Consider the following 42,149-nt stretch of genomic DNA (forward strand, 5'->3'; position numbering starts at 1 on the left):
GTGACATATTTCTCTGTTTTCCTTAATATTCTTTACCATATCAAGGCCATCCATAGCAGGCATCATAATGTCACTGATAATCAGATCGGGAATATATTCCCGGGCTTGGTCCAATCCTTCTTGTCCATTGGTGGCGGTGAGTACCCGATAACTTTCTGACAAGATATCTGATAAGAAGTTTCTTAGCTCTACGTTATCTTCGACAATTAAGATGGATACAGGGTCTTCTTCATTCGATATCTGATTTGGTTCTTTGGCTGTCTCTGAAGGAGTAATGTCGGCCATTGAAGCTATTTCAACCATGGGTCTTATTTCATTTTTCTTTTCAGCGGGGACTGAATTTCCGTCATTCAATATAAACTCTGTATTTTCTCTTCCCTCATAAACTTTTTGATTCATTGGTAATATAACGGTAAACTCGCTGCCTACACCGGGTTGACTTTTTACTTCAATGTTGCCACAATGTAGTTCTATCAGTTCTTTGACAAGTGATAGTCCTATACCTGACGAGGGCTGCAATATGTTGAATTTTACCAATGTTTCAAAGCGTTGGAAAAGTGTTTGCTGTTTTTGAAGATCGATACCAATGCCTTCGTCTTTTATGGAAACAATTAATCTGTTACTTTCCACATTGGCAATGACGGTAATAGACTTATTGGCCGGAGTGTACTTGAATGCATTGGATAGCAAATTAAAAATGATTTTTTCAAACTTATCCTGATCGATCCAGGTTTCTATAGCTTCTTGGTTTGTTTCCAATTGGTAATTGATATTCTTTTCTTCAGCAATAAGGCGGAAGTTGTCCATTACTTTTTGTAATAGGCTGAGGACGTCTGTCTTTTCCAGCAGCACTTTCATTTTTTTATTCTCTATTTTCCGGAAATCCAATATCTGGTTTACTAAATGCAACATACGCTCCGTATTCTTGTGCACCAGGGTTAAATGTTTACGGGCATTGGTTGTGAGAGTTTCGTGTTCCAGAATTTCGCTAACCGGACTGGCTATGAGTGTTAACGGAGTACGTAATTCATGCGAAATATCGGTGAAAAAGCGCAATTTGATATTTGCCAGTTGTTGTTCAATATTTATCTGATGACGTAACCGGTATATGTAGAGAATGATATAGACGATAGTTGCTGTGGATAACACGAATAATACGACATACAGAATCCATGCCCAGTATGTCTCCCAAAAGGTTGGAAGTACAGTTATAGGCAGGATACGTGCTTTTTCCATCCATACTCCGTCGCTGTTGGTAGAACGTATTTGCAATTCATATTCTCCCGGAGGAAGGTTGATATAGCTGGCTGAACGGCTGTTATCCACTTCATTCCATTTTTCTTCCAATCCTTTCAGACGGTAAGCATAGCTGATTGATTCAGGCGCTACATAATCCAAAGCTGCAAATTGAAAAGTAACATTGCGTTCGGATGGTTTCAGCCTTAGTTCTTCCAGATCATTGATATCTAAATCCTGGGAGGTTCCTTGTATTTTAAATCCGGTGAATACAATGGGAGGGGCATAATTACTTTTCTGAAGATGTTCAGGACTAATTTTGAGTATTCCGATATCTGTTCCTAATAGCAATTGATTATTTTCCAGCACAGGAGCCGCTTCTGTAAAGTAAAGCTCTTGTTGCATGTACTTTTTATCATAATATTCAAATGTTTCCTTTTCCGGATTGAAACGGGTAAGTGCATTTTCCGAAATTACCCATAAACTTCCTTCTTTATCTTCTATCATAGACTGGACGAGGTCGGATGGTAAGCCATCTTTTGTCGTATAAGGTTTAAATTCGATGTGTTCACTTAAAAGATTTTCAGAAAGGACTTTATTGATTCCTCCGGTAAATGTAAGGATGTAAGTTGTATTTCTGCTATCTGTGTAAACATAGGTCACATTATTACTGCTAAGACTGGAAACTGTATTGGGACTGCGGAGATTACGGTAGAAATTGATTTCTTCCGGTTGTTTAAATTCATTGGAGAAGGTTAGTAACCCTTCTGTGGTACAGACAAGAATCGCCTGATTGACCTCAGTGATATAGCGGACTTTGGAGAAATGTTCTTTGGGATATCCTTTCAGTTGATTATCGCTATGTATGAAGCGGATTTCCCCTTCAGGTGTCTTTTCCAGTAAATTCAGTCCTCCACCATGACAACCTATCCAGATACGTTTTTGATGATCCTGATAGATGCTATAGATACTATTATGGCTCAGGCTATACGGGTTGTCTTCCTGATGAGTAAATTGACGTATTTGAAAATGATCATTACCGGTTCTTTCTAATTGGAAAAGCCCATCCAACTTACTTCCCATCCAAATAACTCCATTTTCGTCTTCCATAAAGCAGTAGATGTTTTTTTGGAAAGAAATAGGTTGTGAACTGATGGTTCCTGCGGGAGTCAGATATCCTTTTAAACTTCCATCCGGCTGATAAATTCGTACATATCCTTTTTTGCTGGCTGTCCAAAGCTCATCTTTTTCATCTATCAAGAAAGCGCGTGTTTCAAAGCTGGCATCTATGGCTTGTAGTGAACATGCGTAGGTAGAAAATGAGATTTTTGTAACGTCCCAGTGATTACATATCCAGAGATTTCCCTGCTGATCTAAAAAAGAATTCAGAATGACGGGATTGAATTTTGTATCAGGATTATTATAATCAGTATAATAGGGCTTCAGTTGTTTGTTCTTTCGATCATAATAGGAGAAGCCACCTCTATGTGGAACCATCCACAATGTTCCTTGCTTATCTTCGAATATCAGGTCGCGACTTAATCGTTCGGCTTTTGGCAGATCCTCTTTGGGAGTAATATAATGTTGTTTCTCTTCTGTCTCTAAGTTATAACGCACTACTCCGGGCATTTCGGAGTATAACCATAATTCGCCGAAACTGTCTCTGAATACGGATAAAACTTCGGTAGAGGGATTGGTAGGAGTGCGGGGATCTATTAATCTGTATCTTTGATTTTCCGCAAAGTAAATATAGAGTCCATTATTTGTGCACAGTCCTATGCTATCTTTTCCCAGTCTACTGATAGAATTGATAGCATTGGAGGTTGAAAAGGGCATTTCATGAAACTGAAGTTGCTGTGTCTGGGGTAGATATATCACTAACTGGTTGTTGGCAGATACTAGATATATATTGCCATTATCTTCTTTGATATTCTTGAATGGAATATCAGATTCTATTTTCTTTTTGCCAATGATTGAAATTCCTTTGTTGGTTAATATCCATTCGTCCCCATCGCTATCTTGAAAAATAGTGATTATTTGATCCCCTTTCAGGTTCTTCTCTTCGATATTATATAAGGTTATTCCTTCTCCTTCCTGAGCCTTGTACGCTTGTTCGTCAATACGGAATGCTCCACGATCACATACGATCCAACTGACGCCTTTGGGTAATGTATAGACGTTCTGTACAGCGTAGGTCTGCTGTTTTTCGTTTTCATAAGGGCGTAAGATATCTATGAATTTTTCCCGGCGGCTGTCGAATAGATAGATTCGTAAGTCATAAGTCTGACACCAGATGTCACAGGTTTGTGTCTGTGTGATTTTGGCTAAACGATTACTGGTTAAAGTACATCCGTCTCCCGGAAATGCTTTATAGTTTTTGAAAGTGTATCCATCGAATTTATTTAAGCCATTCCAAGTGGAAAACCAGATAAACCCTTTTGAATCTTGCAGGATATTGGTGACAGACCTTTGTGCCAATCCGTTGTAAGCGGAGAAACGTTGAATTTGGCAAATCGGTTGTGCAATGGCTACACAGGGGATAAAAAGACAAATCAATATTAAATAATTGATTTGTAGTATAATGCACTTTTTCATAGTATTGACTAATTTGTAACTGCTTTGCAAAGATATAAATTATCTGTTTTACTACTATGTATTCTGATAGTAAATGTAGGTGGATTTTTCAGCACTTCGGTAAAGGAAGCATGGATGTGTAATTATTATATAGCCATGTGGAATATTTGTTTCCTTAGGTGTATTATCGGGCTTGTGACTACCCAGAAAGCTGTTTTTAAACATTGTGAACATTCGTTTCCACCTATTGCGATAATTTTTCCCCCCTTAACTAAATACCTTTTCGGACTTTTGTATCAGAAAATCTAAGTGATATTTTTATTTGAAAATAAAAGCTATACTATGGATATGAAAAATACATCGGTTAATGCTGGGGAAGATTTTTACTATTATATAAAAAGAGAATATGCCTATTATTAACTATTATAAATTAATATTCTTATGAAAAACAAAATTTTAAACTTTTTGGGGGTAAAACAAGTATGTTGTTATGTTCTATCTTTGGCTTGTTTTATATTTTGGGGATGTTCTAATGAACTTCTTCAGAATGAGGTAGATACTACTATAGAGAGAGCTAATACTCGTACAGAAGTATTGGATATTGTTACTATTGGAGGTGTACAATATGAAGTTTACGATTATTTGAGCTTTGAAACTACTGTTGGATGTGTCTATGCTACTACTACATCGCATTTGGAAATTAAAATAAGCTATCCTACTGTAAACTTAAGAGGATTACTGGTTAATAAGGAATGGAAAGACTATTATGATTACAATTTTACCGGTACTAATATATATGACTGGTGTGTTCCTATTGAGTCTATAGTGGAGGATCAGTTATATATAGATGATAAAATATATGTGCCAATTGATGGCTCTGATACTTATTTATATCTGAATATAGCGGCAAACTGCCCTTATTCTTGGAGCGGAAATAAAGAGCGCATTTGGATTAGGTATTATTTTACACATAAGGATTATAATTATAGATATCTAATGTTAGAAAACAGTGAGGACGATCCACAACATTACAAGGCCTGTCTTGCTGTACCATTTAACTCTAGTGATATCTATGGGCATATAAGTATAGGGGATGTTCGAATTTCAGACAGCTATGGAAATTGGGGACCTATGTATTTAGATTATTGAAAAAAAGAAAAATAATTTTATTGTTTAACCAAATATTCTATTATGAAACTAAATTTTAGGAGTATGAAAAGCAAATTAATCCTTTTGCTGGCACTACTTTCGTTCGTGCCGATTGGAGCGTTTGCTCAATCTGTTACTGTGAAAGGTACTGTACTCGATGGAACGGGTGAAACGGTTATCGGTGCCACGGTAGTGGAAAAAGGTAATAGTTCCAATGGCGTTACTACTAATTTGGATGGTCAGTTTACATTGACCCTTCCTAAAGGAAAGAAATTAGTGGTTTCTTATGTTGGTATGGAAACCCAGGAAGTGGATGCCGTTGTCGGAAAAGATCTGAAAATTGTATTGAAAGATGATTCACAGGCACTTGAGGAAGTGGTTGTTATCGGTTACGGTGGCAGTAAGGCAAGAAAGGATTTAACAGGTTCTGTTGGTTCTATTTCGGGTGCTAAACTGGCTGCTGTTCCTGTTACCTCGGCCGCTGTTGCTTTACAGGGTAAGATTGCTGGTGTACAGGTTACTACGGTAGATGGTGCCCCGGGGGCAGATATTAACATCCGCGTCAGAGGAGGTACATCAGTAACTCAAAGTAACGATCCGCTTTACATCGTCGATGGTTTCCAAACGGATAATATTAATGATATTCCGCCTTCGGATATTGCTTCAATCGATGTTTTGAAGGATGCCTCTCTAACTGCCATTTATGGGGCGAAGGGTGGTAATGGTGTGGTTATCGTAACTACAAAGTCGGCTAAAGAAGGTAAGGTACAGGTAAGTCTGAATGCGCAAATGTCTGTGAGTAAGTTGGCTAAGAAATTGGATTTGATGAACTCTTATGACTTTGTGGATTATCAGTATGACTTTGCATCTGCAGGTGGTAATCGCAGTACGGAAGCTAAATTCTTCCGTGCCAATTTTGGTAATCCGCAAGATCTTGATATTTATCGCCGTGCTACTACACATGACTGGCAGGATGAAGTGATGGGGGAAACTCCGTTGAATTATTCTACCAATGTAAACATTGGAGGAGGTTCGGATAAATATCGTTTCAATATTTCGTTGACACAGTCGGAGGATAAAGGTATTATCATGGGGTCGGGTGTGCGTCGTACTAATTTAAATGTTAAGTTGTATACTCAGTTGACTAAAAAATTGTCATTGCAATTGAATCCAAAAGTTTCTTATCGCCGTGATACTGGTGCCGGTGGTGATAAAATTGGTAGTGGCGGTATTATAGATGTGTTGCGTTATCGTCCAACAAATGGGTTACGTGAATTTGCTTTTTGGGATCCTGCTACTGTGGACCCGGATGATGAAGCAATCTTTGAATATACTAACCCGAAGAATGATATCAAGGAGAATACATTGAAGAAGCATTCTTATTCCTATACTAATCAGTTGGCCTTGGAATGGAAACCTATTGATGGGTTGGTATTACGTACAGAAGCTGTACATGCTATGTCCTTCACTGATGAAAATCGTTTTTATGGTGCTATGACAGATGATGGACAGAAGCAGAACAAACTTCCGATTGCTTCTATTAAGGACAAACGTACTGAAAAATATACATGGACGAACACAGCTTCTTATGGATTTGATATTAGTAAATTGCATAACTTTTCGTTCTTGTTGGGGCAGGAAATTCAAACTAAACAAACGAAAGAAACTTTTATGAAGAATCGTTATTTCCCACGTTACATTACAGCGGATAAAGCTTTGAATAACATGAATCTTGGAAGGCCTTGGGAAAATACTACTTCACTTTCCACTCCAGAGCGTACTGCTTCTTTCTTTGGTCAGGCCAATTATAACTACGATCATAAATATTTGGTGTCTGTTACAATGCGTGCTGATGGCTCTACGAAGTTTGCTCCTGGTGAGCAATGGGGCTATTTCCCTGCTGTTTCTGGGGCGTGGGTATTGTCTCGTGAAGGCTTTTTGGAAAATAATGAGATTATCAGCAATCTGAAACTTCGTGCAGCTATCGGTTTGGCAGGCAATAATCGTATTGATGATGACATGTGGCGTTACCTTTATACTGTGAATTCAACTTCTGGTCCTGCTTTCGGTGAAGCTACAGAGAATGGTGAACAGTGGTATGGTATAGGCGATGGAAAAACTTATCCTAATACAAAAATTAAATGGGAAACTACATTGACGCGTAATGTTGCTTTCGATCTTGGTTTGTTCAATGACCGATTGACTATTACACCCGAATTTTATTGGAATACGACGAAGGATCTGTTGTATACTTCGGACGTTCCTACTGTATCAGGTTATACCAAGCAGATGCGTAACATTGGTCAGGTGACAAATAAAGGTTTGGAATTGAGTATTAGCGGTGATATCCTTCGTGGAAAAGATTATGTGTTGAGCGGAAACTTCACATTTGGTTTGAATAAGATGGTGGTTGATAAATTGAATGACACGGATGATGTGATTTGGGATCAGAACGATCGTTGGAAATCCAGCTATAATGATTATTGTCTACGGGTAGGCGATCAGTTGGGGCTGATTTATGGTTTCGTTTATGACGGGATTTACAGCATAGATGAATTTAACTTTGATCCGAATCAGAATTTCTTGGCAATACCTAAAGAGGGTACTGTAATCAATACGGTATTCAGCAATAGTACTTCCGGTGAACCCACGTTGCCTGGTAAAATTAAGTTTAAAGATTTGAATAACGATGGTGTGATTGATGAAAACGACCGTACTGTGATAGGTAACACCAATCCAAAATTTCAAGGTGGTTTCGGATTTAACGGGCAGTGGAAGAATCTGGACTTCACTATTAACTTCAACTATATGTATGACTTTGATGTGAACAATGCAACTGCTTATCAGCTGTCATCAGCGGAAGGTAATAATAAAAAGTTCTATAATGTACTGTCCAAGTTCAAAGACAGTTGGCATTACTTCAATCCGGTTGATGGTGACAACTACTATAAAAACTATTGGGTGGATAACACTGTAGATGTTTATAGGGCTGCTAATGCCAATGTGACTTTATGGAACCCGACTGATGTAACAAATAAGGTGACACATTCCTATTTTATAGAAGATGGTTCATTCTTGCGTTGTCAGGATATTACTATCGGCTACACATTGCCTTCTCAACTTACTAAAAAGTGGGGTATGTCCAAAGTCCGTTTTTATGCGAGTGCTTCTAACTTGTTCATCATTACCGGTTATTCCGGCTATGACCCTGAAGTGGATGTGCAGACCGGCTTGACTTGTGGCATGGACTACAATCGGTATCCTCGTAGCCGTAGTTTTGTATTGGGGACTAATATAACTTTCTAATTAATAAAAAGGATAGAAATATGAAATATAAATATATTCTGATGACTGGCCTACTTGTCATGGGACTTTCTTCATGTAATGATTTCCTTGAAGTGGAAGCTCCTTCGAAATACGATAATGAGTATGTCTTCAATGACAAGACCGAGATAAACCGTGCATTGAATGGTGTATATGCTCAATTGTTGAGCGGTGACATGTATGGTAGTGCTTACCTGAGTACTTTCTGTCTGAATAGTGATGTGGATATGGCTGTGTATACCAGTGATGTTGCTACCACTAATAGTTATCGTCGTTTTGACTGTACACCTATGGGAGGTGATATTGAAAAAATTTGGAATGCTGCTTATAAAGGAGTGGAGTATGCCAATAATTTTATCTATCAATTGGAAAACAGTGAATTGTATGGCAGCGGTGATGAGGAACTGTATCAGATGATGGGTGAGGCTAAAGTAATTCGCGCCATGTTCTATCATGACCTAGTTGTGATGTTCGGTGATATACCTTTCTCTTTGGCACCAGTTTCTGGGACTGATGACAGTAGTACTTTGTTGCTTCCTGTCACCGATCGTGATGAAGTACATGAGGCCTTGATTGAAGATTTGAAATCAATCGCTCCTAAAATGAAGTTTGCTAATGAATTGAGCGAAGGTATAGAACGTGTTTCAAAGGAGTTCTGTTGGTCAATGATTTCCCGTATGGCATTGACGCGTGGTGGTTACTCATTGCGTCCAGACATGGCTAATGCAAAGAGTTATGGTAAAATGGAACGTCCGACTGATTATAAGGATTATTATGAAATCGTTCGTCAGTATTGTGACTCTGTGATATCTTCGGGTAAACATATTTTAAATCTTTCTTATCGTCAGGTCTTTATTGATGAGTGTAATTACAAGGTGAACAACAGTGATGATCCCATCTTTGAAATACCATTTGGTAAAAATTCCACAGGTAGTATTGGTTATATTCAAGGACCATCGAGCGATTTGTATGAAGGTAATACAAGTGGTACCAATCTTTGGGGAGAATGTAAGGGGAATGCTCGTCTCAATGCCCTTTATCGTTTCCTTTTTGATGAAGATGACCTGCGCAGAGACTATGTGAATGGTATGTGGTATTATCAATATGATGGTAAACCTGTGTTACGTAACGACCGTACGGTGCATAATAATAAGTGGTCTAAATTATGGTCCACTACCAGTTTGGGTACCAATAGTCAGGGAAATACTGGTATTAATTATCCCTATATGCGTTATGCAGACGTGCTGTTAATGTATGCTGAGGCTGTGAATGAAATAGAGAATGGTGTGACTGGTATAAATGGGGCGAAGGCAATAGAGGCTTTACGTCAAGTGCGTAGCCGTGCGTTCACGGACGCTGGTAAGGTTGAAAGCTATCTGAATAAGGTGTCTGCTGACAAGAATACTTTCTTGAAAGCAGTGTTGGATGAGCGTAAGTTCGAATTTGCTGGTGAAAACATGCGTTGGAAAGATTTGGTACGTAATAATATGTATGCTGAAGAAGTCTATTATTCTTTCATGCGTTATTATGGTGTAGCTACGAATGCTGAATCAACGATGGATATGGCGGATATTGCTTTACATGACGGTAAGGATGCTGAATTTTGGGAAAATATACCTTATAGCATTTTTTACAAGGATGATAAGGGTGGTGTGACCAATCCTAATGATATTAATTTGTACCCTAATACAGGTATGAATGTACTTGAATTTTATAAGAACACCCTTTATGATAAAAAAGATAATCCGAACAATACTGGTGAAGAGGGTTGGACGAAAGGTGACTTGTTCGGTTGGTGGAATGGAGAAGAAGGTATGCCTGAGGATAGAATGCTCTATTCATTCTATGGTTATGTTCGTGGAGACGCTCGTGGCAATATTTATGTGATTCGTGATGGAGTTACTGAAACTCCGTCAGTGAAGAATCTGCCTCCCGTACGTTACATTATTCCGTTTCCGAATTCTGCTATCCAGCGTAGTGCGGGTATTTACAAAAATTATTATGGCTATTAATAATTAATCTTAGATTGAATTATGAAGAATAAATTTTTATATACTTTATTAGCTCTTCTGCCCATTTTTTTATATTCTTGTAAGGACGATGAGGTGATAACCAATGAAGATGGTACTATTCCTGACAGAGAGTTTATGACTATGTTCCGCAAAGACCATAATACGGGTAAGGGGGATGACGAACCTTATGCATGTAAGGTGGTAGATTTAAATGATATTCAACTTTATTGGTATGGCGTGAAAGACTGCGCTGGCTATCAGATCAGAATGGCATTGCAGGCCAACGTGTCTTCTGGTTTGGCTGAAGACTGGGATAATCCGGCTCATTTGCTGATGGATACCATTGTAGGACCAGATGTACTGGATTTGCTGGTTAAAGATTTGGAATACAGTACAAGTTATCGGTTTGCTATTCGTACACTTTCTCCGAAAGGTGAAGGCTATCATTCCAAATGGTATGGGTATGGAGATGGTCGCCATTGGGCTGATTGGTTTGGGTTGGATACAGATTTGCGTTATAATACTCCTGATTTAGTGGTGATTGGTAATATTACAAAGACTTCTTTTCGTTTGAATTTGGATCTTTCGTATGCTACTTCTGGTGATCCAGGTGATTATAAACAACATTTTGAAGTAGATGAGGATGGAAATTTTGTGGTACATATTATTTCTGTACTACCTTCGCCCACCAATCCAAGTGCTCAGGTTCCTGATAAATGGAAAAAATACGAAGTTACTGCAGAAGATAAGGCCAAAGGCTATATTGACATTGATGGATTGGATATGAACAGTGTATATGTTGTAAATGCTGAGAATAAGAACATCCCTATTCACGTAGATGCTGTGTATAATACATGTACGGTGCGTACAGATGGTGAGCCCGGTGAACCTATTTTCCTTGAACATTCGGTAAATCCAGATGATACAATCCCGGGTGCTGTAAAGTATCAGGCTATGTGTCTGGATAAGATTTTGGAAGATTATACTGCGGATAATACTTTAACAGAAGGTACAATTTTTGAGTTAGAGGGTGGAAAAATTTATTATTTTGCTAACAATCCGAGTCTTTGTAAGGGTATGACAATGCGTACGCGTCAGAGTGATTTGGATGCTGGTAAAGGTAACGCTAAGATATATTTGAATGGTATGTCTAAGAATCCGGATGGTTCTGGTGTCTCTTGCAATTTTATGTTTGGTCGTCAACCGCAATCGGGTGAGAGTGATGCGCCTATTAATGTAAAATCTGTAATTTTTGAAGATATTGATTTTGATAGTCCGGAAGCTACTAATTATGGTGACGGAAAAGCTACTGGCAATTATTTTGCTAATATGTATTCCAATGGTATGGCAGTAACATTCAATTCTTTTGAGGTCAGAAGGTGTACATTCCAACACATGGTTCGTGGTTTTATTCGTGTACAAGGTACTAAGCGCAAGGTCTTTGAAAAAATATTAGTGGAAGATTGCTTATTCTACAATAACGGTTATTATGATAATAATGGTGCTGGTTATGCTTGGATTGCTGGTGATGGTAAAGACCCCAAGAGTAACATTTTTAAAGATATGATTTTCCGTGGTAATACGTTTTATGATTCGCCACGTACGGCTTTGTTCTCAGACAATAATAAAACTTTGGCATGGCCTCCAAGTGTTCAGTATAAGATAACTTTGGAGAACAATACCTTTGTGAACTTTAGTACACGTTCTTCTGGACGTTATATCTTTAGTTTACGTTATTTGCCAGGTGGTAGCCAAATTGTTGTGAAGAAGAATCTCTTTATCCAGACTAAAGCTGTAGATGATGATCGTAATCTTAACTTTAATGGTATGGATATCCGTTCGCTTGAAGGTACAGGCCCGAAAGAAATCACATTTGATATTGCAGACAATTATGCTGTAACTTGTGAAGAAAGCAAGCGGAAGGATGACGGTATTTTTACAGGTGGTGCATTCAGTGCCAAAAAGAATAGTGCTGGTGCATTCCTAGACTATTTACCAGGTGTCATCAATGGTGCCGAACAGTTGACAGTGAAAGTTGGGTCTACTCCGCTTGCTCCAACTGATTTGATGGTTGATCCGAATCCACCTTATAAGAATGGTGACAAGGATATGCATGAAACAACTACGGAGAAATTAATGAATGGTTTGAGATTCAAGAATACTGATCAGGTTCGTAATCATGAAATCTATAAGTTGGGTATTGGCGATCCACGTTGGAGACAATGAAATTATAACGTGTCGTTAATGAGACCGTGAGGTTTTGTTAGACATTCTTTGCAGGAAGGGCGTTCCATTCGGAGGAACGCCCTTTATGCATATAGCAACTAATGAAGTTGGTATTCTCTTATTTCTCTTTAGGCGTAAACTCAGAGGGGCTTACTCCGTATTTTTTCTTGAAACACTTGCTAAAGTATTTGGGATCATTAAAGCCTGTCATATAGGCTATTGTAGAGACGTTGTATTCTCCTGTTTCCATTAATTGTTTGGCACGTTTTATACGCATCTCACGGACGAAATCAATAGGTGAAAGCCCGACAATACTTTTCAGTTTCTGGTAGAACACTGTACGACCCATACCCAGTTCTTGGGCAAATTCATCAATCGTTAGTTTCGAATTATCCATTTGATTATGCATTATTTCCATTACTCGTTTCATGAATAATTCATCAAACGGAACAATTTGTGGTTTTTCCGGTTCTACCTCAACAAGGAGAGTAGGGGTAGGAGCTTCTTTTTTCTGATCCAACCATTGTTCAAGATAAAGTTCCTGTAACTGTTTGCGTTGATGTAACAGTGATTTAATGCGTGTTTTCAGATAGGTAGAACTGAATGGTTTGGTGATGTAATCGTCAATTCCTTGTTCCAATCCAGAAATACGGTCGTCTAAAGAGGATTTAGCAGAAAGAAGTATAATGGGAATATGACAAACATCTCGATGAGCTTTGATAGCTTTCACCATATCTAGACCATCCATAACAGGCATCATTACGTCACTGATGATAAAATCCGGTACATATTGTAGAGCCTGCTCCAGTCCTTCTTGCCCATTCGTTGCCTCAAAGACTTTATAGGTTCCGGAAAGGATATCGTTCAGGAAGTTTCTCAATTCAGTATTATCTTCTACGACTAACACAGAGATAGGATACTGATCCGTATTATTGTCGGTGTCTTTTGTCTTCTCCTGCAGAATATTATTTTTCTCTGATGTTTTGGAAATGATTTTATGCTTATCGTGTTTTGGGTTATGAGCAGACGGAATATCATTCAGGATAAACTCTGTATTTTCTTTTCCTTCATAAACCTTCTGGTCAAGCGGCAATGTAACAATGAACTCACTACCTATTCCGACTTCAGTATTCACTTGAATATTACCTTGATGTAATTCGATCAGTTCTTTTACTAAGGATAGCCCGATTCCGGAAGATGGTTGCAGAATATTGTTATTTACCAATGTCTCAAAACGTTGGAATAGAGACTGTTGCTTCTTTGAGTCAATGCCGATACCTTCGTCGGTAACGGAAATCATGACTTTATCTTTTGTCGTATGGGCATATACTGTAATTGATTTATTGACAGGTGTGTATTTGAATGCATTAGACAATAAATTAAAGATAATCTTTTCAACTTTATCCTGATCTATCCAGCAATGTATTGACTCTTTATCTGTTTGCAGGCGGAAATTAATACTTTTTTCTTCGGCTATGAGACGGAAATTATCCATCACTTTCTGCAATAGTTCTACAATATCTGTTTTCTCCAGCAATAGCTTCATCTTTTTGTTTTCTATTTTGCGGAAATCGAGTATCTGGTTGACCAGTCTCAACATGCGCTCTGTATTATTGTGAACTACTGTCAGAAGTTTACGGGCACTGGGAGTGAGAGGTTCATGTTCAAGAACTTCACCTACAGGGCTGGTAATCAGAGTTAAAGGTGTGCGTAATTCATGAGAGATATCCGTGAAGAACCTCAACTTTATATTTGCCAGTTGTTGCTCCATATAAATCTGATGACGTAGTTTATAGATATACAATATGATATAGACTATAGTAGCTGTAAATAAGATGAATAAGATAATATAAACTAATACAGCCCAGTATGTTTCCCAGAATGTGGGGATTACGATGACAGAAAGCTTTCGCACATTATCTGTCCATACACCGTCACTATTAGTGGAGCGTATCTGTAGTTCATAATTTCCCGGAGGAAGATTGATATAACTGGCCGTGCGGCTATTTTCTACTTCATTCCATTTTTCTTCTAGTCCTTTCAACCGATAGGCGTAGCTGATGGAAGACGGATTAATATAGTCTAATGCTGCAAACTGGAAAGATACGTTTCGCTCGTCAGGTTTTAATTTTAATTCTTCCAGGTCGTCAAGATCCAGTTGCTGCTGAACTCCTTGTATTTTTAAACTAGTGAATACAATAGGAGGAGTATAGGAACTTTTGCTGAAAGCTGCTGGATTAATCTTTAAAATTCCTGCATCTGTACCTAAAATCAACTGATTCCGTATTATAGCGGGTGAGGCTTCACTGAAATATATTTCTTTCTGCAAATGCTTTTCATTATAATGTTCGAAAGTTCCGTTCTCTGGATCAAATTTGGCTAATGTATTTTCTGATATGACCCATAGATTTTTCTGTTGATCTTCAATCATGGATAAAACCAGATCCGACACTAAACCATTTCGTTTGGTGTAGGTCTTGAATTGAATCTGATCGGTTAACAAATTATTTGAAATAATCTGATTGATGCCTCCGGTGAATGTAAGTACATACGAATTTTGACGGCTGTCTGTATAAATATAAATCACGTCGTTACTACTAAGGCTGGATGCCAAATCTGCTATGCGTACATTGGTATAGAACTTAATGTCTTCCGCGCGTTCAAAATTGCAGGAGAAAGTAATCAACCCTTCGGTTGTGCCGACTAAAAGGGCATTATTCACTTCTTTGATGACACGTACTTTATTGAATCTATCTTTTGAGTAACCTTTCAGTATATTACCGTTGTGTAGGAAGCGGACTTTCCCATCTGCCGTTTCTTGAAGTAGGTTAATTCCTCCGCCATGAGTGGCTATCCACATGCGTTTTTTGGAATCTTGATATATGCAATAAATACTATTATTATTTAGACTATAGGGGTCTTCTTCCTTGTGTACATAGTTTCTTATCTGGAAGCTCCCATCTCTTTTAGGACTCAACTGGATGATACCATCCCATTTACTACCCATCCATATATTTCCCTGTTCGTCTTCTGTGAAACAATAAATGTTTTTGGAGAATGAAATGGCTTTTGTACTGATAGTTCCTTCCGGTGTCAGGTAGCCTTTAAGAGTTTTGTCCGGATTAAAAATCCGGATGACTCCTTTTTTATTTGCAACCCAGAGATTTTGTTGCTTATCGACCATGATTGCGCGGGTTTCATGTCCGGAGTCAAAAGTAGTCAATTGACTGGCATTGGGAAAGAATGAAATTTTATCCATCCAGAAATTGTTGGCATACCAAAAGTTTTTTTGATTATCCACATAGAAGTTTAGGATAACAGGAGTGAATTTAGATTCCGGTTTACTGTAATCGGTGTAATAGGGCTTTAGTTCTTTATCTTCCCGGTCATAATAGCTTAGACACCCCAGGTGAGGCACAACCCATAAAGTTCCTTGATTATCTTCGAATATAACGTCACGGCTTCTAAGTTCAGCCTTGGGCATATTTTGTGTAGGGGTTTCATAGTGCTGTTGCTCGTTAGTCAAGGGATCGTACCGTACAATTCCACGTTGTTCTTTTGAAAATAGCCATAATTCATTATGGCTGTCCTCAAATATTCTCATGACGTTAAAATGCATTTCTACATTCCTGAATTGGTTATTTTGTGCGAAGAAGAGTATGATGCCATTGCTGGTACCTATTCCAATAGTATCTTTTCCCAAGCTTAGTATACAGTTGAGTCGCGAATAATTAAAAGGTATTTCTTTATATTGAATTTGTCCATTTTGCTGATTATAGATTGCTAAACGTTTGCTTGATATCAGGTACATTTTCTCATTGTTTTCACAGAAATTTGTGAAATGAGTTTTATCGGATATTGTTTTTTGTCCAACTATACAGACACTTTTATTAGTGAAAATCCATTCATCTCCTGCAGCATCTTGCTCAACTCTTGAAACCGTCCTACCGGGTAGATTGCCGATTTCTAGAGTGTAATGTGTTATGGCATCTTCGTCTTCATTTTCTAATTTTCGTTCGTCTACCCGAAAAGCTCCGTGATCGCATACAATCCAACTGACTCCTTTAGGTAAGGCATAGATTTTACGTACTATATAAGTTTCCCCACTTTTTTGCTCAAAAGGTTGGAGAATATCGATGAATTTTTCCTGATGACTGTCGAATAGATAAACTCTGGCATCATAAGTCTGACACCAGATGTTATTTTGTTGGTCGGGTACAATTCTTAATATACGGTTACTTGTTAGTGTACATCCATCTCCGGGATATGCCTTATAATTCTTGAAGGTATAACCGTCATATCTGTTTAAACCATTCCAGGTAGAAAACCAGATAAATCCCTTGGAGTCCTGTACAATATCTGAAACGGTTCTTTGTGCCAATCCGTTATATATAGAGAAGTGTCGGATCTGACAGCTTGGTTGTGCGAGGAGCATGGTTGGGATTAGTAGTACCAAGCAGATTAATAAGTGGGAATTTGTTGTGTTATACTTTCTCATGTGCTATTAATTAATATTGCGACATGCAAAGATATAAAAAAAAAGTGAATTGCTTAATCTTCTTTAAAATAGATGTTCTAAAAGTTCTTTTTTATAAAATGAAGTAATATATTTGTGATATCAAAATGATATCAACTTAATCTATCAGTTATGGAAACAAAAGAATTGAATTTCAAAGGGTTTAAGATGAATGGCTTTTTAGGATTGTTTGTTCATCTCATTGTGTTACCTGCACTAATTTTCTTTGGCTTTATTACGTGTGTGCCAACTGCAATTGTGTCTGGTATTCTCTGCATTGTCTGGCTGATAATGTTTGCCGGTTATATGCAATTGGAACCGAATGAGGCCCGGGCTATGGTGTTTTTTGGTAAGTACAAAGGTACATTCAAGGAAACTGGTTTCTTTTGGGTGAATCCTTTTCTGGATAAGAAGAAACTTTCTCTTCGTGCACGTAATTTGGATGTGGAACCTATCAAGGTAAATGATAAGATCGGTAATCCTATTCTGATAGGTTTGGTGTTGGTATGGAAACTTAAAGATACCTACAAAGCTATGTTTGAGATTGATTCGCAGACAATGGCTTCATCTGCTCATACGGGGGGAAATGCTAACCAAATTAATATAGGTAATGCGGTTGCCAGCCGTATGAACGCTTTTGAGAATTTTGTGAAAATACAAAGTGATGCCGCTTTACGCCAGGTGGCTGGACAATATGCTTATGATGATAACGAAGCGGATACTGAAGAACTGACACTTCGCTCCGGCGGTGAAGAAATCAATGAACAGTTGGAACAGAAGTTGAACGAACGTCTTGCCATGGCAGGTATGGAAGTAGTGGAAGCACGCATTAACTATCTGGCTTATGCTCCTGAAATTGCTGCGGTAATGCTTCGTCGTCAACAGGCTTCGGCTATCATTACTGCCCGTGAAAAGATTGTTGAGGGAGCTGTTTCTATGGTAAAAATGGCGTTGCACAAACTTTCAGAAGAACAAATTGTTGAACTGGACGAAGAAAAAAAGGCGGCTATGGTCAGCAATTTGCTGGTGGTACTTTGTGCCGATGAGGCAGCACAGCCAATTGTTAATGCGGGTACGTTAAATCATTAATCAAGATAATATGAGCTTTTCTTTTTTATATAAGTGGGCATTGGTGCTTGGCTTATTGCTGGGGCATGTAGTGACGGTTTTTGCTCAGGATGCAAATATGGACCGTGCGAAGCATGTGTACGAATTGTTTGTGGCAGATCAGGGGGACAGTATTCATGCTCTCTTGAATAAAAATCTGCAGGAAAAATTATCACCGGAAATTTTTAAGGACATGTTTAAGCAATCGGAAAAGCAGTTCGGAAAACTTCAAGCAAAAGGAGAGTGGAAGCAAGAGAGTGCTGAAGGCATAACACTTTATTATCGCGATCTGAAGTTTGAGCGTTACAGTCTCCGTTTTTTGTTGTCTTTCGATGCTGATGGAAGCATGAATACCATTCGTTTGATGCCTGTACCTGCTGCTTCTACAGCAAAACCGGTAGCTTATAATAAAGAGAAAATGCAGGAACGAGATATAACGGTGGGAGCAGATGACTTTAAATTGCCCGGAACGCTGACGCTGCCTGTAGGAAAGAAAAAGGCTCCTGTCGTAATCCTTGTGCATGGTTCCGGTCCGCAGGATCGTGATGAAACTGTTGGTCCGAATAAACCTTTCCGTGATTTGGCTTGGGGATTGGCGGAACGTGGCATTGCAACGGTTCGTTATGATAAACGTACGAAGGTATATGGTGCAGCGTGTGTGCCGGAAGGTCGGAATATCGATTATGATACAGAAAGTGTAGATGATGCTGTGGCTATTATTGCTTGGGCGAAGGAATTGCCTGAGGTTGATGCGGACAGTGTTTATGTGCTGGGACATAGTTTAGGGGCTACACTTGCTCCTCGCATTGCAGAGCAAGCAGATGGGTTGACAGGAATTATCCTTGTTGCCGCTTTAGCTCGTCCATTTGAAGATGCTATTGTTGAACAAATGACTTATATATCTTCTCTGACTGACTCTTCCGCTAATGCCAAAAAGCAGATTACAGAAATAAAAAAACAAGCTGATAATATAAAGAAACTGGGTACACCGGAATATGATGATAAGATTCCTTTGTTGTTGAATCTTCCTCGTTCTTACTGGGAATTTGCTAACGCCTATAAACCGGTAGAAGTAGCATCTAAACTGGCTCTTCCCATACTTATATTGCAGGGCGAGCGTGATTATCAGGTGACTATGCAGGATTTCGGTTTATGGCGCTTCGGGCTGATGCGTAATAAAAATGCTTTCTTAAAATCTTACCCTAAACTTAATCATATGTTACAGGAAGGTAGTGGTAAAGCTACTCCGTTTGAGTATAACCAGGCGTCGCCTGTAGTCGGATATGTCATGGATGATATTGCATCGTTTATTCATAATGGAAACCTGTTATAATACAAATTCAATTGTAAATTGTTAAATAGTAAATAGAATCGTGGCTAAAAAAGAAACTTCAACCAAAAGCTTTGTTCTGCGTGTAGATGCTGCAACTATGGATGCCATTGAAAAGTGGGCAGCCGATGAGTTTCGTAGCACTAACGGGCAGCTTCAGTGGATTATCGCTGAGGCATTGCGGAAAAGCGGGCGGATGAAGAAAACAAAGAATACTCCTCCGCCTAAAGAATCTGAGTCGTAGTTTAGCGATAAGTTGTTAGTGATAAGTGATTAGTAGTTTGAATTATAATTCATATATTGTTTATGTTAAATCTTGGTCCATATTCAACTAAAGAGTTTCCTAATATCCGGGTATATCCCACTATAATAGATCGTATATTAGAAGGTGTTGCCGTATTGTTGGCAATTGCTGCCTGGGTGTGTGCAATATGGGTGTATATCCATATAGAGGACAAGATTACAGCTAATTTTTCCTTTATGGCTGCGGGATTAGGTACTTTATGTCTCCTTTTAGTTGGTATTTCTGCCTATCTTCCTATTCGTTGGATACGTTTTCCTGTACGTATCACAGAACGCAATGTCGCGGTACAGTATTTTATGGCAGCCCGTATTGCTCGTATATTGAATGTGTTTCTTACTTTACTTTTCCTAACTCTTGTTTTTAATAAAGTAGAGATGGGATATGGTATTCCGCAAGATCTATGTAATATGATTACGAGTGCGGTCGTTGGTTTGATGATATTGGCGCTTATAGTCTATTATATATTGGCGTTTAAGTATAAATAGAGGTGTTTACAAGCATTAATACCTAGTTATGGCTATTACTCCCTTTCATTATACCTTGTTTTAGGGATTGTGACATCTTCGCAAATGCCCTACTTTTGCAACATCAGATTTAATGAATTAGTTAGTCATAATTACGTAACCACTTTTATTAAGGAAAAAAGGTTCCCGTCTTCCCCGATGTGATATCGTGAAAGAGCGGGGATTTTTTCATTTAATATCCTGTCTACAAGAAGTTAAGAGTTTGTCAACAAGAAGTTAACTCCTTGCAGACAGGAAGTTAACTCCTTGTAATTATTTGATAATCAGTGATACTCTTGATTTGCCTTGTTGGTGAATACAAGCAAATAGGAACGGAGTTGAAGTTAAAAGTAAAAGGAGAAAGATTGTATTTTTATTGTATTATGCGGGATATCCATAGTTGGAAATGAAAGACAGTGTGAGACGATGCTCTCTCTCTTTTATAGGTTATCTTTAATATCCTGCAGTTCCACCAGTTTGTTTACGATAGCGTAAATGGTCAGGCCGGCCGGAGAATGTATTTGCAGTTTACGGGCAATATTCCGGCGGTGGGTGATAACTGTGTGGATGGAAAGATAGAGCTGGTCGGCAATGGCTTTGTTGGTCATACCTTTCACAACGCAGGTGATAATTTCCTTTTCACGCTGACTGAGCGTCTCCTGCTCATTTTCTTTCTCCTCTTCTTCGTCAGTGCAAAGCAGTTGGTTTATTTTGGTGGCAATTGTTTCCGGATCATCACAAATAGAAAGATGATCATCATATTCTTTCAGTGAGTTACTGTCAATGACGGAACATACCAGTGCCAGATATTTGGTTTCCACTTTCCCATTTTCTGCCTTGAATGCTGGGAGATTGAACCAGCCGCCAAAGGTCGGGTTAACAATCAATACATCTGGTGTATGCAGGTGAATATAGCTTTGCAAAGATTCCGGAGAGGAAACCTCTATAGGTACTACATTCAGATTGGGCAGGCGCTTCAGCACTGTCGTGAGTCCGCTTCGGATAATGACAGAAGTTTCAGCGACTGCAATTTTTACAGAAACATTATTGTTCATTTTTCATTCTCCTTTCCAGTTGTGCCACGGCGGGAACAAACATATAGTCTTCTACTTGGCAGTGTGAAGCAAGGTCATGCTCACAGTTGAAGATATCGAAAAGAACAGCATTGAGCTTGTTGTTGTTCTCTTTTTCCGGATAATACTTAATGATAATATTTTTCAGTTCTGTCAGCTTGGATTCAATCTGATTATGCTTACTGGCAAAGGTTGCTATATCATAGTTCTCTGCAAGTTTGCCTTCAAGTAGTTTTTCGACATAGGTGAACACAGCCTCGTTTTCATATTCCATGTGGCGGCGTACCTCTTTGGCATATTCATCGAAGAATTTCAGAATGAGATAGGCTATATTATCCGAGCCCGAGCAATCGATAGATTCGATGAGCTTACGACGGATAACAGGTAATTTAAAATCGAGAAAGTAAGTGTGCGCCCGTTTCAGATAATCCATAAGGGCTGAGATGGAAAATACGTTTTCCTCTCCACTATAAGTATATTGTTCTTCACTGATGAAATTGGCTACTGCGAGAAAGGTACGGTAGTCTACGCCTTGTGCCTCGCAAACGTCCTTTACACTCTTGTCTCCGAATCCTAAGGAAAGGCCAAAACGGCTCATAACCATTAATAAGGAGTAGTTATCACAGATAAGGTCGCTCATTTTGTCTGTGGCGCGATACTTATGCGGTTCATTCATTGCAGATTATCCTTTCTTTCTTTATTCGTGCGCAAAGTAACGGATTTTCTCCGGGAATTGCAATCGCTATATGTAGGTATTTTGTGTTTAGTCTTATTTAACGAGAAAAATTAGTTTATAAACTAAATATTTTAGTTCTTTGCGAAAAACAAATGAAGAGTTATGAAAGGATTGACTGCGAAAGAAGAGGAAATCATGGGATTTTTCTGGGAGAAAGGTCCGTTGTTTGTGAAGGAGATGCTAGCTTTCTATGAAGAACCGAAGCCGCATTTCAATACGCTGTCTACGATTGTGAGGGGATTGGAGGATAAAGGTTTCCTGGCACATAAGACTTACGGTAACACGTACCAGTATTATGCTGTAGTGAATAAGGAAGACTTCAGTAAGGGAACGCTGAAGAAAGTAATCAGTAAGTACTTCAATAATTCGTATCTCAGCGCAGTATCATCGTTGGTAAAAGAAGAGGATATTTCGTTGGAAGACCTGAAACAGTTGATTGCAGAAGTGGAGAGAGGAACGAAATAGAAACTTTAAAATGCCAAGAATTATGAAAAACATAGCTATAACTTGTTTTGTATTGATAGCTGTTTGCGTAGGTTTGCAGGCGAAAAAGGTTGTGAAAGCTCCTTATTTCATGGCAACGAATACTAGCCAGATCGAATTCGAAAAAGTGACATTGGGAAAGGATACGACATGGATAGATGCTAAAATATATTCTATTCCGGGCGAAGATGTAAGGATAGACTCGACTGCTGTATTGCAGATAGGAGGAAAAACGTATGCCTACCTAGGTGGTAATGGTTTTTCAAAAGAACTATGGACGAAGACACCGGCTTCTGGTGAACTAGCTGTGACGTTGAAGTTTGAGCCGATTCCTATGGATACGGAAAGTTTTGACTTTTTCGAAATGTCTGAGAAGAAAGACGAAGGATGGAATATTTATGGAGTGCGTCTGGACGGAAAAAAGCCGGAAATAGGAATACCGGAGAAATTGTTGAATCAGCAATTGGATTATTCCCAGCCTCTGCCGGATCCTGATTTGAAGAATGGGAAGACGGTGATATATGGGCGTATATTGGGTTATGATCCGACTCATGGTATTGCTTTGAAATTCAATTGTACTGACTGGCTATTCTTTGATGTATTCGGTCAATCCGTTCCGGTGGCCGAGGATGGAAGTTTTCGCTACGAAACAAATATGATGCTGCCCGGTGAAGCGACATTACGGGTAGGACGGAAGAGATTTGAATTGTTTCTGATGCCGGGCGGTAAACTTGAGGTAACTATTAATTTGCCGGAGATTTTCTGGTCGGAAAGTCACCTGTTTGGAAAGAAAGAGAATGGGCAGTTGATTTGGTTTGAGGGTACGTATGCCGCTCTGAATACTGAACTGGTAAAGCATGCCGGACTGATGAACATTTATAGTGCGGATAATTTTTATGAGAATATTTGTGGTGTTACTCCGGCTCAATATAAAAAGTATGTGACGAAGATTTATGAAAAAAATCGTGGTGAAATACTGAAGAATAAATCGTTGAGTGATGCTGTTCGCACATACATGATAAACAAGTTGGAAATGTCGTATTTCTTTGCTATCAGGGGGTATAAAGGGAATATTAGTTATGCTCCGATGATTAGCGGAAAGAAAGGAGTGAAGCGTGCGGACATGACGGTAGATGAAAGTTATTATGATGATATTCTGGAACTGGATTTTATTCATTCACCTTATATACGTTATGGCAGTTATCCTGATTTTGTACGTGCTGCAACTGAAGATTTTAAAGGAAAGTTTGAACCGCAGCCTGTATGGGAGGATATTTTACGGGCGAAACCTCTAGGTTCCACTCTTGCTCGTTTGAAACCGCTGTCGGAAAAACAGATGCTGACATTGGACAGTATATCCGAACCGGAAATAAAGAAAGCTTTGACTGTCAAAAATAAAGAAGTGATGGACTTGCTTGCTGAAAGTGCAAATAAGACCGGTTATACAGTTTGCCAGCTGGATACGGCAGTTACCGCAGATGGTCTATTGGCAGTTGTCACCCGTCCTTATCGTGGTAAGGTGGTTCTGATAGATATGTGGAATACCTGGTGTGGCCCTTGTATGCGGGCTATGAATAGCCTGAAGCCGGTGAAAGAAGAATTGAAAGATGTAGTGTATGTTTATATAGCAGATGAAAGTTCACCTGAAGGGAAGTGGAAAATTACCATACCTGATATTCATGGAATACACTATCGGATCACGAATGAGCAGAGTTCTGCATTAGGTAAACTATATGAGTATCCGGGAATACCCACTTATTTTGTGATAGACCGGGAAGGGAAGCTTTCATATAAAGTTACCGGATTTCCCGGTGCGGAGGTGATGAAAGAAGAACTACTGAAGGCTGGGAAATAGTAGCTGTAAATTATAAATAGTACGTCAATATGGGAATTTTCTTTGTCTATATACTGAAGTCGTCGGTTTGTTTGGCGGTATTCTACCTGTTTTACCGTTTGTTGCTGAGCCGTGAGACGTTTCATCGTTTCAACCGGGTAGCGTTGTTGAGCATATTGTTGCTATCTTGTCTTTTGCCACTGGTGGAAGTTACTGTGGAGAAGCAGACAGAGGTTCATCAAACCATGATGACACTGGAACAGTGGCTGATGCTGGCGGATATGATGAATACTACAAATGTGGCGGAATTGCAGATAGAGGAAGTGACGATAACTTGGATACATGTTGCATTATTGGTGTACCTGGCCGGTATTTTACTTTTTGCTTTTCGTAATGGGTATTCGTTGTTGAAGTTGGGCAATTTATTGAGATTAGGCAGAAAAGAAGACTTGAGTAAATATACTGACGGTGGTGAGAAAGTGACTTTGATAGTGCACGACCACGATATAGCTCCGTTCAGTTGGATGAAATACATCGTTATTTCACAGAAAGACTTGGATGAGAATGGGCGGGAAATACTTATTCATGAGTTGGCTCATATACAGAACCGACATTCGTGGGATTTGCTGGTAGCAGATATCTGCATCTTTTTCCAGTGGTTTAATCCGGCTTCGTGGCTGCTGAAACAGGAATTACAGAATATCCATGAGTATGAGGCGGATGAAACGGTGATTGAAAAAGGCGTTGACGCGAAACAATATCAATTATTATTAATTAAAAAAGCTGTCGGCACAAGGCTCTACTCTATGGCCAACAGCTTTAATCACAGTAAACTTAAAAAACGTATCACTATGATGTTAAAAGAAAAATCGAATCCGTGGGCAAGATTGAAGTATTTATACATACTTCCGGTAGCTGCCATTGCAGTAACTGCTTTTGCCCGTCCTGAAATCTCGGAAACCGCAGAAGAGATTTCAAGAATGTCGGATGCACTCGGAATGGAACAAGCAAGCTTGCTCTTCTCTCGTTTGCATGACATTTCTGCCGCCAAAGTTAATGATTTGACAGCAATTGTGGAAGCAAAAGCCGTAAAAACTACGGAAGAACCAGTACAGGTAGCTCCAGTACTGAAAGATACAGCTAAACCCGTGGAGGTGAAGTATATTCCTGTAGAAGTGACCGAGAAGCTACAGGGTACTCCCTTCTTCGAGGTGGTGGAGCAAATGCCGGAGTATCCGGGTGGCATGGCTGCTGCATTGGAGTATATTCAGAAGAATATGCGTTATCCTGAAACTGCAAAGAAGAATGGTACACAGGGACGCGTTACGGTGCAATTTATTATTGATAAGGGAGGAAATGTGACGGATCCGAAAGTGATCCGTGCCGTAGATAAAGATCTGGATGCTGAGGCTATCCGGTTGGTAGGAACAATGCCGAAATGGAAACCGGGTATGCAGAAAGGACAGGCGGTAGCAGTGAAGTATACACTGCCGGTAATGTTTAGACTGGAAGGGGGAGAGATGAAAAGTTCTCGTACTGTAGAGATGAGCAGACGCCCTGGAAGTTTATTGGATAGTGCTTTGGTTATAGTGGATGGCAAGGAAGTTACCCAGTCTATATTGAATGCAATAAATGTCGACAGGATAATGAGTTTTAGCGTCTTGAAGGATGCGGCTTCTACTGCAATATATGGAGAGAGAGGCAAGAATGGGGTTATATTGATTACTTTGAAAGAAGATAAAGAAGAATACCATCCATCAGAAACCTATACACTAAAGAATACTAATGATCCCGTGGTTTGGGGAGTGAAAGGTACAGGAAAATTTACTACTGTCAATGGAGTGCAAGGTATCTATATAAATAGTAAGAAGGCAAATCGGGGAGATGTGACCTTTTTTGTAGATGGTGTGAAAATTGATTCCAGCGTTGCGGACATAGGTGAGGTAGTACCGGCTGAAAGAATTGAAAGCATGAGTGTTGAGAAAGGAACAGACGGCAAAGGCCAGATTTATATCACTACCAAAGACAAAAGAGGAGTTGAGAAGACTTCTGCCAAAGGTGATATGAAAGTGGAAGGTATTGTGCAGGATAAAGACGGAGAGCCTGTTGTAGGTGCTGCCATACTGATAGAAGGAACAAAAAGCGGCAGTATAACCGATGTGGATGGTAGCTTTGTCCTATCTGCTTCAAAAGGCGATAAACTGGTTGTTTCTTATATTGGCATGAAAACTGCTAAAGTAAAGGCGGAGCCGAAGGTGACAGTTACTTTGAAAGATGAATAATCAAAGATATTTTATATGAAAAGGAATTCTCTCTTTTTGTTTCTCTCTATGATGTTCGTTTGGGTGGGGCTTTGCTCCGCCCAAACTAGTAGTGATAAGTATGTTCTCATTGACGGATGTTTTTTCAATGGTATGCCTCCGGGAATTCGGACTGATGAAGGTGCCCAGATGATTATGCTGACAGATGAGGAAGGACATACCGCATTGGAAATACGTCTGAATAAAGGCAAAACTTTACCGGACTATGCAATGAAATATCGGGTTTCCGTAGAAAAAGTACCCGGAGGAGAGGAATTATTGCAGATTTCCCGTTCAGGAGCGCAAAAGCCGATGGCGATTGCAGCGACTAATACAGTAACTCTTGATAAATGGGTAGGAAAACCATTCCCGGACTTTAAGGTAAAGGATACGACGGGACGGGTATGGACAAAGGCGGATATCATTGGAAAGCCTTTCGTTCTGAACTATTGGCACACGGGTTGCAGACCGTGTATCAAGGAGATGCCGGAACTGAATGAATGGATGAAAATCTGTCCGGATGTGACTTATTTCTCTACTACCTGGAATACAGCGGAACAGATAAAGAAGATAGTGGAAAACCGTCCTTTCCTTTTTACGCATATTGCCGATGAATTATTTTTCTTCAATTTGTTTAAAGTACAGGTCACGCCGACTACATTGTTGGTAGATAAGAAAGGTATTATCCGCTATTGGGAAGAAGGTACAAGCGAGAGTAAACGGGCCTATTTGCTTGATAGACTAAAGGAATTATCAGCTGAATAATCAACTTTGTTTCTTATTTCTTTGTTTAAATCATTACTTTTAAGTATTTTTGTTTGAGACGGTTTAGTATTCTATCACTTAAAAGATAATGCTATGAGACAAGGAAAACAAATTCACCAGGGATATAGCTTCTTTTGGGGAGTATTTCTATTATTAGTGATGTCTGCCGCTATATCTATTCATGCTGAAGCCCCTTCTACAAAGGAGCTTGTACTTTTCAAAGATACTTTGAAGAATGATACCATTGTGCCGCAGTCTCCGAAGAAAAATGGCACATTCGTTATTAGAGATCGCATTCCTATTCCATCTGATGAGCCTTTATTTATAGTAAATGGAATGGAACTTCCCTATGAGATTTTTGCAGCATTGAACCCCGCGCATATTGAAAGTCTTGAAGTTTTGAAAGATGCTTCAGCTACTGCCATTTATGGCACACGTGGAATAAATGGGGTCATTATTCTGAAGTTGAAAACTCCACAACAGGTAAAGGAGGAAAAAAACATTAAGAAAATAGATGATTTTCTCAAGCCAAAGGGAGTGAACAGGAGGAATGCGCGTTACTATATTAGCGGTAAAGAAGTTCCGGCCAGTACTGCGTATCAAACGAGTATTGAGCAAATGGAAGTGAAGACCGGTGCAGACGGAATACTGGAAATTTATATTAAACCAATGATTTTCCTAAGGGGAGAATATGAATAAAAGTGATTGTCAAGAGCGGAATGATTAAAGATTATGGAATAGGAAATACCTGATAACTAATGTTGAAACAAATATCCTTATTAATCCTGTGTGCGGCAGCAATTGTTTGGTTCGCTACTCCTGTGCAAGCCTGTACTTCTGCTGTTGTATCGGGTAAAGTAACACCCGACGGTCGCCCCCTGCTTTGGAAAAACCGTGATACGGACTTTATGCAAAACCATATTGATTATGTGAAAGGCGAGAAGTATAATTTTATTGCTGTAGTGAATAGCGCCAATGCATATCTGAAAGAGGCATGGATGGGAACTAATTCCTCAGGATTTGCTTTGATGAATACACAATCGTATAATCTGGTGGATGTAAAGGGCGATGAAGAGCGGGGGGCAGCCAATGGGCGTGTTATTTATCGTGCACTCGAAGTTTGTGCAACGGTAGAGGATTTCTGTCATTTTCTGGATACCATTTCCAAGCCCAGCGATATCGAAGCTAATTTTGGTGTGATTGATGCACAAGGCGGGGCAGCTATGTTTGAGGTAGATTATCATAAATATGTAATGTATGACGCCAATAACCCGAAGGACGCTCCTTATGGTTATATTGCCCGTACCAACTTTTCTTTTGCTGGTAAGGTGAACGAGGGTGCCGGTTATGTGCGCTATATGGAAGCAGACCAGGTGCTGATGAAAGCTTCGGCTACGGGCAGTATTACCCCACAGTTTATTTTCAATGATTTATCGCGTTCGTTCCGTAACCGTATGCTGGATATTGATTTGCGTAGCGGGGCATATAATCGTCCTCAGGCATCGGGTTGGTTTGTAGATCAGGATTTCATTCCGCGTAGCAGTACATCGTGTTCGGTAGTGGTACAAGGTGTGAAACCGGGTGAGAAAGCCGAACTGACTACCATGTGGACACTGTTAGGTTATCCTCCTACCGGTATAGCTGTGCCACTGTGGGTGAAAGATGCCGGTAAACTTCTTCCCGGAATGGTACGTTTCGGCAAAGAATATGAGGCAGCTCTGCTCAGTGATTGGTCACTTCGTTTGGCAGACAGAGTTTTCAGCTATAAGCAGGGAATGGGTACCGGACGTTATCTGAATTGGGAAAGATTGTATAGTCCTGAGAAAGGTGACGGTTATATGACAGCGATTACTGCGGCAGAAGATGAAGTCTTCCGTACGACGAAGCCATTGCTGGAAGAATGGTATAAAAAAGGAAGCCTCGATATCCAAGCAATACCGAAGCTGTATGATGAACTGGAATCATCCATCAGAATGATCTATCAGAGTTTACTGGAATCAGAATAGAACTTACATTACCGAATGGAGGTACGCCAGTATCTCCGTTTCTTGTTCCGGATGGAACCAACGGATTTCTTCATCTCTTTTGAACCATGTCATCTGCTTGCGTGAATAGATGCGGGAGTTCTGTTGGATTTTCTCTATGGCAAAAGGCAAGGTCCATTCTCCATCGAGATATTTGAACATCTCTTTATAACCTACCGTATTCAATGAATTAAGTGCCCGATAAGGATATACCTTTCTGGCTTCTTCTTCCAAGCCATCCTCTATCATAATCTCTACCCGTCGGTTAATACGGTCGTAAAGTTCTTCCCGGTCGCGCGTCAATCCTATTTTGATGATGCGGAAGGGGCGTTCTTTTTTTTGTTGTGTACGGAATGAGGTGTAGGTCTTCCCTGTCATATAGCATATCTCCAGTGCATGGATTACGCGTTTAGGATTCTTCAGGTCTACTATTTTGTAGTATTCGGGATCGAGTAACTTTAGCTCTGCGCACAATCTTTCCAGACCTTCCGTTTCATACTTATGTAGCATCACTTGGCGTGTTTCAGCATCTACGGTCGGAATATCGTCAATGCCTTTGCAAACGGCATCCACATACATCATAGAGCCACCGGTAAGCAATACTGTATCCTGTTCGGTAAATAAGGTTTCCAGAAGTTTCAGTACTTCCGCTTCATATTGGGCGGCACTGTAATAATCGGTGAGTTGCAAGGTTCCTACAAGGTAATGTTTCACGCGTTGCAGTTGCTCGGGGGTAGGGGCTGCTGTCCCTATTTTCAAGTCGGCATAGAGTTGCCGGGAGTCTGCGGAAACGATGCAAGTTTGGTAATGCTCTGCCAGCCGCAGGCTGAGTTCGGTCTTTCCTACTCCGGTCGGTCCAATAAGCACTATCAGGGTTTTCATAAGGAAATGGTATTTAGAGAATCATTTCCCATCTGCAGATAACGCGGATAACGCAGATCTCTTCTAGGCTTAAGTCTTTCAAATCTGTGTTATCCGCGTTATCTGCGGATGAAAAATTTAAAATAATATTAGAACTTTTCTTCCTCGAACGGTGCTGCGCTACCTTCGCCTCCGCCCATATCGAAACCTTCCTGGTCGAATTCTTCCAGATCAAAGTCCTGATCTCCATAGAAGTTTTCATCCAGATCAAGCGATCCGCTGTTGGCTGCCATTTCTTCGAAGTCAATTGTCTGTTTCGGAGCATCACCTTCCTTCTTGGTACACTTGGCACCTTTCATTTCTTTTCCGGTAATGATCTCGGAGAGTTCAATGAAGAAACAGCGTTCTGTCATGTAGTCGAACACATAGAGTAACTTCTGCTTTTCATCTTCTATCAGTTCGCTGATAGTGGTGTCTTTCATTACCCAACTGTCCATCTCCGGATTGTCATCCATCTCTTCCAGTGTAATTTCCTTTTCTTTTTCCCAATCATCATCACAGATGAAGAAAGAAGTCATCTGGTCGTTAGTATAACCTACTGACTTCACTATAGCCTCATGGAAGTCGTAGAATGTAGCTTCCGGGTCAATTTGTATTTCTCTTACGAAGTCGTCCACTTCATCGGAGATAAGTGTAAATCTGTATATCATATTCTAATTACTTTATCGTTTTATCATCTAATAATACCACGTTCGGAGTCACGGATGAAGCTGACAATGTATTCGATTTCCGGGCTCGTCGGAATTTCTTCTTCTATTTTCTTTAATGCGTCTGAAGTGTTCAATCCACTCTGATAAATGATACGGTATGCATTGTGTATATTCTCAATGGTTTCATTGGAGAATCCGCGACGACGCAACCCGATAATGTTGATACCGCTGTAAGCAATCGGTTCCCGGCCTGCAATGATGTACGGCGGAATATCCTTACTGAAACGGCAACCTCCTTGTATCATTCCGTATCCACCTACACGGCAGAACTGATGCATCAATACATTGGCACTGATAATGGAGAAATCGTCTATTACAATTTCACCTGCCATTTTAGTAGAGTTACCAATGATACAGTAATTACCGACAAGGGCATCATGAGCTACGTGCACACCTTCCATCAACAGGTTGTTGTTACCGATAATGGTTCTGCCTTTGGCAGCTGTACCGCGATTGATGGTAACATTTTCACGAATGGTATTGTTGTCACCAATTTCAGCGGTACTCTCTTCTCCCTGAAATTTCAGGTCCTGAGGGATGGCACCGATAACAGCTCCCGGAAAAATAGTATTTCCATTGCCGATACGTGAACCGTACAGAATGTTGGCATTTGCCATAATCTTGTTGTTATCGCCGATTACCACATTCTTGTCGATGAATACAAAAGGAGCAATCTCTACGTTTTCCCCGATTTTTGCCTCGGGATGAATATACGCTAAGGGACTTATCATGCTGATTTATGATTTATGATTTATAATTTATGAGATATTCGCGCTTATTATTAGCCACGAATAAATCTTAAATCATAAATCCTTTTACTTGTTCTTAACTATTTGTGCCATAAACTCTGCCTCGCAAACCACTTTCTCGCCTACGAACGCATAACCTTTCATCGTGGAAATGCCACGGCGGATAGGTGCAAGCAGTTCTACGCGGAAGATAAGGGTGTCACCCGGCACTACCTTTTGACGGAACTTCACACCATCTATCTTCATGAAGTAGGTAGAGTAGCGTTCGGGTTCGTCTACGGAGTTCAATACAAGCAGACCGCCTACCTGTGCCATAGCTTCAACCTGCAACACACCCGGCATTACCGGTTCCTGTGGGAAGTGCCCCTGGAAGAAAGGCTCGTTGGCAGTGATATTCTTCACGCCTACAATATAATTGGCACCTATTTCAATTACCTTGTCTACCAATTGGAATGGGTAACGGTGTGGCAACAGTTCGCGGATACGGTTTACGTCCATGACGGGTTCGCGGTTACAGTCGTAAGTCGGAGCCTGTATATCATGCAGGCGGATTTCCTTACGCATCTGGCGGGCGAACTTGTTATTAATGGTATGTCCCGGACGTGTAGCGATGATACGTCCCTTGATAGGTTTGCCTATCAAAGCCAAGTCACCGATTACGTCGAGCAGTTTATGACGGGCACATTCATTGGCCCATACCAGCGGTTTGTGGTTGATATAACCCAGTTGCTTGGCATCCATGTGGGGAACTCCCATCACATCGGCCAACTTATCGAAGTCTTCCTGAGACATTTCTCGTTCGTAGATAACGATGGCATTGTCCAAATCACCGCCTTTGATGAGACCGGCCTGCAACAGTGGTTCGATCTCGCGTACGAATACGAATGTACGGCTGCCGGCTACTTCATCTCGGAATTTCGACATATCCTCCAGCGTTGCAAACTGATTGGGAATGATGGTCGAGTCGTAAGATACCAGTACATTCAGACTGAAGTTCTCGTCGGGCAACACGATAATGGAAGAACCGGTCTTTTCATCGCGAAACTCGATTTTTGACTTGATGATATAGAAATCTTTAACGGCATTTTGTTCTTCTGTACCTACGCGCTCTATTTCTTGTGCATAATATTGGGCGCTACCGTCCAGAATGGGAAACTCAGGACCGTTGACTTGTATCAGGCAGTTGTCTATGCCTAAGGCGTAAAGGGCTGCCATGCCGTGCTCTACAGTGCTAACCTTCACACCATTCTTGGAAAGGACGGTGCCGCGAGTGGTTTCAGTCACATTGTCCGCAACCGCATCAATGGTAGGTTGTCCCTCCACGTCGATGCGCTGGATTTTATATCCGTGGTTGTCCGGAGCAGGATTGAAAGTAACGGTCAGGTCAAGTCCCGTGTGAAGGCCTTTACCACTGAGGGAAAAACTGTCTTTCAGAGTCTTTTGTTTCAACATTTGTTACTTATTTATTTGTTGTTTTAATTCATTCAGTTCTTTACGGAGCTGGCGGAGTTCTGTTAGCATATCCGGTAGGTTCCGTTGGGCAACGGAGGCTTTGAAGTATTGTTTCAGCTCCATGGGAGGAGTACCGATTAATTGGCTGCCATCCTTAATATTGCTGGGAACACCAGACTGTGCTCCGAGGTTCACTTTGTTTCCAATATGGATATGTCCTGCAATGCCTACCTGGCCGCCGAACATACACCATTCGCCTACTTTGGTAGATCCTGCAATACCCACTTGCGCCGCCATAACGGTATTTGCACCGATTTCGTCATTGTGGGCTACTTGTATCAGGTTGTCCAGTTTCACACCTTTGTGTACGATGGTTGCCCCCATTGTAGCACGGTCTACACAAGTGTTTGCACCTATCTCTACATTGTCTTCCAGTATTACGATACCGATTTGAGGTATTTTTTCGTAACCTTCGGGAGTTGGGGCGAAACCAAAACCATCCGCACCGATCACACAACCGGAATGCAGGATGCAATGATTGCCTATCCGGCAGTCATGATAAATGGTTGTATTGGCATATAAGATACAATCACTGCCTATTTTAGCACCACTACCGATAGTCGCATGCGGATGTATCATTGTATTGTCTCCTACTTCTGCGTATTCACCAATGCAAGCGAAGGGCGCAATGTAAACATCCTTTCCGATTTTAGCAGTTTCTGCAACGAAAGCTAACGGATCAATACCAACACGTTTAGGCTTACTTTGTTCGTAAAGGTTGAGCAATTTAGCCAAACTTTCGTAGGCATTATCCACCTTAATTAAAGTAGCTTTTATTTCTTGTTCAGGAACGAAGTCTTTGTTTACCAGTACAATACTGGCTTTGGTTTCGTAGATATAAGATGTATATTTGGGGTTTGACAGAAACGATATAGCACCGGGGATGCCTTCTTCTATCTTGGCAAAAGTATGTACAGTTGCATTCTCGTCTCCAACGATTTCTCCTTGGATAAATGTTGCAATTTGTTTAGCAGAGAACTCCATTGTCTTATTCTTGTTAGATGGTTTCAAATCACAAATAACGGACTTTTTTTTTATATTTCCTTGTCCTTGGGTGAATATTTTATACTTACCTATGCAAACGTTGGTAGCAAAGATAGTATTTTTTTACCTTCTTGGACAATAGGGAAATATTGAGCATGTCCGATGCTTCAGCAATATTCTTAATACTTCCGTCTTTATAAAGGATATCAATACTATCGTCTGCCGGGTCGTACATATTCTTCTCGATGCTGGGGGTAGAGACGAAATAACTCGCTTCAGAGAGGGGTATGTCCAGTTGCTGACTGATTTGCAAAGTTAACTCTTTTTTTCTTTTTTCACATATTGGTTCGGTAGAAATTTCCACTTTGAAGATATTACGGTTGATCATACCGAGACTCAACGTGGACAGAACCTTGTCACTGTGGGTGCTCCAGACCTTTAATGCGGTCCATATATCATTGTCATCCAGTTGGATAAAGTTCTCCAGGCACTCCGGATTGTTATAGAAAGTTTCCTTGTTGATGTCATTGTAAAGGAAAAAACGCAATGCCGGTGAAGCAAATAATTCTACACCTTTACTTGCTAATTCTTTGGCACGGAGCAGGGCACTGATGAGCATTTTCTCGTATGCCACGGACGTTTTGTGCAGATATACCTGCCAGTACATCAAGCGGCGGGCAGTGAGGAAGTTCTCAATGGAGTAGATACCTTTGGATTCTACCACGAGATGGTCTTCTTTCACATCGAGCATCTTGATGATGCGTGCCGAGCCGATGTTACCTTCCGTTACGCCGGTGTAAAAACTGTCGCGGCGAAGGTAGTCCATGCGGTCCATGTCGAGTTGTCCGCTGACCAGTTGGTGCAGGAACTTCTTGGGGTATTCGTCCTTGAATATCTGGATGGCAAGTGTGAGTTGCCCGTTCATTTCTTTGTTGATACGCTCCATCAGCATGAGGGAGATATCCTCGTGAGATACGCCCTGTACGATGGTGTCTTCCAGTACATGAGAGAAGGGACCGTGTCCGATGTCATGCATCAGAATGGCTGCCTGTACTGCTTCGGCTTCACTATCAAAAATGAAGTTTCCTTTGCTGGCGAGCTGCTGGACAGCTTCGCTCGTCAAATGGAAAGCCCCCAACGAATGTTGAAAGCGCGTGTGCTGTGCACCGGGATAAACCACAGACGACAAGCCCAGTTGCTTGATGCGGTTTAAACGCTGCAAAAGGGGATGCCGCACGATGTCGTACAGCAACCCCTTCGGGATATTGATGAACCCGAACACCGGGTCGTTAATGATCTTTCGTTCGAACACGTTGTTAGTGATTAAGGGTAAGTGATAAGTGATTAGGCGTTAATCACTCCCTTCAACTGTTCCGCCATCTGCTGTTGCACTTCCTTGGCGGCATTGCGTGCAGCTTCTGCAAATTTTTCAGTCTTATCCACATAGATGATGCCACGGCTGGAGTTTACAATCAGTCCGCAAGTGGAGTTCATGCCATACTTACAAACTTCTTCCAGTGAGCCACCCTGTGCGCCTACACCCGGCACAAGCAGGAAGTGGTTGGGAACAATCTTGCGGATATCTTCGAAAGCACGGCCTTGTGTGGCACCTACCACATACATCATCTGTCCGTCGTTGGCCCATTCCTGAGACTTACGCAGTACTTTTTCGAAAAGGCGTTCGCCGTTGGAATCTTCCGTCAACTGGAAGTCGTGGGAACCTTTGTTGCTTGTCAGTGCCAGGAGGATTACCCACTTGCCTTCATAAGTCAGGAACGGAGTAACACTGTCCTCACCCATGTAAGGGGCTACGGTTACAGAGTCGATGTCCAGTTCGTCGAAGAATGTGCGGGCATACATGGCAGAGGTATTTCCAATGTCACCACGCTTGGCATCGGCAATGATGAATTGGTCGGGATAGTTTTCCTTGATATATTTCACAGTCTTTTCAAAAGCAATCCAGCCTTTCACGCCCATACTTTCATAGAAAGCGAGGTTCGGTTTGTAGGCAATGCAAAGGTCAGCCGTTGCGTCGATGATGGCTTTATTGAAAGCGAAGATCGGATCTTCTTCTTTCAACAAGTGTTCCGGGATTTTCTTGATGTCTGTATCCAGACCTACGCAGAGGAATGATTTCTTACGCTTGATATTTTCAAAAAGTTGTTGTTTATCCATTACTGAATCTATTTAATCTGTTTATAATTCGTTTGGTTATTTCTTGAATAAGTAGCCTTCTATGCGTAACCTGAGAGCATCTTTCCTTTTCTTATTGTAATCCAGAGAGAAACTTGTAAGCATGAAAAGGCATCTGTCGGAATTACACTTAAATCGGGTAGGGGGCATTTGATTATATTTGTGATTATCAAGTGCCTCCATTGTTTTCAGGTCAATGAAGATCGTATCGTTCTTATTATTAGTCTGAGTGGTAAGGGGAACAGGTAGTATCCCTGCTTCCAGATAGTCGTATGGTATGTGGAAGTATCTGTCCTTTATATCTCCATCCGGTACGACTATGAACTGATGGTATCCGTCCGGTATCTGGATGCTGACTTGATGTGAACTCTTGCCGCTGTATGATACAAAGGAATCGGAATCGTCTGTTGTATCGGTAGTACCGTAATTTTTAGAAGAATAGAATGAGGCATCCTTGTCCACAAGGTCGGCTATACTTTTCCGTCCGAACCAGTTGCGCAGATATCTGAACTTGTCGTTTACTTGCACTGCCGTTTCCGTCGGGAGCGATTCCATCCAGTCATCGTATTGTTCACGGGTGAGTGGTAGTTTTAAATTAGTGCGTTTCAGCTCTTTCTCTACGCTGTTGCGCATGATATTCCGGGTGATACTTGCATAATTGACTGGTAGTGCCGAAGTTAGCAGAAAGAGGATGGAGAACGAAATCGGTATCCAACTGATGCGCCGGGCTTTAGTGAAGACGAGTCCGATACAAACAATATAGCACCAGATGTTGAGAGTTATAAGGTAAAGGCGATTGATGGTGACGCCGTAATCGTTGAAGCGGCGTATAATGCCGATTGTCATCAGTACCAGCATCGGCAATACCAAAGCGGGCAACCAACGCGCAATCCATTCGTTTATAGGTTTCTTTTCCTGAATACGTACGGGATACAGTCCGAATTCAATGGCGATACATCCTACCATCAGTGCTACCACGAGCCAGGATACCCAGCCTGTGGGCAGTTCCCAACTGATAAAAATGCGGGCTGCATAGACATAAAGCACGAGGAGGTATCCTGCCATGAGCGGGAGAAAGAGAAAATGTATTGTGCCGTTCAGGAACTCCGAGGGTTGCGGCTCCCGATTATGTTTTTGTTCATCTTTGGGCAACATGCCAAGGAAGAGTAACATCGGAAGCAATACGCTACATATAATAAGAATATATAGATAGCAATTCCAACTTACATCCACGTTGAAGAGTTGGCGAAGCGAGAACACCAGCAGACTGATTCCACCGCTCATGATAAGCCCCACCACATTGGCCGTGACAAAAGCGCCAACCGTGTATGAAGCGAAGTTCCAGCTTGGAATGTCATTCTTTTCTTTGATGAATGAAAGGAAGAAAGCCGAAAGCCACAGTGCCAGAATGGCGGCTCCGTGGGCTATGCCTATTTCGGTAAGCGACTGTTCCGGTGAAAGGCTGTAGAGGTACACCGCATCGGCAATCAGCAATACGTGCATTACTATATGTACGATCACTCCTTTTATCTTGCTCTTTATCTCTTCGCTCCACAGGTGGAGAGTGAGTGAGAGCAACGTACCGATAGAAAAATAGTAACCCAGAACCATCACCAGCTTCCTGTCATCATCCAGGTCGGTAGCTACCAGATAGACTAAATAGACGGTAAGTGCAAGGACAAAACATACTGTAGAAGGAAAGCGCCTCAGGCAATTTTGAAACGCTTCCGTCAGGGTATGAAATACTTTATGTAGTAGCTGTCCTTTCATTCGCTCTGCTTCTTAACCTATTGGTTTACAGTTCGCTTTCTTTCAGACGTTCTGCATTTTCCGCTACAATCAGGTGGTCGATGCAGTCCTGAATGTCACCGTCCATAAAGGCGGAGAGGTTATAGATGGTATAGTTGATACGATGGTCGGTGATGCGTCCTTGCGGATAGTTGTAGGTACGGATTTTAGCGGAGCGGTCTCCGGTAGATACCATTGTCTTTCGCTTGGAGGCAATATCGTCCAGATATTTCTGATGTTCCTTGTCGTAAATAAAGGTACGCAGACGTGAGAGGGCACGCTCTTTATTCTTCGGTTGGTCGCGTGTTTCGGTACACTCAATCAGGATTTCTTCGGAAGCACCGGTGTTCGGATTTCTCCATACATAGCGCAGACGTACACCGGACTCAACTTTATTTACATTCTGTCCGCCGGCACCACCACTTCGGAAAGTATCCCATTTGATTTCGCCTTCATTAATTACTACATCGAACTCTTCTGCTTCGGGCAGCACGGCTACAGATGCGGCGGAAGTATGCACACGCCCCTGAGTTTCAGTAGCCGGAACACGCTGTACGCGGTGTACACCCGATTCGTATTTCAATGTTCCGTACACATTGTCGCCCGTAACGCTGCAAATAACTTCCTTGAATCCACCTGCCGCGCCTTCATTGACACTGGATATTTCCATCCTCCAACCTTTTGTTTCGCAATATTTGGTGTACATGCGGAAAAGGTCTCCGGCAAAGATAGCGGCTTCGTCACCGCCTGTACCTCCACGAATTTCGAGGATGGCGTTCTTGCTGTCCTGTGGGTCGGCAGGTACGAGGAGGAGTTTGATATGTTCTTCCAGTTCCGGCTGGCGTGCCTGACAGGCATCCAATTCTTCGCGTGCCATTTCCCGCATCTCCGGGTCTGCTTCATTGGAGATGATCTCTTTGGCTTCCTCGATGCCGTTCAGCACCTGGATATATTCTTTACGGGCCTCCATCAGGTCGCCCAGTTCTTTATACTCTTTGGTGAGTTTTACGTAACGCTTTTGGTCGGCAATCACTGCCGGGTCTGTAATCAGCGTCGATACTTCTTCGAAGCGGGCAACAAGCCCTTCGAGTTTCTCTAATATGGTATTGTTGTCTGCCATTGAATTAGTATTTGAATTCTCCGAACTCACTATTGATAATCAGTTCTTTCTGGTTGCTTTCTTCAATACGTCCAACAATCTGTGCATCGATGCCGAAGCTCTTGCTAATGGCAATAACTTCCTCGGCATGTTCGGGCGACAGATATACTTCAAGGCGGTGTCCCATATTGAATACCTTGTACATCTCTGCCCAGTCCGTATTGCTCTGCTCTTTAATCGTTTTGAACAAAGGAGGAACAGGGAACAGATTATCCTTAATCACGCGGCAATTGTCACCTATAAAGTGCAACACTTTCGTCTGTGCACCACCCGAGCAGTGTACCATACCGTGGATCTCAGGGCGAAGTGCATCCAGCAACTTCTTCACTACCGGCGCATATGTGCGGGTAGGGGAGAGTACCAATTTGCCTGCATCCAGCGGGCTGTCTTCTACGGCATCCGTCAGTTTCAGACCACCGGAGTAAACCAGTTCTTCGGGCACTGCCTTGTCATAACTTTCGGGATATTTCTCTGCCAGATATTTGGAGAATACATCATGACGGGCGCTGGTCAGTCCGTTGCTGCCCATACCACCGTTATATTCCTTTTCGTAAGTAGCCTGTCCGTAAGAAGCCAAGCCTACAATTACATCGCCCGGACGGATATTGGCATTATCAATCACATCGCTGCGCTTCATGCGGCAAGTTACGGTACTGTCCACAATGATGGTACGTACCAAGTCGCCTACATCGGCAGTTTCACCGCCAGTGGCATATACGCCTACACCCATTTCGCGGAGCTCGGCGAGCAATTCGTCCGTTCCGTTGATGATGGCGGAGATAACTTCTCCCGGAATGAGAAGTTTGTTGCGTCCGATGGTAGAAGAAACCAGGATATTATCTACTGCACCTACGCAGAGCAGGTCGTCGATATTCATAATCAGTGCATCCTGTGCAATGCCTTTCCAAACAGAAAGATCACCTGTTTCTTTCCAGTACATATAAGCCAATGAGGACTTCGTGCCTGCACCGTCGGCGTGCATGATGTTGCAATACTCCGGGTCACCGCCCAAAATGTCAGGGATAATTTTGCAGAAAGCCTGCGGGAAAATACCTTTGTCGATGTTCTTGATGGCATTGTGCACATCTTCTTTAGAAGCGCTGACACCGCGCATCATGTATCTTTGGTTACTCATGAGTTGATATGTTTTTTCAATTGAATGTGCAAAGATAGTGCAAAATCTCGATTTTATGAGTAAAAAGAGAATTCATTCTCTTTTTCGAATGTGAGAGATTTATTTAAACTGAGTGCCCCGGCATTTGCATTTTGCTGAGGTGCAGCCTATCTTCACGTAGCAAAAGTAGCGATTATTTTGCTTATAGCCTTGCCTTTGCATAAGAAATTGGAGTTTGGGGCATCTTCACTTAATCCTTTCATGCTGATAACACTTACCTTTCATCTCTTTCTCTTATACAAGTGATGCAAAAGGTGGCATCTTTTGCTACGAAAGATGCCATCTTTTGATGTTAAAGATGCCACCTTTTACAACAAAAGATGCCATCTTTTGCATGATGGCTCAGGGAGTTGTGTGAGGGCGGTAGTAATGAAGCAGGGCTAAGGCTTTATTCTTTGCTTCCCAATCCCATATTCTTCAGTCGTTCCCAAATGGTTTTCTTCTGGGATAATGCTACTAAGGCAACGCCCATCAGGCAACAGGCACAGCGCAATTCTTTAGGGGAAAGCGTATCCAGATTATCTGCGATAGCAGGCAGAGAATAGTTTTCTTCAAAAAAAGAAAATACATCGGCTGAGTTTTCTAAGTCGGTTTTCATTTGGCAAGAGCAGGTAAAGTCTACATTCATCGTGTTATAAATTTAAAAGTTGTAGTTTGTCCCAAGTTCCTTGATCGTAAAAAAGAGCGTGGGAACTATTGATATATTATTTCGTACTAAGGCTCTGGTAAACCCGCAAAGAAAATAATAAGCAATAGCCCCACGCCCGGAGCTTATATAACAGAGTTATATGCAATCCAGACGTGGAGACTTCCACTTATTATTCGTACTTTTAAAAATTTACCAGACTTTTAGTACTACGAATAATAAAATGATATCTCCAAATCGCAAAGCATATCTCTTCATTATTGAAGAAATATGTAACAAAGATACAGGAATTTTTAATATGGATGTATATAATGAGGACGAAAATGTATTAATTACGGAATAGAAAGAGTATAATTTATCATTTTAAACAGCTCATTTGTCTCAATTTATTGATATTGAAAGGGGCTTTGTAAATAGCTGATTATCAAAAGTGTTATAATGATGGTATCTCAGTATACGACTGAGGTACCCTAAGTATTATACTGAGGTACCCTAAGTATGGCACTGAGGTACCCTAAGTATACGACTGATCTCACAAATATCTTATATTGTTGATATTTATCTTTTATGTACAGACGTTTGTCATACAGGATTATCACTTTATTCATACCCCGTCCGTAGTATATCCCTCAATTTTCTTTTTTTTCTTTCCTCTGCAACTAATTCCCCAACCGGGCGTCTTATGTATAAAAGACTATCTTAAGATGGAACAGAATGATAAGGAAAAACAGTTCACTTCCCTCATCGAGGAATACAAGCGAGTGATCTATAAAATCTGCTACATGTATGCCACGGACGGGGATAATTTTAAAGATCT

Annotated in this window: 29 protein-coding genes; 14 read left to right on the plus strand and 15 right to left on the minus strand. The window is 41.0% G+C overall.

Annotation, left to right across the window (positions count from 1 at the left end):
• Window positions 1-3,831: two-component regulator propeller domain-containing protein (locus tag BACCELL_RS14140; RefSeq protein ID WP_007212531.1), on the minus strand; the 3,831-nt coding region annotated here is incomplete at its 3' end.
• A 420-nt stretch (window positions 3,832-4,251) separates the two neighbouring features.
• Here BACCELL_RS14140 and BACCELL_RS14145 point away from each other — a divergent pair.
• The 4 genes from BACCELL_RS14145 to BACCELL_RS14160 all read left to right on the plus strand — a co-directional run bounded on the left by BACCELL_RS14145 (window position 4,252) and on the right by BACCELL_RS14160 (window position 12,521).
• The gene (locus BACCELL_RS14145; protein ID WP_007212532.1) at window positions 4,252-4,959 is read left to right on the plus strand and encodes a hypothetical protein; all 708 of its coding nucleotides are present in this window, start codon (window positions 4,252-4,254) and stop codon (window positions 4,957-4,959) included.
• Between the two features lie 63 nt (window positions 4,960-5,022).
• Window positions 5,023-8,265, plus strand: a complete 3,243-nt coding sequence (locus BACCELL_RS14150; RefSeq protein ID WP_229097817.1) for a SusC/RagA family TonB-linked outer membrane protein — start codon at window positions 5,023-5,025, stop codon at window positions 8,263-8,265.
• 20 nt (window positions 8,266-8,285) lie between these two features.
• Window positions 8,286-10,295 carry a RagB/SusD family nutrient uptake outer membrane protein gene (locus BACCELL_RS14155; protein ID WP_007212534.1) on the plus strand — a complete coding sequence of 670 codons (2,010 nt, stop codon included), beginning with the start codon at window positions 8,286-8,288 and terminating at the stop codon, window positions 10,293-10,295.
• A 21-nt stretch (window positions 10,296-10,316) separates the two neighbouring features.
• Window positions 10,317-12,521: a hypothetical protein gene (locus BACCELL_RS14160; RefSeq protein WP_007212535.1), complete on the plus strand. Its 2,205-nt coding sequence runs from the start codon at window positions 10,317-10,319 to the stop codon at window positions 12,519-12,521.
• Between the two features lie 118 nt (window positions 12,522-12,639).
• On the opposite strand, the gene BACCELL_RS14165 is transcribed toward BACCELL_RS14160, so the two are convergent.
• A complete protein-coding gene (locus BACCELL_RS14165) occupies window positions 12,640-17,019 on the minus strand; it encodes a hybrid sensor histidine kinase/response regulator transcription factor (RefSeq protein WP_044153885.1) in 4,380 nt (1,459 codons plus the stop codon).
• Between the two features lie 150 nt (window positions 17,020-17,169).
• Between BACCELL_RS14165 and BACCELL_RS14170 the strand changes: the two genes are divergently transcribed.
• From BACCELL_RS14170 to BACCELL_RS14185, 4 genes are all read left to right on the plus strand, one after another.
• Window positions 17,170-18,126 carry an SPFH domain-containing protein gene (locus BACCELL_RS14170; RefSeq protein ID WP_007212537.1) on the plus strand — a complete coding sequence of 319 codons (957 nt, stop codon included), beginning with the start codon at window positions 17,170-17,172 and terminating at the stop codon, window positions 18,124-18,126.
• A 10-nt stretch (window positions 18,127-18,136) separates the two neighbouring features.
• Window positions 18,137-19,477, plus strand: a complete 1,341-nt coding sequence (locus BACCELL_RS14175) for an alpha/beta hydrolase (RefSeq protein WP_007212538.1) — start codon at window positions 18,137-18,139, stop codon at window positions 19,475-19,477.
• Between the two features lie 40 nt (window positions 19,478-19,517).
• The gene (locus BACCELL_RS14180; protein ID WP_007212539.1) at window positions 19,518-19,718 is read left to right on the plus strand and encodes a type II toxin-antitoxin system antitoxin; all 201 of its coding nucleotides are present in this window, start codon (window positions 19,518-19,520) and stop codon (window positions 19,716-19,718) included.
• A gap of 62 nt (window positions 19,719-19,780) precedes the next feature.
• Window positions 19,781-20,263 carry a hypothetical protein gene (locus BACCELL_RS14185; RefSeq protein WP_007212540.1) on the plus strand — a complete coding sequence of 161 codons (483 nt, stop codon included), beginning with the start codon at window positions 19,781-19,783 and terminating at the stop codon, window positions 20,261-20,263.
• A 458-nt stretch (window positions 20,264-20,721) separates the two neighbouring features.
• Here BACCELL_RS14185 and BACCELL_RS14190 read toward each other — a convergent pair whose 3' ends face one another.
• Window positions 20,722-21,336 (minus strand): response regulator transcription factor, encoded by a 615-nt coding sequence (locus tag BACCELL_RS14190; protein ID WP_007212541.1) that lies wholly within the window; start codon window positions 21,334-21,336, stop codon window positions 20,722-20,724.
• The gene (locus BACCELL_RS14195) at window positions 21,326-22,030 is read right to left on the minus strand and encodes a hemerythrin domain-containing protein (RefSeq protein ID WP_007212542.1); all 705 of its coding nucleotides are present in this window, start codon (window positions 22,028-22,030) and stop codon (window positions 21,326-21,328) included. Before BACCELL_RS14195 ends, BACCELL_RS14190 begins: the two co-directional genes overlap by 11 nt.
• A gap of 162 nt (window positions 22,031-22,192) precedes the next feature.
• On the opposite strand from BACCELL_RS14195, the gene BACCELL_RS14200 reads away from it, so the two are divergent.
• The 6 genes from BACCELL_RS14200 (at window position 22,193) to BACCELL_RS14225 (ending at window position 29,478) form a co-directional block, all read left to right on the plus strand.
• A complete protein-coding gene (locus BACCELL_RS14200; protein WP_007212543.1) occupies window positions 22,193-22,555 on the plus strand; it encodes a BlaI/MecI/CopY family transcriptional regulator in 363 nt (120 codons plus the stop codon).
• A gap of 22 nt (window positions 22,556-22,577) precedes the next feature.
• Window positions 22,578-24,428 (plus strand): TlpA family protein disulfide reductase, encoded by a 1,851-nt coding sequence (locus BACCELL_RS14205; RefSeq protein WP_044153886.1) that lies wholly within the window; start codon window positions 22,578-22,580, stop codon window positions 24,426-24,428.
• Between the two features lie 29 nt (window positions 24,429-24,457).
• On the plus strand, window positions 24,458-26,689 hold the full coding sequence (locus tag BACCELL_RS14210) for a M56 family metallopeptidase (protein WP_044153887.1): 2,232 nt from the start codon (window positions 24,458-24,460) through the stop codon (window positions 26,687-26,689).
• Between the two features lie 15 nt (window positions 26,690-26,704).
• Window positions 26,705-27,472 (plus strand): TlpA family protein disulfide reductase, encoded by a 768-nt coding sequence (locus tag BACCELL_RS14215; protein ID WP_007212546.1) that lies wholly within the window; start codon window positions 26,705-26,707, stop codon window positions 27,470-27,472.
• A 93-nt stretch (window positions 27,473-27,565) separates the two neighbouring features.
• Window positions 27,566-28,171, plus strand: a complete 606-nt coding sequence (locus BACCELL_RS14220; RefSeq protein WP_007212547.1) for a TonB-dependent receptor plug domain-containing protein — start codon at window positions 27,566-27,568, stop codon at window positions 28,169-28,171.
• 59 nt (window positions 28,172-28,230) lie between these two features.
• A complete protein-coding gene (locus tag BACCELL_RS14225; RefSeq protein ID WP_007212548.1) occupies window positions 28,231-29,478 on the plus strand; it encodes a carcinine hydrolase/isopenicillin-N N-acyltransferase family protein in 1,248 nt (415 codons plus the stop codon).
• Window positions 29,479-29,481: 3 nt separating this feature from the next.
• On the opposite strand, the gene miaA is transcribed toward BACCELL_RS14225, so the two are convergent.
• The 11 genes from miaA to BACCELL_RS14280 all read right to left on the minus strand — a co-directional run bounded on the left by miaA (window position 29,482) and on the right by BACCELL_RS14280 (window position 41,314).
• Window positions 29,482-30,378: a tRNA (adenosine(37)-N6)-dimethylallyltransferase MiaA gene (miaA, locus tag BACCELL_RS14230; protein WP_007212549.1), complete on the minus strand. Its 897-nt coding sequence runs from the start codon at window positions 30,376-30,378 to the stop codon at window positions 29,482-29,484.
• Window positions 30,379-30,506: 128 nt separating this feature from the next.
• On the minus strand, window positions 30,507-31,067 hold the full coding sequence (locus BACCELL_RS14235) for an IS1096 element passenger TnpR family protein (RefSeq protein WP_007212550.1): 561 nt from the start codon (window positions 31,065-31,067) through the stop codon (window positions 30,507-30,509).
• Window positions 31,068-31,090: 23 nt separating this feature from the next.
• The gene (gene lpxA, locus BACCELL_RS14240; RefSeq protein ID WP_007212551.1) at window positions 31,091-31,858 is read right to left on the minus strand and encodes an acyl-ACP--UDP-N-acetylglucosamine O-acyltransferase; all 768 of its coding nucleotides are present in this window, start codon (window positions 31,856-31,858) and stop codon (window positions 31,091-31,093) included.
• 84 nt (window positions 31,859-31,942) lie between these two features.
• Window positions 31,943-33,328 carry a bifunctional UDP-3-O-[3-hydroxymyristoyl] N-acetylglucosamine deacetylase/3-hydroxyacyl-ACP dehydratase gene (locus BACCELL_RS14245; RefSeq protein ID WP_007212552.1) on the minus strand — a complete coding sequence of 462 codons (1,386 nt, stop codon included), beginning with the start codon at window positions 33,326-33,328 and terminating at the stop codon, window positions 31,943-31,945.
• A gap of 3 nt (window positions 33,329-33,331) precedes the next feature.
• Window positions 33,332-34,372, minus strand: coding sequence for a UDP-3-O-(3-hydroxymyristoyl)glucosamine N-acyltransferase (gene lpxD / locus BACCELL_RS14250; protein ID WP_007212553.1), 1,041 nt, complete (start codon window positions 34,370-34,372; stop codon window positions 33,332-33,334).
• A gap of 85 nt (window positions 34,373-34,457) precedes the next feature.
• Window positions 34,458-35,684: an HD domain-containing protein gene (locus BACCELL_RS14255; protein WP_007212554.1), complete on the minus strand. Its 1,227-nt coding sequence runs from the start codon at window positions 35,682-35,684 to the stop codon at window positions 34,458-34,460.
• 32 nt (window positions 35,685-35,716) lie between these two features.
• Window positions 35,717-36,547, minus strand: a complete 831-nt coding sequence (gene pyrF, locus BACCELL_RS14260; protein ID WP_007212555.1) for an orotidine-5'-phosphate decarboxylase — start codon at window positions 36,545-36,547, stop codon at window positions 35,717-35,719.
• Window positions 36,548-36,583: 36 nt separating this feature from the next.
• Window positions 36,584-38,335 carry a DUF4153 domain-containing protein gene (locus tag BACCELL_RS14265; protein ID WP_007212556.1) on the minus strand — a complete coding sequence of 584 codons (1,752 nt, stop codon included), beginning with the start codon at window positions 38,333-38,335 and terminating at the stop codon, window positions 36,584-36,586.
• Window positions 38,336-38,360: 25 nt separating this feature from the next.
• Window positions 38,361-39,473: a peptide chain release factor 1 gene (gene prfA / locus BACCELL_RS14270; protein WP_007212557.1), complete on the minus strand. Its 1,113-nt coding sequence runs from the start codon at window positions 39,471-39,473 to the stop codon at window positions 38,361-38,363.
• A gap of 4 nt (window positions 39,474-39,477) precedes the next feature.
• The gene (locus tag BACCELL_RS14275) at window positions 39,478-40,647 is read right to left on the minus strand and encodes an AIR synthase-related protein (protein WP_007215345.1); all 1,170 of its coding nucleotides are present in this window, start codon (window positions 40,645-40,647) and stop codon (window positions 39,478-39,480) included.
• 427 nt (window positions 40,648-41,074) lie between these two features.
• Complete coding sequence (locus BACCELL_RS14280; protein WP_007215346.1) at window positions 41,075-41,314, minus strand: hypothetical protein; 240 nt, start codon at window positions 41,312-41,314, stop codon at window positions 41,075-41,077.
• Between the last annotated feature and the right edge of the window lie 835 nt (window positions 41,315-42,149).

It is taken from the genome of Bacteroides cellulosilyticus DSM 14838 (assembly GCF_000158035.1).
GTDB classification, from domain to species: Bacteria; Bacteroidota; Bacteroidia; order Bacteroidales; family Bacteroidaceae; genus Bacteroides; species Bacteroides cellulosilyticus.

Bases quoted from the DNA above. Each gene is read 5' to 3' on its own strand.
- BACCELL_RS14145 (WP_007212532.1), top strand. From the start codon at position 4,252: ATGAAAAACAAAATTTTAAACTTTTTGGGGGTAAAACAAGTATGTTGT.
- BACCELL_RS14150 (WP_229097817.1), top strand. From the start codon at position 5,023: ATGAAAAGCAAATTAATCCTTTTGCTGGCACTACTTTCGTTCGTGCCG.
- BACCELL_RS14155 (WP_007212534.1), top strand. From the start codon at position 8,286: ATGAAATATAAATATATTCTGATGACTGGCCTACTTGTCATGGGACTT.
- BACCELL_RS14160 (WP_007212535.1), top strand. From the start codon at position 10,317: ATGAAGAATAAATTTTTATATACTTTATTAGCTCTTCTGCCCATTTTT.
- BACCELL_RS14165 (WP_044153885.1), bottom strand. From the start codon at position 17,019: ATGAGAAAGTATAACACAACAAATTCCCACTTATTAATCTGCTTGGTA.
- BACCELL_RS14170 (WP_007212537.1), top strand. From the start codon at position 17,170: ATGGAAACAAAAGAATTGAATTTCAAAGGGTTTAAGATGAATGGCTTT.
- BACCELL_RS14175 (WP_007212538.1), top strand. From the start codon at position 18,137: ATGAGCTTTTCTTTTTTATATAAGTGGGCATTGGTGCTTGGCTTATTG.
- BACCELL_RS14185 (WP_007212540.1), top strand. From the start codon at position 19,781: ATGTTAAATCTTGGTCCATATTCAACTAAAGAGTTTCCTAATATCCGG.
- BACCELL_RS14190 (WP_007212541.1), bottom strand. From the start codon at position 21,336: ATGAACAATAATGTTTCTGTAAAAATTGCAGTCGCTGAAACTTCTGTC.
- BACCELL_RS14195 (WP_007212542.1), bottom strand. From the start codon at position 22,030: ATGAATGAACCGCATAAGTATCGCGCCACAGACAAAATGAGCGACCTT.
- BACCELL_RS14200 (WP_007212543.1), top strand. From the start codon at position 22,193: ATGAAAGGATTGACTGCGAAAGAAGAGGAAATCATGGGATTTTTCTGG.
- BACCELL_RS14205 (WP_044153886.1), top strand. From the start codon at position 22,578: ATGAAAAACATAGCTATAACTTGTTTTGTATTGATAGCTGTTTGCGTA.
- BACCELL_RS14210 (WP_044153887.1), top strand. From the start codon at position 24,458: ATGGGAATTTTCTTTGTCTATATACTGAAGTCGTCGGTTTGTTTGGCG.
- BACCELL_RS14215 (WP_007212546.1), top strand. From the start codon at position 26,705: ATGAAAAGGAATTCTCTCTTTTTGTTTCTCTCTATGATGTTCGTTTGG.
- BACCELL_RS14220 (WP_007212547.1), top strand. From the start codon at position 27,566: ATGAGACAAGGAAAACAAATTCACCAGGGATATAGCTTCTTTTGGGGA.
- BACCELL_RS14225 (WP_007212548.1), top strand. From the start codon at position 28,231: ATGTTGAAACAAATATCCTTATTAATCCTGTGTGCGGCAGCAATTGTT.
- miaA (WP_007212549.1), bottom strand. From the start codon at position 30,378: ATGAAAACCCTGATAGTGCTTATTGGACCGACCGGAGTAGGAAAGACC.
- BACCELL_RS14235 (WP_007212550.1), bottom strand. From the start codon at position 31,067: ATGATATACAGATTTACACTTATCTCCGATGAAGTGGACGACTTCGTA.
- lpxA (WP_007212551.1), bottom strand. From the start codon at position 31,858: ATGATAAGTCCCTTAGCGTATATTCATCCCGAGGCAAAAATCGGGGAA.
- BACCELL_RS14245 (WP_007212552.1), bottom strand. From the start codon at position 33,328: ATGTTGAAACAAAAGACTCTGAAAGACAGTTTTTCCCTCAGTGGTAAA.
- lpxD (WP_007212553.1), bottom strand. From the start codon at position 34,372: ATGGAGTTCTCTGCTAAACAAATTGCAACATTTATCCAAGGAGAAATC.
- pyrF (WP_007212555.1), bottom strand. From the start codon at position 36,547: ATGGATAAACAACAACTTTTTGAAAATATCAAGCGTAAGAAATCATTC.
- BACCELL_RS14265 (WP_007212556.1), bottom strand. From the start codon at position 38,335: ATGAAAGGACAGCTACTACATAAAGTATTTCATACCCTGACGGAAGCG.
- prfA (WP_007212557.1), bottom strand. From the start codon at position 39,473: ATGGCAGACAACAATACCATATTAGAGAAACTCGAAGGGCTTGTTGCC.
- BACCELL_RS14275 (WP_007215345.1), bottom strand. From the start codon at position 40,647: ATGAGTAACCAAAGATACATGATGCGCGGTGTCAGCGCTTCTAAAGAA.
- BACCELL_RS14280 (WP_007215346.1), bottom strand. From the start codon at position 41,314: ATGAATGTAGACTTTACCTGCTCTTGCCAAATGAAAACCGACTTAGAA.